Genomic DNA, 55,829 nt, shown 5'->3' with positions numbered 1-55,829 from the left:
TGGAGCTGGAGCAGGTCCCCGACGACGTGGACGTCGTCGCGACCGGTGAGGTGCTCGACCGCGAGGTGCTTCGAGACCTGGTCGGCGGCGTACAGGACCGCCGCGACGGCCGCGAACAGGGACCATCCACGTCGGCTGGTGAGCACGGTCCTCCGGTGGTCGGTCGACCCGTTCTCGCTGTCTACCGACGTTCCTCGCGCTGCTTGCATGTCATGCACAGTGTGGCACGGGGGAATGCCATCAACCGCATCTTGCCGATCGCATTGCCGCACGACTCGCAGACGCCGTAGGTTCCGTCGTCGATGCGCTGGAGGGCACGGTCGATCTGGGCCAGCTTCTCCCGCTCGTGGTTGAGCACGGTCAGCTCGTGGTCGCGCTCGAAGCTGGTTGCGCCGAGGTCAGCTTGGTCCTGACCGGCGCCGTCGCCAGCGTCGCGCAGGAGTCCGGACAGGTCCTCCTCCTGCTCCGCGACGATCTGAGCACTGTGCTCCCGCTGCTCGTGCAGCTCGGCGAGCACCTCGGCCAGCTCCGCCTTCGACCAGGCTTCCTCGCCCTCGAGGACGACCAGCTTGGCCGGCGCGGCCTTCTTGGCCGGTGCGGCCTTCTTGGCCGGCGCGGCCTTCTTCGCCGGTGCGGCCTTCTTCGCCGGTGCGGCCTTCTTCGCCGGTGCGGCCTTCTTGGCCGGTGCGGCCTTCTTGGCCGGTGCGGCCTTCTTGGCCGGTGCGGCCTTCTTGGCCGGTGCGGCCTTCTTGGCCGGTGCGGCCTTCTTGGCCGGTGCGGCCTTCTTGGCCGGTGCGGCCTTCTTCGCCGGCGCGGCCTTCTTCGCCGGCGCGGCCTTCTTCGCCGGCGCGGCCTTCTTCGCCGGCCCGGCCTTCTTCGCCGGCGCGGCCTTCTTGGCCGGCGCGGCCTTCTTGGCCGGCGCGGCCTTCTTGGCCGGCGCCGCCTTCTTGGCCGGCGCCGCCTTCTTGGCCGGTGCCGCCTTCTTTACCGGTGCCGCCTTCTTTACCGGTGCGGCCTTCTTGGCCGGGGCCGCCTTCTTCGCGGGCGACGCCTTCTTGATGATCTTCCCGGCTGCGGACACCGTGCGCCCAGCCAACGACTTCTTCGTGGTGCGGGCCATGCTCGGGCCTCCTCCGGACCAGGTCACCCTGCGGCGAGGGCCACGGGCTGACCGGAGGGTAGCCGCTGGCGCGGTCGGGACCAAGGAGGCACTCCGGTCACCGAGACCGTCGGCCCCGGAAATGACTCCGGCCGGCCCGCGGTGCGGGCCGGCCGGAACCGATGTCAGCGGATGACGCTCAGCGCTCTTCCTCGCCGAGGATCGACCGGAGCCGCTTGGGCGCCGGCGACTCGTCGGACGGGGCCATCGTGTCGCCCGGGGTCTGGAGCGCCTCGAGCTGCTGGGTGAAGTAGCTCTTGAGGCGGGAGCGGTACTCACGCTCGAACGACCGCAGGTTCTCGACCTCGACGCTGAGCTTGTCGCGCTCCTTCTCGAGGTCGGCGAACAGCTGGGTGCGGCGCTCGGCCGTCTCGGCGTCGAGCATCTCGGAGCGGCCGCGCGCGTCGGACTCCATCCGGTCCGCCTTGCCCTTGGCCTCGTTCTCGAGCCGCTCGGCCTTGGTGCGGGCCTCGCCGACGATCCGGTCGGCCTCGTTCTTCGCGTCCTCGACGAGCTCGTCGGCGTTGCGGGTCGCGATCTCGAGCAGGCGGGCGGCTGCGTTGGACGCCTCGGGCACGGTCTCGACCCGGATCGTCTCGACGCCGCCGTCGGCGGGCACCGTGGCGGCGACCGCGGGGGCGGGCACCTCGACCGGCGCGGGGGCGGGGGTCGGTACCGGCTTCTCCACGACGGGCTCGGGCACCGGGGTCAGCTGCGTGGGCGCAGGCTCGAACGACGAGCCGCCGCCCGCCTGGGCGGCAGCGAGCTTCGCACGGAGCTCGTCGTTCTCGGCAGTCAGCCGAGCGAGCTCGGCCTCCACCTCGTCGAGGAACTGGTCGACCTCACCCATGTCGTAGCCCTCGCGCAGGCGGACGGGGGTAAAGCGCTTGTTGCTCACGTCCTCGGGCGTCAGCGGCATGACCTCACCTATCTCTAAGACTGGGGACTAACGGGGGATCTACACGGACAAACTATCCCGGCGAACAATAGCGCCTGACCAGCGGCAACTCAGAGTTGGCGGGGTCCCGGCGGCTCAGGCCAGGAAGATCGCGCGGTTCACGGCCAGCGCGACGTAGGCCAGGATCAGGACCAGGATGAAGCTGAGGTCGAGCGCGAAATTGCCGATCCGGATCGGCTTCACCACGCGGCCCAGCGCCTTGATCGGCGGGTCGGTGATCGAGTACACGATCTCCAGCAGCACGAGGAGCACCCCGCGGGGCTCCCAGGACCGGGCGAAGATCTGCACCCAGTCGACGATGAACCGGATCCACAGCAGCCCGATGAAGGTCCAGAGGACACCCTCGATGATCTGACCAGCGAGCGACAACGACTGTTCCTAGCGGGCATCTGGAAGGGACTTGCGGAGATCCTAGAGGGTCGCCGCTAACTGCCGAGCGGAGGAGGGTCGGCCCGGTGCCACCGCAAGCCGCCCAGCAGCCGCAACCCCTGACTACGTCAACCGCGGCGCGGCAGCGTGTCGCACGGCGGGCGAAGCCCGCATCGTGCGGCGCCCGCGGGCCGAGCGGAGCGAGCGCCCGTGCGGTGCCGCACGATCTGCGACACGCTCGCGCAATCGAGCTCAGCTCTGGTTGAAGAAGCCGCCCGTGTCGGCGATGCGCTGCTTGTCGGCGGCGGCGACCGTCACGTTGGGCGGCGAGAGCAGGAAGACCTTGCTGGTGACCCGCTCGATGCTGCCCCGGGTGGCGAAGATCAGCCCGGCGGCGAAGTCGACGAGCCGCTTGGCGTCGGCGTCGTCCATCTCGGTGAGGTTCATGATCACCGGGGTGCCGTCGCGGTACTGCTCGCCGACGGCCCGCGCCTCGTTGTAGGTGCGGGGGTGCAGCGTCGTGATCCGGGAGAGCTCCGCGACCGTGCTGACGGCCGGCGCGGGCGCCGCGGCGGGGCGGCGACGCTCGTTGATGTCGGCGACGGACGCCGACCGCACCCGCGGGGCGCGCTCGGTACGGGTCTCGCGTGCGGGCGCCGTCTCCTGGGCGTCGTACCCGTCGACGTCGACCTCGTCGTAACCGGTGTCCTCGAGCAGGCCGAGGTACTCACCGATCCTGCGCATCGCACCGCTCATGGCTGTTGCCTCCGCCTCGTCTTCGCAGCTGAGCGCCCCGTCCGAGGCGCCGCCTGGCTTGTTCTGGACATTACTGGACCGAGGACCTCGAACCGAGGAACGCGGCGCCGACGCGCGCGTGTGTCGCGCCGGGGTTCGTGAGAGTGCTCGGGCGGTGGTTCACGGGATCCACACCAGTCCCGCGAGGCGCCCGGCGTCGCCGCCGTCGCGCCGGTAGGAGTGGAGCTGCTCGTCCTCGAGCGTGCATCGCCCGACGGTGACCGCCGGCACGTCGGCGGCCGCCAGCTGGGCCAGCACACCGGCGCCGAGGTCGAGGGCCGGCGTGCCCCACGACGTCTCCGACCTGGTCTCCGGTACGGCGGCCGCCACCTCGTCGCGCAGCGTCGCGGGCACCTCGTAGCAGCGACCGCACACGTGCGGGCCGATCCAGGCCCGGGTCTGCTCCGCCCCGAGCTCCCGCATCCGCTCGACGGCGCGGCCGATGACGCCGAGGGCGACGCCGGCCCGGCCCGCGTGCGCGGCACCGACCACCCCGGCGCCGGGGTCGGCCAGGAGGACCGGGACGCAGTCGGCCACCCGGACCATCAGGCCGACCCCGCGCTGCGCGGTGACCAGCGCGTCCGCGACCGCCACGTCGGCGCCGGGAGCGGCGGCGACGACGTGCACGTCGTCGCCGTGCACCTGGTCGATCCTGGCGAAGGGGACCCCGGTGGCCTCGACGAGGGCCGCGATCCCGGGCTCGAAGCCCGGCGACCCTTCGCGCAGGTCGAGGGAGGCGTCGGTGAACGCGACCTCGACCCGGGCCGCGTCAGCGGGTGCCGGGTCGAGGGTGCAGGTGTCACGGAAGGCGAACATCCAGGGTGGTCGGACTGTCGGGTCTGCCGGTCCTACTTCAGGAAGTCCGGCACGTCGAGGTCGTCGTCGAACTCCATCGGCGCCGCGGCCGGCCGCGCGCCCACCGGCACGGCGGACTGCTCGGCAGGGGTCTCGTCCTGCGCCTGCTGGGCCGAGGCCTGCTGCGGCTCCGCCGGCTCGTCCTCCTTGCGGGCCGCGACCGCGGCGCGGATCTCCTCCTGGGTGCGCTGCGGTTGCGCGTCGCGGCGCAGCGCCTGGCCGGCGTCCCGCTTCTTAGGAGGGGTGCCACCGTCGAACCCCGCGGCGATGACGGTGATCCGGACCTCGTCGCCGAGCGCGTCGTCGATGATCGCGCCGAAGATGATGTTGGCGTCGGCGTGAACGGCGTCGGCCACCATCCCGGCCGCCTGGCTGATCTCGAAGATGCCGAGGTCGGAGCCACCGGCGACCGAGAGCAGCACGCCGTGGGCGCCGTCGATCGAGGCCTCGAGCAGCGGGCTGCTGACGGCCATCTCGGCGGCGGCGATCGCGCGGTCCTCGCCGCGGGCCGAGCCGATGCCCATCAGGGCCGAGCCGGCGTTGCTCATGACCGCCTTGACGTCGGCGAAGTCGACGTTGATGAGGCCCGGGGTCGTGATCAGGTCGGTGATGCCCGAGACGCCCTGCAGGAGCACCTGGTCGGCCTGGCGGAAGGCGTCCATGACCGAGACGTTGCGGTCGGAGATCTGGAGCAGCCGGTCGTTGGGGATCACGATCAGCGTGTCGACCTCCTCGCGGAGCCGCTCGATGCCCTCGTCGGCCGACTTCTTCCGGCGCGCGCCCTCGAAGGCGAACGGCCGGGTGACGACGCCGATGGTGAGCGCGCCGAGCGACCGGGCGATCCGCGCCACGACAGGGGCGCCGCCGGTGCCCGTGCCGCCACCCTCGCCGGCGGTCACGAAGACCATGTCGGCCCCCTTGAGGACCTCCTCGATCTCCTCGGCGTGGTCCTCGGCGGCGCGACCGCCGACGTCGGGATTCGCGCCGGCGCCGAGCCCGCGGGTGAGCTCGCGGCCGATGTCGAGCTTGACGTCGGCGTCGCTCATGAGCAGCGCCTGGGCGTCGGTGTTGATCGCGATGAACTCGACGCCCTTGAGCCCGACCTCGATCATCCGGTTGACGGCATTGACCCCGCCGCCACCGATGCCTACGACCTTGATGATGGCCAGGTAGTTCTGTGCAGCAGCCACGCCGTCTTCCTTCCCCTGAAGTAGGTGATCCCCGAAACCCTTACCCTCATGCTGAGGGTTATAGTTATGTCAACCTCGGGTTGTCCACGACAGTAAGGACGACAGCGCTCCCCGTCGGGGAGACACGCCGCAGGGATGCGGCCCAGATCGTCGCGAAGGTCAACGGGTCGTCGGCAGCGAGGGCACGCTGACGTCGTACGCCTGCGCGTCGGGCTCGGCCTCGAGCAGCCGGAGCAGCACCTCGGCCTTCTGGGCGGACTCGTCCGCACTCCCCCAGACGACCTCGCGACCGTCCTTCAACGCGAGCAGGATCTGGTCGGCCGTCTCGACCTCGATGTGGTCGACCAGCTCCGTCACCGCGTCGTCGAGGGACGTCGCGACCGCGGCCGCCTCCTCCAGCGCGAGCCGGTCCGCCTCGGCGCCGACCTGTACCTGCGGCAGAGCCGCCGGCGGTTGCTTCGGCATCGACGCGAAGGTGAAGGTGTCACCGCTCTCGGCCAGGAAGGTGTACGACGAGCCCTCGGTCACCACCGCGAGCGGCTCCCACTCCTCGATCTCGATGCGGATGTCGTGCGGCCACTGGCGCGAGGCGTCGACGGAGCGCACCGCGGTGAGCCTGGCGGCGATGCGGGTCTCGATCGCGCCGATGTCGACCCGGGCCATCGGGTCGTCGAGCGGCAGGTCCGCCGCGGCGACCACCTCCTCCTCCGAGAGCTGGGAGGTCCCGCTCACGTCCGCGCCCTCGACCCGCAGCCACGGCGAGAAGTACAGGCCGTAGACGCCGAACCCGACCGCGCCCAGGACGAGGACCGCGATCAGCACGTAGCGCACCGTCACCCAGCGGCGCGCCCACTGCCGGCGCGCGAACCGGCGGCGGGTGCGGTCCTGCGAGCGGTCAGCCACCGGCCCGCTCCTCCAGCCCAGCGAGGACCCGGGGGGCGAGGGTGGTCACGTCGCCCGCGCCCAGCGTCAGCACGACGTCGCCCGGCCGCGCCCGGTCCAGCACCGCCGCGAGCGCCTGCTCGTGGGTCTCGGCGAAGAGCTTCCGCGCCGGCGGCAGGGGCACGGCGGCGGCCACGAGCGCGCCCGTGACGTCCGGGTCCGGGTCCTCGCGCGCGACGTAGACGTCGAGCACCACGACCTCGTCGGCGGCACCGAGGGCGGTGCCCATCTCGGCCCCGAAGATCCGCGTGCGGGAGACCAGGTGCGGCTGGAAGCAGACGACCAGCCGACCGGCCGTCGTACCACTCTCCGCGATCGCGCGGGCTGCCTCGAGGTCGCCGCGGATCTCGCTGGGGTGGTGGGCGTAGCTGTCGTAGACCCGGACGCCGGCGGCTTCGCCGATCGGCTCCATCCGCCGCTTCGCGCCGCGGTGGCGGGCCAGCCCCCGGATGAGCGCTGCGGGGTCGCCCCCGAGCTCGAGCCCGACCGCCAGCGCGTAGAGAGCGTCGTGTGCGTAGTGACGTCCGGGCACGGCGAGCTCGACCGGGCCGAGGTCCTCGCCGTGCGCCGTGACCCGGAACCGGGTGCGGTCGCCGGCGATGGTGAGGTCGTGTCCCTGCACGGTCGCTCCGCCGGAGAAGCCCGCCGTGACGTCGGCGAGGTCGGGCCGCTCCGCGATCGTCACCCGGGCCCGCCCCGCGAACTCCGCGAACGCGGCCTCGTAGGCGGCCTCGGTGCCCCAGTGGTCGAGGTGGTCGGCGTCGACGTTCGTGACGACGGCGACGTCGGGGGTGTAGACGAGGAACGCGCCGTCGGACTCGTCGGCCTCGACCACCGCGACGTCGCTCCCGCCGAGCCGGGCGTTGGTGCCGAGCGCGGCGACCTCCGCGCCGATCGCGAAGGTCGGGTCGAGACCGGCCTCCTGGAGGGCGAAGGTCGTCATCGCCGTCGTCGTGGTCTTGCCGTGCGTGCCGGCGATCGCGACCACCCGACGGCCCACGAGGACCGACTGGAGCCCGGCGGACCGTGGCCAGAGCCGCAGCCCGCGCTCCAGCGCGGCCGCGATCTCGGGGTTGTCCTCGCGGACCGCGGTGGTCGCCACGACGGTGTCGACGCCGTCCAGGTGCGCGGGGTCGTGACCGACGTGGACGTCGATGCCCTCCTCGCGCAGGGCCCGGACGACCACGGAGTCGCTGGCGTCGCTCCCGCTGACCGTGACGCCGGACTGGTGCATGAGCCGGGCGATGCCGGAGAGGCCCGCGCCGCCGATGCCGACGAAGTGGACCCGGCCCAGCCGGTCCGCTGCCGGGATCTCGGCGGGGACCTCGATCCTCATCGGACCGACCTCATCGGGCCTGCCCGTGGCGGCCGGCGGACTCGGCGACGATCCTGGCCAGCCGGTCGTCGGCGTCGGCCGGGACCAGGCCGGCTGCGGCCGCACTCATCGCGGCCAGCCGCGCGCGGTCGTCGGCCAGTGCGGGCACCGTCTCCGCGACGTAGTCGGCGGTGAACCGACCCTCGTCGACCATGAGCGCTCCCCCGGCGTCGATCACCGGGCGGGCGTTGTGCTCCTGCTCGCCGTTGCCGTAGGCGAGCGGCACGAAGATCGTAGGGACGCCAGTGGCGGCCGCCTCGACCACGCTGTTGGCACCTGCCCGGCACACCATCAGGTCGGCGGCGGCGAGGGCGTAGTCCATGCGGTCGACGAAGGGAAGGACGACGTACGGCGTGCCGGTGGCCGTCGGCTCCACCCACTCGGGGTCCTCCTTGCCCCGCGCCCCGATGACGTGGAGCACCTGGACGCCGCCGGCACCGAGCGCGGCCGACGCGCGGGTGATCGCACGGTTGAGCTTCCAGGCGCCCTGCGACCCGCCGGTGACGACGAGGGTGGGCAGGTCGGGGTCGAGACCGAAGAACTCCCGGGCCTCGGCGCGCAGCGCGGGCCGGTCGAGCTGCGAGATCATCCGGCGGATCGGGAGGCCGACGTACTCCGCCCGCTTCAACGGGGTGCCGGGGAAGCTGACCGCGACCCGGAGGGCGAACCGGGCGCCCGCCTTGTTGGCGATGCCCGGCTTGGCGTTCTGCTCGTGGATCACCAGCGGCAGCTTCCGCCGACGCGCCGCGAGGTAGGCCGGCATCGAGACGTAGCCGCCGTAGCCGACGACGACGTCGGGGCGGACCCGGTCGATGACGTCGTCGGTCGCCCTCACCGCACCCCGCAGCCGGGACGGCACCAGCGCCAGGTCCTTGCCGGGGCGGCGCGGCAGCGGGACAGGAGGGATCAGCTCGAGGGGGTAGCCGGCCGCGGGCACCACCTTGGTCTCCAGCCCCCGGGGGGTGCCCAGGCAGGTGATCTCCGCCGACGGGTCGAGCCGCACCAGGGCGTCGGCGGTGGCCAGGAGCGGAGACGTGTGCCCGGCGGTGCCTCCGCCGGCCAGAAGGACGCGCATTCGTCGAACGCTACCGACGGGCCGACAGACCGGCCGAACGGGTCCGCCGGCGCTGGGCCAGGGCGCGGGCGGCCGCGGGCTCGCGGCGGGCGAAGCCGATCACCAGTCCGAGCGCGATCAGCGTCGGCAGCAGGCTCGAGCCGCCGTACGACACCAGCGGCAGCGGGATGCCGATGACCGGCAGCAGCGCCAGCACCATGCCGACGTTGATCATCATCTGACCGAGCAGCCAGATCACGATGCCGAAGCTGCAGTAGCGGACGAACGGGTCGGTGGTCTGCCGGGCGATGCGGAGCGTGGCGTAGGCGATGGTGAGGAACAGGCCGATGACGAGGAGGGTGCCGACCAGGCCCAGTTCCTCGCCCAGCACGGCGAAGATGAAGTCGGTGTGGGCCTCGGGCAGGGTGCCCCACTTCTGGCGGCTGGCCCCGATGCCCTCGCCGAAGATGCCGCCGCTCGACATGGCGTAGAGGCCGTGGGCCGGCTGCCAGCCGGTGCCGTGGTAGTCCTTGAACGGGTCGACGAACGTCGTGATCCGCTCCAGCCGCTCCGACGAGGTCGCGGCCAGGCCGAGGGCCACCACGCTGACCACGCTGAGGCAGAGCACGAACAGCCGGGCCGGCGCGCCGACCACCCAGAGCATCCCGACCAGGATGGCGAAGAAGACGAGCGCCGTGCCGAGGTCGCGACCGACGATCACCAGGGTGGTCGCGAGCAGCATGCCGGGCACCACCGGCACCATCATCTGGTGCAGGCTGCCGAGCCGGCGGTCCTTGTTGGCGTAGATGTGCGCGGCCCAGATGATGATTGAGAGCTTGGCGATCTCGGACGGCTGGATCTGCACCGGTCCGAGCGCGAGCCAGTTCTTGTTGCCGTAGACCTCGACGCCGAACCTCGCCGTGGCGAGGAGCAGCACGAGCGAGACCGTGAAGGCCGGGAACGCCAGGCTGCGCACCCACCGCATCGAGACCCGCGAGGCGAGGAGGGCCAGCGGGATGCCGATGCCCACCCAGAGCAGCTGACGCTTGACGGTGGCGTAGGAGTCGCCGGTCTGGCGGAACGCCTCGACGCTGGAGGAGCTGAGCACCATCAGCAGGCCGATGGTCAGCAGCAGCGCGATCGAGCCCAGCAGCAGGTAGTAGTTGGTGAGCGGCCGGCTCAGCGCGTCCCGCAGCGCTGCGAGCCAGCTGCGGGGGCTGCCCGCCCGGACCGGGGAGTCGGGGGTCGTGGCGGTGATGGCCTCCCCCTCCCTCGTGCGGCTGGTGCCGGGCGATCAGTCCTCGTCGGTTCCGTCGATCGCCGCCCGGACCGCTGCTGCGAAGGCGTCGCCCCGTGCGGCGTAGTCGGTGAACTGGTCCATCGAGGCGCAGCCCGGTGCGAGGAGCACCGTGTCGCCGGACCGGGCGGCCGCAGCCGCCGCCCCGACGACGCGACCCATCAGGTCAGCCCCGTCTACGGGCCCAGTTTCTCCGGCGGCCACCTCGATCACCGGCACATCCGGGGCGTGTCGCGCAAGCGCCTCGGCGATGACCGCGCGGTCGCGACCGATGAGGATCGCCGCCCGGAGGCGGCTCCCCACCTGCTGGACCAGCTCGTCGAACGACGCGCCCTTGGCGAGGCCGCCCGCCACCCAGACGACGGGGTCGTACGCCGCCAGCGACGACTGTGCGGCGTGCGGGTTGGTCGCCTTCGAGTCGTCGACCCAGGTGATGCCCTCGTGCTCGGCGACCACGGCGATCCGGTGGCCGTCGGGACGGAAGGCCCGCAGCCCGTCGCGGACGGCGGCCTGGCTGATCCCGTGCGCCCGGGCCAGCGCCGCCGCGGCCAGCGCGTTGGCGACGAAGTGGGGCGCGGGCGAGGCGAGGTCGGCGATCGCGCAGAGCTCGGCGGCGCTGTGCTGGCGCTCGTCGATGAACGCCCGGTCGACCAGGATGTCCTCGACCACGCCGACCATGCCGACCGACGGGATGCCGAGGGTGAAGCCGATGGCCCGGGCACCCTCCACCACGTCGGCCTCACGGACCAGGCGCTCGGTCGTGGGGTCGGCGACGTTGTAGACGCAGGCTCGCTCCACGCCCTCGTAGATGCGGCCCTTGTCGGCCGCGTAGTCGTCCATTCCGGTGGCGCCGGAGTACCAGTCGAGGTGGTCCTCGGCGAGGTTGAGCACCGCCGCTGACTCGGCCGCCACCGTCGACACGTAGTGCAGCTGGAAGCTGGACAGCTCGACCGCGATCACGTCGTACGGCTCGGGGTCCATGACCGCCTCGGTCAGCGGCAGGCCGACGTTGCCCGCCGCGACGCTGCGCAGCCCGGCCGTGCGCAGGATGGAGTCCAGCATCTGCACGGTCGTGGTCTTGCCGTTGGTGCCGGTCACGCAGAGCCAGGGCGCCGGGTGGTCCGGGTCGCGCAGCCGCCACGCCAGCTCGACCTCTCCCCAGACCGGGACGCCGCGCTCGCGGGCCTGCTCCAGCAGCGGGGCCTCCGGCCGGAACCCGGGCGAGGTGACCAGCAGGTCGACGCCGTCGGGCAGTGCGTCGGTGGCGCCTGCGTGCAGCTGCACCGTGGCACCGAGGATCTCGAGCAGCTCGGCCTGCTCCAGCTGCGCCGCCGTGGCGTTCTCGGCCAGCACCGTCACCGACGCGCCCAGGTGGGTGAGGTTGTCCGCGGCGGCGTACCCGCTCGCCCCGAACCCCGCGACGACCGCGCGCACGCCCTCCCAGGAGTCCTTGCGGCCGAGGGTGGAGACGTCGGGGTGGGTCAAAGTCTCGCCACCCACTCCGCGTAGAACAGGCCCAGCCCGGTGGCGACGCAGAGGCCGGTGATGATCCAGAACCGGATCACGACGGTCACCTGCTCCCAGCCGAGCATCTCGAAGTGGTGGTGGATCGGGGCGATGCGGAACACCCGGCGGCCGACGCCGGTGAGCTTCTTGGTCGCCTTGAACCAGCTGACCTGCAGCATCACCGAGGCGGTCTCCAGCACGAACAGGCCACCGAGGACGATGAGCAGCAGCTCGGTGCGGGTGAGGATCGCGAGGCCCGCGAGGGCGCCGCCGAGGGCGAGCGAGCCGGTGTCGCCCATGAAGATCTTCGCCGGCGAGGCGTTCCACCAGAGGAAGCCGAAGCAGGCGCCGGTGATCGCCGCAGCGATGATCGCCAGGTCGAGCGGGTCGCGGACGTTGTAGCAGCTGGCGCTGGGCTCGTCCTGGCAGAACTGGTTGTTCTGCCAGATGTTCACGAGCGTGTAGGCGCCGAACACCATCACGCTGGCCCCGGCCGCGAGGCCGTCGAGGCCGTCGGCGAGGTTGACCGCGTTGCTGAAGCCGGTGACGAGCAGCCAGACCAGCAGCAGCGCGAGCACCATCGGCAGCGCCAGCCAGTCGATCTCGCGGAGGAAGGAGATCTTCTCCGAGGCGGGCGCCCGGTTGTTCTCGTCCTCCAGCCAGGGCGCCAGCGCGAGCACGCCGAACACCAGGGCGACCACCGTCTGGCCGACCATCTTGGCCTTGCTCCGCAGGCCGAGGCTGCGCTGCTTGTAGATCTTGATGAAGTCGTCGAGGAAGCCGACCATGCCCATCCCGACGAACAGGAAGAGGAGGAGCAGAGCCGAGGCGCTCGGCGCGTCGGCCGTGATCAGCTTCGCCATCCCGTAGCCGAGCACCACGCTGGCGATGATCACGACGCCACCCATGGTGGGCGTGCCGCGCTTGGTGTGGTGGCTGGTCGGGCCGTCGTCGCGGATCTCCTGGCCGTAGCCCCACTTGGTGAAGAGCCGAATCGCGACCCGGGTGCCGAGCAGCGAGACCAGCAGGGCGATGCCCCCACCGAGCAGGATCGCTAGCACGCTGCTGTCCTCTCACGCTTGGTCCGCGTCACGGCCGGTCACCCAGCAGCTGCTCGGCGACCTGTTCGAGCGCCGCACCCCGCGACGCCTTCACGAGGACGACGTCCTCCGGTCCGGCATTCTGCCGCACCCAGGCGAGTGCCTCGTCGCGCCCCTCGGCGGAGATCACGGTCGTGGCGTCCTGAGCGCGGATCGCCTCGGCGATCGGCGCTGCAGGGGCGCCGACGACGACCACCACGTCGACCCCGAGCCGGACGGCGTCGGTCCCCACGGCACGGTGACCGGACTCGTGCTCCGACCCGAGCTCCATCATCTGCCCCAGCACCGCGACCGTACGACGCCCGCGGCCCCGCCCGATCGCGACCAGCGCCTCGAGCGCGGCTCGCACCGAGTCGGGGTTGGCGTTGTAGGCGTCGTTGATCACGACCATCCCGTCGGCGCGCTCGTGCACCTCCATCCGCCACCGCGACGCGGCGGTGGCCAGGGAGAGTGCGGGCGCGACGTCCGCGAGCGGGAACCCGGCGGCGACCGCCATCGCGGCGGCCGCGGCGGCGTTCTGCACCTGGTGGGCGCCGGTCTGGAGCAGCTGCACCGGGTGGGAGGTGTGGCCGTCGGTGAGCGTGAACCGTGGCCGGCCGCCCTCGTCGAGCTCCATGTCCTCCCAGCGCAGGTCGCCGGCGCGGCCGAACGTCAGCACCCGCGCGGTGGTGCGGGGGGCCATCGCCGAGACCAGGGGGTCGTCGGCGTTGAGGACCGCGACGCCGTCGGAAGGGAGCGCTTCGACGATCTCCCCCTTGGCGAGGGCGATCTGCTCGCGGCCGCCGAACTCCCCCACGTGCGCGGTGCCGACGTTGAGCGCGGCGGCGATGCGCGGTGGTGCGATCCCGCACAGGTACGCGATGTGCCCGACGCCGCGCGAGCCCATCTCCACGACGAGGTGCTCGGTGTCGGCGGCGGCCCGCAGCACGGTCAGCGGCACCCCGATCTCGTTGTTGCCGTTGCCCTCGGTGGCGACGACCCTGTCCTCGCCCGCGAGCCGACGCAGCACGCTCGCGAGGTAGTCCTTGGTGCCGGTCTTCCCCTGCGAGCCGGTCATCGCCAGCACGGTGGCCGGTGTCCGTTCGACCACGAACCGCGCCAGCGTGCCGAGGGCCACCACCGGGTCCTCGACCACGACCGTCGGCGCCGCCGTCGGCCGGCTGCCGAGCACGGCGTGGGAGCCCGCGGCGTACGCGTGGCCGTCGACCCGCTCCCCCACGATCGCGACGAACAGTCCTTCGGCGACCGGCGACCGGCTGTCGACGTACGCGGGGCCGGTCACGACGACGTCGCCGTCGCCGTGGACCTCGCCACCGACCACGGCGGCGATCTCGGCCAGCCGCAGCGGGATCATCGGCCGTCTCCCGCGAGCAGTTGACGGGCCACGTCGCGGTCGTCGAAGGGGTGGACGACGCCCGCGACCTCCTGACCGGTCTCGTGGCCCTTGCCGGCGATCAGCACGACGTCGCCCTCCTCGGCGGCGGCCAGCGCGGCCGCGATCGCCGCACGGCGGCCGTCGTGCTCGACCACGTCGGCCGGGTGCCCGCGGGTGCCGCCGACGATCTCGGCGCGGATCGTCGCCGGGTCCTCCGAGCGCGGGTTGTCGTCGGTGACGTGCACGACGTCGGCGAGGTCGGCGGCGATCGCACCCATCAACGGCCGCTTGCCGCGGTCGCGGTCGCCGCCGGCACCGAGGACCACGACCAGCCGGCCGCGGGTGATCGGGCGCAGGGTGCGGAGCACGGCCTCGAGGGCGTCGGGCTTGTGGGCGTAGTCGACGTAGACCGCGAACGCCGAGGCGTCGTCGGTGACCCGCTCCAGACGGCCGGGCACTCCTCCGGCCGCGGCGATGCCGGCGACGACGCTGCCAGGGGCGAGCCCGGCCTCGGCGGCAGCGGCGACGGCGGACAGCGCGTTGGCGACGTTGAAGTCGCCGGGCAGGGCGACCGACGCGGGCAGCGACAAGCCGTCGGGGCCACGGACGGTGAACGTGGAGCCCTCGGGGCCGAGGTCCACGTCGGCGGCCGACCAGTCGGCGTCGGCGCTGCTGGTCGACATCGTGCGCACCGGGATCGTCGCCGCGGCGGCCAGGCGACGGCCGAACTCGTCGTCGACGTTGACCAGGCCGAGCCGAGCCCGCTCGGGGGTGAACAGGGTCGCCTTGGCCGCGAAGTAGTCCTCGACGTCGGCGTGGAAGTCGAGGTGGTCGCGGCCGAGGTTCGTGAAGACCGCGACGTCGAAGACGACCCCGTCGACCCGGCCCAGCACGAGCGCATGGCTGGACACCTCCATCGCGCAGCACTCGACCCCGCGTTCGCGCATCAGGGCGAACAGCCCGTGCAGGTCCGGTGCCTCCGGTGTGGTCAGGGCCGTCCGGAGGTCGGCGCCGGCGACCCGGGTGCCGACGGTGCCGATCACGGCGGAGGTGATGCCCGCGGCCCCGAGGCCGCCGTCCAGCAACCGGGTCACCGTGGTCTTTCCCTGGGTGCCGGTCACTCCGATCATCCGCATCGCGCCGGCGGGGTCGCCGTAGAGGGCGGCCGAGACCGCACCGAGCACGGCCCGTGGGCGGGCGACGACGATGGCCGGCAGGTCCGGGGGTACGGCGTCCGCGCCGGCCTCGTCGGTGAGCACGACGGTGGCGCCGGACGCGGCGGCCTGCGTGACGAAGTCGATGCCGTGCGCCGTCGCACCCGGAAGGGCGGCGTAGACGTCACCGGGGAGGACCCGGCGCGAGTCGAGCGTGATGCCGGTGACGGTGACGCCGGTGCCGTCGCCCAGCACGCGCGCCTCGGCGTGCGCACGGACCAGCGCGACGACGTCCTCGAACGACCGCGCCACCGGGCTCCCGGGACGGGTGCTGGCGGTGTCCATCACCACTCGACGGGCAGCTTCGAGGGGCGGGTCTCGGTCGGGGCCACGCCGTACCGCCGGAGGGCGTAGCTCATCAGCTTGGCGAAGGCCGGGCCGGCGACCGCGCCGCCACCGCCGGTGCGGGAGTCGTGGACCACGACGTAGGCGGTGAATCGCGGGTCGTCGGTCGGGCCGAAGCCGACGAACGACGCGGTGTGGCTGCCGTCGTAGCAGGCACAGCTCTCGACGACCCGCTGCGCCGTGCCGGTCTTGCCGGCGATCCGGTAGCCGGGCACCGACGCCAGCGGGGCGACGCCGTCGACCGGGTCGAGCACACGCTCCATCATGAGAGCAGTCTGCCGCGCCGCCTCCGTGCTGATCACCCTCCGGGTGCCGGCCTCGTCGGTGCCGACCTCGGTGCCGTCGTCCAGCGTCGCTCGGCCCTTCACCAGGCTGGGGTCGATGCGGACGCCGTCGTTGGCGATCGCGTTGACCGCCGCGATCATCTGCACGGCGTTGACGGAGAGCGACTGGCCGAAGGCGATGCGGTCGTCGACCTGGTCGGTCCAGGCCTCGCCCTTCGGCAGCAGGCCCTTGGTCTCGCCGTTGAGGCCGACGTGGGTCTGCCTGCCGAGCCCGAACGCGGTCAGGTAGGAGCGCAGCTGGCCCGGCTCGAACTCGTCGGCCGCGAGCACGGTGCCGATGTTGGAGGACTTGGCGAGGATGCCCGCCAGGGTCAGGTGCTCGATGCCGTGGGCCCAGTGGTCGTGGATCGGCCGGTCCTGGCGGTTGAGCACCCCCGGGACGACGTACTGCTGGCGCGGCTTGCCGAGGCCGGCGTCGATGACGGCGCTCAGCGTCAGCACCTTCTCCGTGGAGCCCGGCTCGTAGACATCGGTCAGGGCGCTGGACTTGTAGCGCGACTTCGGCCAGTCCTGGGGCGTGCTGGCGTCGTAGGACGGGTAGTCGGCCAGCGCGAGGATCTCGCCGGTGCGGCTGTCCATGATGACCGCGATGCCGGACTCGGCGCGCGAGCCCTCGACGGTCTGTTGCAGCACCCGCTGCGTGTAGAACTGCAGGTCGGCGTCGAGGGTGAGGGCGAGGTCGGACCCGTCCACCGCCGGCGTGATGGCGCTGTCGCCGAGCGGGATCTGCGCGCCGGCCCCGACCTCGTAGCGCGCCTCGCCGTCGATGCCGGAGAGGTAGTCGTTGAAGGAGTCCTCGAGCCCGGCGAGGGCGCGGGCGGAGCCGTTCCGCTTCGGGGTGCCGAGGAAGCCGACGAGGTTCGCCGCGACGTCGTTGAACGGGTAGACCCGCACCGGGTCTCGCTGCATGAACAGGCCGACGAACCCCTCCGCCTCGGCATCCGCGACCACCTGGGTCGCGAGGCGGGCCGGGACCTGGCGGGCGACGTACTGGAAGCGGCTGCCCTCCACCCGGAGCCGCTCGAGCACCTCGAAGTAGTCGATGTCGAGCCGCTGCGAGAGGAAGGAGGCGAGCTCGGGTGCGTCGTCGGCGGTCAGCGTCGGGTCGGCGACGATCATCCGGCCGTCGATCGACTTCGCCAGTGCCTTCCCGTTGCGGTCGAGGATCTCACCTCGGGTCGCGGGAAGGATGACGTCGACCGAACCCTCGGCGGCGGCCATCGCGGCGTACTCGTCGGGGTCGACGCCCTGCAGCTGCACCAGGCGCGCGGCGAAGACCGAGAGCACCATCGCGATCAGGATGAACCCGACCTGGAGCCGGAATTGCGGTGACGCGCGCAGCGGGTCGCGAGCCGGACGTGTCACTTCTCCAACCTAGGTGGCTACCGCTGCCGGGAACGGTCCGACCCGCCGTCCTGGCGGCCATTCGCGTCGTTCGAGCGGTCGTCGCCGCGGTCGCGGACGATGACCGGGTCCGGGTCCAGCACCTTGGGCTTGGTCGGGCCGGGCACCGTGACCGGCAGCGTGTTGCTCGGCTGCGCCGGTGGCGCGGCCTGGGCGTCGCCGGTGACCTCGCCGGTGCCGAGGTTCATGACGTTCGGCGGGCCGGCGATCACCATGCCCGCCTTCTGGGCGCGGTCGGCGACCCGGGCCGGGTCGCTCAGCTCCTGGAGCTCGGTGCTGAGCGCTTCCTCCTGGGCGGTGAGGTCGGCGAGCTGCTGGTCGAGCGCTGCGGCGCGGAAGGAGGCCTGCTGCATCGAGGTGTTGAAGAGGAGCAGCCCGACGACACCGCCGAGCAGGATCACGCTGACCAAGGTCACGAACGGCACCCGCGGGGCACGCGGCCGGGTGCGAGGCCGCGGCACGACCGTGAGCCGGGCCCGCTGGACCGCCGCCTCGGCGATGCGCGGCAGGCGGGAGCGGAGCTGGGGTGCGGTGCTGCTCATTACGCGGCTCCCTTGCCGGTGGTGCGGGGTCGGACTCGTTCGACGGCGCGCAGTCGTACGGATGCGGCGCGCGGGTTCAGGGCGATCTCGTCGGCGTCCGCCTGCTCGGCGCCGCGGGTCACCAGGCGCAGCGCCGGCTCGTGCCCCTCCGGCACGAACGGGAGGTCCTCGGGGACGTCGCTGCTGGTCGCCGCGGCGAAGGCCCGCTTGACCAGCCGGTCCTCGAGCGAGTGGTAGGACTCCACGACCACACGGCCGCCGACGCCGATCGCGTCGATCGCGGCCGGCACCGCCCGCTCGAGCACCCGGAGCTCGTCGTTGACCTCCATCCGCAGTGCCTGGAAGGTGCGCTTCGCAGGGTGGCCGCCGGTACGACGCGCAGGGGCCGGGATGACGTCGTACAGGAGGGCGACCAGGCGGCCCGACGTGGTGAACGGCTCCTTGGCGCGCTCGCGCACGATCGCCTCCGCGATCCGGCGGGCCATCCGCTCCTCGCCGTACTCCTTGAGCACGCGCGCCAGGTCGGGCGCGTCGTAGGTGTTGAGCACGTCGGCGGCGGTCGGACCGGTGCCGGAGCTCATCCGCATGTCGAGGGGGGCGTCGACCGCGTAGGCGAAACCGCGCTCCGGCAGGTCCAGCTGCATCGAGGAGACACCGAGGTCGAAGAGCACCCCGTCGACCCCTCTGTCGCCGGCCAGGCCGAGGTCGGCGAGCACGTCGGGGATCTCGTCGTACACCGCGTGCACTGCGGTGAAGCGGTCGCCGTACGGCGCCAGCCGCTCGCGACTGAGCTCGAGCGCGTCGGGGTCACGGTCGATGCCGACGACCCGGGCCAGCTCGCAGCGGGCCAGCACGGCCTCGCTGTGACCCCCGAGGCCCAGGGTCGCGTCGACGAGGACGGCGTCGTCGTGGTCGAGCGCAGGTGCCAGAAGCGCCACGACCCGGTCGAGAAGGACCGGGACGTGTCGAGGGTTGTCCATGGTGGTGCGCCCTCAGTGCCCGATCCCGTAGGCGATCAGGAGGGCGAGTGCCATCCCGACCGACACGACGGCCGAGAACAACATCAGTGCCACTGCTTCGCGCGCGAGCTCGCGGACCCGCGGCTGCCTCGCCTCTGTCATCACGCTCATCGTTCGACCCCTCTTGCTCGCGTTGCTCGCGTCGTTGCTCGCGATCCGCAGGGCCAGGTCCCCCGCCCGCCCCCGGTGGGGGAAGCCGTCTGGAGCCGGGGAAGGTGCCCCAGAAGGCAGCGGGAGCGGGCCAGAGACCTCGTCCTGCGGATCACTGTTGAAGTTGTCGTCCGCTCCGTGGTGGAGCGAAGTGGAGCGAAGTGGTGCGGCGCCGGTCGCGCCGGCGGTTCAGTCGGTCAGTCCTCGTCCTCGTCGAGGTCGACGAAGTCGCCCATCGCGTCGGCCTGGAACTCCCGCCACCGTTCGGGGTTCCAGATCTCCATCCGGTCGCGGACGCCGATCACCACAACGTCCCGTTCAAGCGCGGCGTACTCCCGCAGGTGTGCAGGGATGCCGACCCGTCCCTGCTTGTCCGGCGTGCTCTCGTCGGCGCCCGCGAAGAGCACGCGCTGGTAACGGCGGGCCGCCTTGTTGGTCATCGGCCGCTCGGCTGCCCGCTCGGCCTCGGCTGCGAAGACGTCGGTGGGCCAGACGACGAGGCAGTGCTCCTGACCCTGCGTCACCACGACCCCCTCGGCCAACCGGTCCCTGAACTTCGCCGGGAGGAAGAGGCGCCCCTTGTCGTCGAGCTTCGGGGTGTAGGTGCCGACGAACAGCATCGGACACCTCCTGTTTCCTCCACTTTCCCCCACAGTACTCCACTTTCCCCCACCGTCAACCACTTCCGGGGGTGTTTTGCTCCAAGGTCGGGTCGATGCGAACGCGTGATCGGTCTGTGACCTTGTGGGCCGTTCGGGCGCGTTAGGTTGCTCCGGCGCCGTACGTTTGCCTCGACCGCGGGCCTACGCTTCAAGTGCACGACCGGGCGCGCCAGAGACGGGAGACATGACGTGGAGTCGCCGACGGACCACCCGGGGCAGCCGCACCCCACCACCGGAGCCGACGTGGCCACGGTCGCCCGCGTGGCGAGCCGGATCCGCGGCAACATCGAGCGCGTCATCGAGGGCAAGAGCGAGGTCGTCTCCGCCGCGCTCGTCGTGCTGCTGGCCGAGGGCCACCTGCTGCTCGAGGACGTGCCCGGCGTCGGCAAGACGATGCTCAGCAAGGCGCTGGCGCGCAGCATCGACTCGACCGTGCGACGGATCCAGTTCACGCCCGACCTGCTGCCGTCCGACGTCACCGGCGTCTCGGTCTACAACCAGCAGTCCCGGGAGTTCGAGTTCCGGCCCGGCGGCGTCTTCGCCAACATCGTGATCGGCGACGAGATCAACCGCGCCTCTCCCAAGACCCAGTCGGCGCTGCTGGAGTGCATGGAGGAGCAGCAGGTCACCGTCGACAACGTCACCTACCACCTCGAAGCGCCGTTCATGGTGATCGCGACCCAGAACCCGGTCGAGATGGAGGGCACCTACGCCCTGCCCGAGGCGCAGCGCGACCGGTTCATGGCCCGGGTGTCGATCGGCTACCCGGTGCCGTCGGCCGAGATCGCCATGCTCAACTCGCACACCGAGCTCAACCCGCTCGACGAGCTCGAGCCGGTCACCGACGCGGCCGAGCTGCGCAAGCTGTGCGGCATCGTCCACCACGTGCACGTGTCCGAGGCCGTGCAGCGGTACGCCGTCTCGCTGACCGCTGCCACCCGGGAGAGCACCGACCTCCTGCTCGGCGCCTCGCCCCGCGCAACGCTGCACCTCGTGCGCGCGGCCAAGGCCTATGCGGCGCTGCACCAGCGCGACTACGTCCTGCCCGACGACGTCCGCGCGCTCATCCAGCCCGTGATCGCGCACCGGCTGCTGCCGAGTGCCGAGGCGGCCGTCGGGGGTCGCGGCACCAGCGACATCCTGGCGGGGATCGTCGCCCAGGTGCCGGTCCCCGAGATCCGTTCCTGATGCGTGACGGGCTCGCGGGGCTGACCCTCCGCGGACGGGCCTTCCTCGCCGCGGGGACGACGGCGATCGTCTGCGCCGTGCTGCTGGGGCAGACCTCGCTGACCCGGATCGGCGTCCTCGTGGTCGTGCTCCCCCTCGTGGCGGCGTTCGTGATCGGCCGTCGTCGCTACGCCCTCACCGCGGTGCGGTCGGTCCACCCCCGGCTCGTCGCCGCCGGCCAGCCGGCCCGCATCGACCTGCTCCTCTCCAACGAGGGACGCTCGACCGCCGGCGCGATCCTGGTCGAGGACCAGGTCCCCTACGCGCTCGGCACCCGGCCCCGGTTCGTGCTCCAGGGCATCGCGCGCAAGTGGCAGCGCCGCGTCAGCTACCAGGTGCGGTCCGACGTGCGCGGACGGTTCGACATCGGGCCACTCACGATCCGCATCGCCGATCCGTTCGGCCTCATCGAGCTGCGCCGCCTGGTCCCCGGCACCGCCCCTCTCGTGGTCACGCCGCGCACCGTCGCGCTGCCGCCGATCCCGGTGATGGGCGGGTGGACGGGCTCCGGCGAGTACCGTCCGCAGGCCTTCGCCGCCGGCTCGGCCGAGGACGTCAGCGTCCGCGAGTACCGCCGTGGCGACGAGCTGCGTCGCGTGCACTGGCGCAGCTCCGCGCGGATGGGCGACCTGATGGTGCGGCGCGAGGAACAGCCGTGGGAGGCCCGGGCGACGGTGCTGCTCGACAACCGGCTCCGGTCGCACCGCGGTCAGGGCCTCGGGTCGAGCTTCGAGTTCGCGGTGGTCGCCGCCGCCTCACTGGTCCTGCACCTCGACCAGCACGGGTACGCCGTACGCCTCGTGCTGGCGGACGGGACCGGAGCGGACGAGACCTCGACCGCCGTCCTGGAACGGCTGGCCCTGGTGACGACGGTGCAGCGCCCCACCCTCGACCTGGGATGGAGCGGTGACCAGACCCGCGGCGGCCTGGTCGTCGCCGTTCTCGGCGGCCTGGAACAGACCGACTCGCTCGCGCTGCGGCAGCTCCGCCACGACGCCGGCACCGCGCTCGCCCTGGTGCTCGACGTCGACCAGTGGGGTGGCCGGTCGACGGCCTCGGCGTCGGAGCTGCCAGCGGAGTCCGTCGCCGGGCTCGGGTGGCGCGCGGTCACCCTCGGCCCGCGCGACCGGATCGACTCGGCCTGGCGCGACCTCGGCCGCGCCTCGGGCCGGACCGCTGCAGCGGCCGGCCTCGCCGGCGGGAGGACGGACCGGTGAACGGCCGGCCGGCGTTCGGCTACGCGCTGCTGGTCTCGCTCGTCGCCGCCGGCACCTCCTGGGCCGCGCTGATGGCGTGGCGCGGGTTCCTCGTCGACTCCAGCGACTACCTCGCTCCCCTCCTCGTGATCGCCGTCGTCGTCGCGGCATCCGGGGCACTGCTCCGCTGGCTGGGCAGCCCGGCGCTCCTGACGATCGCCGTCCAGACGTTGCTCGCGGTGGCGATGGTGAGCGGCGAGCTGGGCGGCAGCCCGCTCCCTGTCGGCGAGGCCGGCAACCAGATCTGGCGCTCGCTCGAGCAGGCGATGACGTCGGCGCGCACCTACGCCGCGCCGATCCAGTCCGACGTGCCGCCGGTCGCGCCCCTGATGCTGGTCGGCGGAGCCTTCTTCGTCCTCCTCGTCGACCTCCTCGCCTGCACGCTGCGCCGGGTGCCGATCGCCGGCCTCGCGCTGCTCGCGATCTACTCGGTGCCCGCCGGCCTGACCCAGTCCGGTCCCGGCCTGATCGCTTTCGTCATGGCGGCCGCCGGGTTCCTGGCGCTGCTCCATCTCGACAGCCGCGACCTGCTGCTCAAGTGGGGTCGGCTGCTCGGGCCGGACGAGGGGAACCCCTGGCTCGACGCCAACCCGGTCGCGGACGCGGTCCGGGTGGGCGCCGGGCGGATCGGCGTCACCGCCACGGTGCTGGCGGTGTTCCTGCCGCCGTTCGTGCCGGTCCTCGACCTCGACGTGTTCGGGATCGGTCCCGGCGACGGCGACGAGGACATCGAGATCCACAACCCCAGCACCGACCTGCGGCGCGACCTGGAGCGCGAGGAGGACATCCCGCTCATCCGGCTCCGCACCGACGACCCGTCCCCGGAGTACCTTCGGGTCGCCGCGCTCGCCCGGTTCACCGGTGCGCTGTGGAGCAGCGGCAACCGCGGGGTCGGCGACGACAACACCGCGACCGGTGACCTGCCCGCGCCGCTCGGCCTCTCCCCCGACGTGCCCCGCAGGGAGTACCAGTACGAGTTCGAGGCCAACGACTCGTTCAACTCCAGCTGGCTGCCGACCCAGTTCCCCGACTCCAACGTCGAGGCGGCGGGCGACTGGCGGTTCGACGAGGACACGATGGACTTCCTGGCCGTGCCGAAGGAGCTCGACACCCGGGACCTCGCGTGGTCGGTGACCGGCATCGAACCGGAGTACGGCACGACCGGTGAGTTCTTCCAGGACGCCGCGATCAACGCCGTCGACGAGGAGTTCCTGGAGATCCCGAGCGGTCTGCCCCCGATCGTGCGCCGGGAGTCCGACCACGTGGCCGGCGACGCTCGCACCGACTACGAGGCGGCGCTGCTGCTGCAGGACTACTTCCGTGAGTCCGGCGGGTTCCGCTACTCCCTGAAGAAGGCGCCCCCGGGCGTCGGCGGCGACGCCTTCGAGACCTTCCTCGACGCGGACGAGGAGGGCGGCCGGATCGGCTATTGCGAGCAGTTCGCCTCGGCGATGGCGGTGATGGCGCGGATGCAGGGCATCCCCGCGCGGGTGGCGGTCGGGTTCCTCCGCCCGGAGAGTCTCGGCAACGGCGAGTGGGAGTACAGCTCCTGGGACCTGCACGCCTGGCCGGAGCTCTACTTCGAGGGCTCGGGGTGGGTGCGGTTCGAGCCGACGCCCCAGGGCCGGGCCGCAACGGCACCCGACTACACCACGGTGCCGGTGAACGCTCCCGAGCCGACGGCGCCGACCAGCGGCCCCACGGTGTCGGAGGAGACCCGCGACCCGGTCGAGGACCCGAGCCAGCAGTCGGAGTCGGCCGCGCCCGAGCAGGAGACCGACGCCGCGGCCGACGGTGCCGACGAGGGGACCGACTGGGTCGTCGTACTGCTGCGGGCGGGGGTCGCACTGCTGGTCGTCGCACTGCTGGTCGTCCTCGCCTACCTGCCCCGGCTGCTCCGCCGCCGGGCCCGCGACCGGCGCCTGGCCGGCACGCCGGAGGACCTCTGGGACGAGCTGGCCGCGACCGCGATCGACCTCGGCCTCGCCTGGCCCTCCGGCCGGTCACCGCAGGAGGTCGGGCGGGCGATCGTCGACCACCTCGGCGACCGGAGCGACGTCAACCGGCCCGAGCGACCGCGAACCGGAGCCGACGCCGACCCGGAGGCGGCCGCTGCGCTGGAGCGCCTGGTCGCGGCCCTGGAGGTCGCGCGCTACGCACGCCCCGGCTCGCCCGTCCCGTCCGCCAACCTGGCCGACGACGTCGAGCTCTGTGCCGCGTCGCTCGAGGCCGGCGTCACCCGCCGGGCCGCCCGCCGGGCCCGCTGGCTCCCCGCCTCGCTCTGGCAGCGCCCCGCCCGCAACACGTCGAAGTCCGACGACCTGGTCAACGCCTGACCCGTCGCAAACTCGCACGTCAACCACGTCGACCCGTCGCAAACTCGCAGGTCAACCACGTCGACCCGTCGCAAACTCGCACGTCAACCACGTCAACCCGGCTCGAACTCGCACGTCAGGCGTGAGTTTGCGACGGGTCGGCGTCGTACAGCCGTGAGTTTGCGACGGGTCGGCGTCGTACGGGCGCGAGTTTGCGACGGGTCGACGCTTGTATGGGTTCCCGACGCGCTCGCGCGGAAGGACTCAGTATCCGCGACCGCCGCGGCGGCGGCGCCAGCGCTCCTCGACGCGCTCCATGAAGGAGCCGGAGGACTTGGCCTTGGGGCGGTGGGGGCGGCGGCTGCGGGAGCGGCCACCCTCGATGATGCCGAGGCCGGACGGGTGGGCCGTGGCGTGGTCGGGGCCCTGCTGACCGCTGAGCTGCTGACCGCGGAGGGCTCCGAGGCCGACGGTGGCCGAGCCGAGCATGATGATGAAGCCGGCGATGCCGACGAACCAGAGGCCGCTGATCGCGCCGCCCATCAGCACGGCGATGCCGATCGCGAACACGAGCCCGGCCAGGATCGCCTTCCGGCGCGCGGCCTGCCGCAACGTGGTGCCGCGCAGGGTGGAGGCGAGCTTCGGGTCCTCTTCGACGAGCGCGCGCTCCATCTGCTCGAGCAGTCGCAGCTCCTCTTCGGAGAGTGGCACCGGAATCCTCCACCTGTGCGGTTCGACGGCCTTCGCCGATGGTTTGAATCTCAAGTGTATGCAGCGCCTGCGCCGACCGGTAGGCCGACCGGACAATTCCTCGACGGTCTGTCCGATCGGATGGATACCCGGGGCCCGCACGGGCCAGACGGGGCAGGGGCCGGGACGGCTCAGAGCAGGCTGCCACGGCGTACGGCGGAGCTCCCGAACCGGGCCGCTGCCCGGTCGACGGCCCGGTCCGCGTCGGGCCACCCCGGGTCGGCCTCGCCGATGCTCAGCTGCCGGCCGCCGGCGTCGCGCCGGCGGTGGAGACCCTGGACCCGCACGCCGACCAGGCGCACCGGCAGGCGGAGCGGGAAGAGGGTGTCGAGCAGCAGGAGGGCCGCCTCGTAGACGTCGTGGGTGACGTCGGTCGGCTCCGGCAGCGTCCGGGACCGGGTGATCGTGCGGAAGTCGCTCCACCGGACGGTGATGGCGACGGTGCGACCGACCTTGTCGGCGTCGCGGAGCCGGGCGGCCACCCGGGCGGAGAGCCGCAGCAGCTCGCGCGCCAGCTGCTCACGGCTGCGGGTGTCGACCGCGAGCGTGTGCTGGGAGCCCATGCTGCCCTCCGGCACACCTTCGCCGAAGCCGAAGGTGCCGGCGCCGCCCGGAGCGAGCTCGCTGCGGTCGGCGCCCCACGCGAGCGCGTGCAGGTGACCGCCCAGGTGCCCGCCGACCATCCGGCGCAACTCGGCGACCGGGAGGCGGGCGACGTCGCCCACCGTCATCAGCCCCAGCCGGTGCAGCCGCTGGCGGGTGGCCTCGCCGACGCCGTACAGCTCTCCGACGTCGAGCGGGTGCACCACCTCGACGAAACGCTCCGGCGGGATCGCCAGCACGCCGTCGGGCTTGGCCCGTCGGCTGGCCAGCTTGGCGACCGACACCGCGGCCGCGATGCCGACCGAGCAGGTGATGCCGTGCTCGGCCCGCACCCGGGAGCGGATCCGCTCGGCGATGACCTCCGGCGGTCCGAACAGCTTGAGCGCCCCGCGCACGTCCAGGAACGCCTCGTCGAGCGACATCACCTCGACGACCGGGGTGAACCCGCGGAACGACTCCATGATCGCCTTCGACACCGGCCGCAGCACGTCGAAGTCGGGCGGCACCTCCACCAGCCGCGGGCACAGCCGGCGCGCCTCACCGCCCGACATGCCGGAGCGGATGCCGTAGCGCCGGGCGGGGTAGTTGGCCGACAGCACGACACCGCGGTGGCCGCCACCCACGACGACGGGTCGGTCCTGCAGCTCGGGCCGGTCGCGGATCGCCACCGACGCGTAGAACGCGTCCATGTCGACGTGGAGCAGGTGCGGGACGCTCACGGCGTCCTCCCGCGCGGAGCCGACCCGGGCGAGTCCGCCGGGCTAGCGGGCCAGCAGGTGGACCTGCGTGGCGAGCGGGAGGTACTCCGGCCGCTCCGCCACCGCGCGCTCGAGGTCGGCCAGCGCCGCCGCGGCGCCCGGCTCCTGGTCGAGCAGCGAGCCGGGGACCAGGTCGGTGAACACCCGGACCGCGTGCACCGCCGACACGGTGAAGCCCGCCTCCTCGACCAGCGCGGAGATCTCGGCGGCGGTGAACCGCCGGGTGGTGCGGCCGGACCGTCCTGGCGTCCGCTCGGGCTGGTCGTCGCCGTCGAGCAGGGCCCGCGCCTGGTGGAGGTGGCCGGCCATCGCCCTGGCCACGACGGCCGCGTGCCGCTGGGCGACGAGGACGCTGACCGTGCCGCCGGGCCGCAGGACCTTGCGGATCGTCGCGAGCGCGTCGCCGGCGTCCACGACCTCGAGCAGGCCGTGGCACAGCACCAGGTCGGCGCTCTCGGGACCGACCACGTCGAGTAGCCCGGAGACGTCGCCCTGGTGCCCGGCGACGTCGACGCCGACCTCGCGGGCGCGTCGGGCCAGGGCCGCCAGCGCATCGGGACTGGGGTCGACGACGGTGACCCGGTGCCCGGCCTCGGCGACGCGTACGGCGAACCCGCCGGTGCCGCCGCCGATGTCGACGACGTCGCAGGGATCACCGGAGAGGACCGGCCCGAGCGCGTCCCAGACGACGGCCGTGCGCACCGATCCTGGCCGCTCGCCGGGCCGCTCCTGGGACACCATGGCCGCAACACTATCCGGCGGCGCACCTGACCAGCTGGTCGCCGACCGGCGCGTGCGGGGTGAGGCCGAGCGCCTGCTCGACGACGGCGAGGAACCGGTCGGCGTCGCGCACCAGGTCGTCGGCCTCGCGCTCGCTCACCGCGCGGGTCGACCCCGACTCCGCCGCCGCCCGCTTGGCCGCACCGGCGGCGAAGAACGAGGCCCACTCCCCCAGCTCGGGCGCCACCTCCGCCAGCAGCACCCAGGCGTTCTTCTGCTGCCGCCGTCGGGCGGGCGCCGGCCGGGCGCGGGCCGCCAGCAACGCAGCGGCGGCGCGCAGCGCCGCCACGTGGGCGCAGGCGTAGCGCTCGGCGACGTCGGCCGCCGCGACCGCCTCGCTCAGGGACTCCGCGGAGCGGAGGAGGTACGAGTGCGTGGTCGCGGGCAGGTGGTCGGGGTGCAGGAACAGGTGCTGCTCGCTCGCCATGTCGACTCCTCGGTGTTGTTCGAACGCTTGTTCGAATACGACCAAGGTACACCGGTCCCCCGACACAAGGTCAAGAGCTGGTGGCGGGATCCTCCGCGTCCGAGAGGTCGACGACCTCGACCTCGTCGTCGGCACCGTCCGCAGCCGCCTCGAGCTCGCGACAGTGGCGCCGCGACTCCGGGTGCCAGATGAACACCAGCGTCACCGCGGCGAGGACGGCGGCCACGATGATCAGCCCGCGGAACACCGCCGGCGGCATGGTGCGGACGGTCGCGATCGTCGCGATCAGGATGCCGACCTCGATCATCGCGAGCGCGTGCCGGGACCAGTTGTGCCCGGACCGCATCATCGGGATCAGCGTCAGCGTCGTGAGCGCGATGACGCCGTACAGCACGAGGATCACCGGCACGAACTCCAGCGGCTGGACGGTGCTGTCGCCGCTGGCGCCGGGAGACCATGCCTCGCGGAGGTCCTCGCGGAAGATCACCACGAGCACCGAGACCACCAGGCCGGCAAGCACCTGGATCCACAGCAGCCACGACGCCAGGTCGATCGCCGCCGGTCGCTTGCCCATCGGTCCTCCTCGAGTCCGCGATCCCTGCCTCACCGCATTGTGCGGTGCCCTAGGGTCACTCCCATGTCGGCCGACCATCCCTCGATCAGCCGGTTCCGCGCCGAGCACGCGCGACGCGGCGGAGCTGGCGAGATCGTCATTCTGCCCGATGCCGTGCACACCGCCGCACTCGCCGCCGAGGCGCTCGGCTGCGAGGTCGGTGCCATCGCCAACAGCCTGCTCTTCGACGCGGGCGGCTCGCCGGTGCTGATCCTCACCTCGGGCGCCCACCGGGTCGACACCCGGAAGACCGCCGCCGGCGTGGGCGTCGAGAAGCTGCGCCGTGCCTCGCCGGAGTTCGTGCGCGAGCACACCGGGCAGGTGATCGGCGGGGTGTCGCCGATCGGCCACCCGGCGCCGGTGCCGACGTACCTCGACAGCTGGCTCCAGCGCTACGACGTGGTGTGGGCCGCCGCCGGACACCCGGCGGCCGTGTTCTCGACGACGTACGACGAGCTCCTGCGCCTCACCGGCGCCAGCCCGGTCGACGTCGAGTGACCGTGCCCGGGACCGCACCGAGGGCCGGACGCGGATGAGGATCGTCGTCATCGGGGGCGGCCTCGGGGGCCTCGCCTCCGCGGCCCGGCTCGCGAAGCTCGGGCACCAGGTCGTGCTCCTCGAGGCCGCGGCGACCCTCGGCGGCGCCCTCGGCGCGGTCAGCGAGGGCGGCTACACCTGGGACGGGTCAGCGACCTCGACCCTGCTGCCCGCGGCCCTCCGCGACCTGTTCCGCAAGTCCGGGCGGCCGCTGGAGACCGAGCTCGGCGGCGAGCTCGAGCCGCTCGAGGTGATCACCGAGCACCGGTTCGAGGACCGCACCTCGGTCAAGGTCCCCGGCGGGTCGCGCGCCGCGCAGATCGCGGCGTTCGACGAGCTCGGACCCGGCCTCGGCGAGGCGTGGGCGCGCCACGTCGAGACCTACGCGCCCGTGTGGGAGGTGCTGCGCAAGGAGTACGTCGAGGTGCCGTGGGACCCTCGGGACGTCTCCAAGGACCTCGACTCGCTCCTCAACACCCGGGAGACCCTGCACAAGCGACTGCGCCGCGACTTCCGCGACGACCGGCTCGGCCTGGTCGCAGGTCACCGTGCTGTCGCCGAGGGCCACGACCTGCGGAACGTGCCGGCGTGGGTGGGTGTCTCCAACTACCTCGAGCAGTGCTTCGGCGCCTGGCGGGTCCCTGGCGGGATGGCGCGGCTGGCCGAGCTGCTGACCGCCCGGCTGGAGACCCGCGGCGTCACGGTCCTCACCGGCACCGCGGCGCGCGACCTCGTCGTGCGCGGAGGCCGGGTGGCCGCGGTGTCGGTCGAGAGCGGCGACATCGACGTCGACGCGGTCGTCGTCGCGGTCGACCCGCGGCGGCTGCCGGCACTCGCTCCGCTCGTCGAGCGCACCATGCCGGCGATCCCCCCGGTCGTCGCGCACCTCGGCCTGGTCGGCGAGCTGCCCGACCTCCCACCCGAGCTGGTGCTGCACGCCGATCCCCAGATCGTCATCCGCACCGGTGGCTCCGCGCCCGAGGGCGGCACGGCCTGGACCCTCCACGGCCGCGGCAAGCTCGCCGAGGACATCCTCGACGCCCTCGCCCGGCACAAGATCGACGTGCGCGAGCAGGTCGTCACCCGCATCGACCTCTCACCGCGCGACCTCGTCGAGCAGTGGAACGGTTCCCCCTGCGGTGTGCTGTGGCAGGGCCGCGCCACCATCCGCCACCGGCTGGGGCCGACGACGCCGATCGACGGCGTCTACGCCGCCGGCGCGCACGCCGCGCCCGGGGCGGGCATCCCGTTCGTCGCCCAGTCGGCCGCGCTCGTCGCGCAGGTCATCGGCCCCGCGAAGTAGTAGCCCGCGTCAGACGGTGATCCGGAGCGCCTCGAAGATCTCCAGCGTCGCCTTGGAGCGGTTGAGCGTATAGAAGTGCAGACCCGGCGCGCCGCCGGCGAGCAGCTCCTCGCACAGCTCGGCGGCGAGCTTGATGCCCTCGGCGCGGACGTCGGCCGGGTCCGGCCCGGCCGCGCTGATGCGCTCGACGACCTCCTCGGGGACCGAGGTGCCGATGAGCTCGCCCTGCCGGCGGATCGCGTTGAGGTTCAGGATCGGCATGATGCCCGGCAGGATCGGGATGTCGACGCCACGGGCGCGGACGCGCTCCACGAGCGCGAAGTAGTCGGAGGCGCGGAAGAACATCTGGGTGACCGCGAACTCCGCGCCCGCCCGGGCCTTCGCCACCAGCCGGTCGGCGTCGACGTCGAGCGACTCCGCATTGGGGTGGCCCTCCGGGAAGGCGGCCACGCCGATCCGGAAGTCCCCTCGCGAGCGGGCCAGCTCGACCAGGTCGAGTGCGTAGTTGAGCCCGCCCTCGGTGGACGTCCACTCGGCCCGCGGGCCCTCCTGCGGGTCGCCGCGCAGCGCCATCACGTGGAAGACGCCCTCGGCCGCGTAGGCGTCGAGGATCCCCTCGAGCTCCTCACGGGTGTGGCCGACGCAGGTCAGGTGGGCGATCGGCACCAGCGAGGTCTCCCGGGCGATCCGACCGGTGATGCCGATGGTCTTGTCGCGGGTGCCGCCGCCGGCGCCGTACGTCACCGAGACGAACGTCGGGCGGTACGGCTCGAGGGCACGGATGGCGTTCCAGAGCTGCTCCTCGCCCGCCTCGTCCTTCGGCGGGAAGAACTCGAACGAGAACGAGCGCTCGCCCTCGCGCAGGATGTCGCCGAGGGAGCGGCCGCGACCGGTAGTCATGAGCCGGAGTTTAAAGGTCGCCGCGCCGCCCGGATGCGAGTACCCGACAGGCGGTCAATAGAGTCGGCCACGTGACCGGGCAGGCGTGGGAACAGGGCGACCAGGACCAGTTCCGGTCCGAGCTGCAGGCGGCCATCGACGCCTTCCTCGACGAGCAGGCCGACCGGCTGACCCCGCTCGGTGACGACGCCGGCCGCCTGGTCGCCGAGGGCCGGACCGCGGTCAGCGGCGGCAAGCGGTTCCGGGGCGCGTTCTGCTACTGGGGCTTCCGCGCTGCCGCGCGCGAGGAGTACGACGAGCGCGCGGTCCTCCGCGCCGCCGCCTCCCTCGAGCTCCTGCACGCCAGCGCCCTCGTCCACGACGACCTGATGGACGCCTCCGACACCCGGCGCGGCCGGCCCGCCACTCACCGCGGCTTCGCGGCGCTGCACCAGCAGCAGGGCTGGCCCGGCGACCCCGAGCAGTACGGCGCCTCCGCCGCCATCCTGCTCGGCGACCTGCTGCTGTCGTGGTCGGACGAGCTCCTCCGCCGCTGCGGCCTGCCGTGGGACCGGGTCGGTCCTGCGCTCGAGGTCCTCGACGCCTGCCGGTCCGAGGTCGTCGCCGGTCAGTTCCTCGACGTCTCCGTCCAGGCGCGCGGCCGCGCGAGCGTCGACGACGCGATGACGGTGCTGCGCTACAAGTCGGCCAAGTACTCCGTCGAGCGCCCGCTCCACGTGGGCGCCGCCCTCGCCGGCGCCGGTCCCGAGACGCTGACGGCGCTCACCTCGTTCGGCCTGCCGCTCGGCGAGGCGTTCCAGCTCCGCGACGACCTGCTCGGTGTCTTCGGCGACCCGGCCACGACCGGCAAGCCTGCCGGCGACGACCTGGTCGAGGGCAAGCGGACGGTGCTCGTCGCGCTCGCGCTCGAGTCCGCTCCGGCCGCGGACGCCGCCCGCCTCGACGCCGCGCTCGGGACCGCGCTGACCGAGGAGGAGATCGTCGAGCTGCGCGGGATCATCGCCCACGCCGGGGCGCACGCGCGCGTGGAGGGCATGATCGACGACCTCGCCCGGCGCGCGGTCGCGAGCCTCGCCGACGCCCGGGCGGCCGTGGGGCTCGACGAGCACGCGTGCGCGGTGCTCGAGGGGCTGGCCGCCGCCGCCACCCGACGGGTGCTCTGAGCCCTCGGGCAGCCCCGGAAGGGCTCAGTCCAGCGACTCGATGCCGGTGTCGTCGGGACCCGGCCCGCGCAGCAGCACCTCGAGGGCCGGCTCGCCGTCCGCCTGCCGGCCGAGGACCTTGCAGACCCGCTCGAAGGCCTCCGGCTTCGCGCGAGCCAGGCTCCCCCAGCCGTCCCACAGCAGGACGGTGTCCTTCGGGAGGTCGCGGAGGCAGTCGCGCAGCGCGTCGAGGTTGCCGCCGTAGTGGTCGGGGAAGGAGAGCGCCTCGCCGATCGCGCCGAGGACCTCCTTCTTGCTCTCCAGCGCGACGCCGTCCACGTAGCCGAACGTCCAGCCCGCGTGCTCGACCGCGTGCTGGACGTCCGGGACGTGGAGGGAGCTGTGCCAACGGTGGACGCCGGCGTCGTGCCGGCCCGCCAGAACCCCTGCGAGGCCGCTCATGCCGGCCCCCTGGTGCGCGTGTCTTCCTGGCTCATCTCCGGATCACCTCGAACGACTCGTAGTGGTCTTCGGTCCAGTAGAGCTCGCCCTCGGCCCCGCCGATGATCCGACGCGCGCCGCGGTCGTCCGACCCGGGCGTCTCCACCGTGTACTCCCGGTAATAGCCGTCGTACCGGCCCGGAAGCAACCCCTCGTAGTTGTGGAAGGTGCTGCCGTCGGCGGCGTAGGGGAACGGCCCGCCCGCGTCGATCAGCTGCAGCGTGTCCGCCGCCTCGGGCGGCAGGTCGGCCAGGTCGACGTACGGCAGCCCGCCGGCCTCGTCGGTCCGCGGGGGCACGCTGCTCGACGACGAGACGGTGGTCGAGGGCCGGGCGGCGTCGTCGCCGGAGTCCTCGCCGTCGCCCGCCTGCAGCCACCAGACGAAGACGGTGAGCACGACGACCGCGACCGTGCCGAGGACGCTGGTCGTCCGGCCCCTCATGTCAGAGCGCCAGGGCCTGGGCGCGCCGGCGCACCTCCCGGCCACGGTTCTCCCGCAGCGCGTCGATCGGACGCCCCGGCAGGTCGGCGTCGAGGAAGATCCAGGCGATGCACTCGCGGTCGTCGAAGCCGTTGTCGTGCAGGAGGGTCAGCAGCCCGGGCAGGCCCTTCACCGGCAGCCCGTCCTCGTCGAGGAAGAGGGCGGGGACCATGGGCGGCTGCCCCGGGGCGGGCACCGCCGAGGCGAGCTGGTGGTCGCGCACCATCGTGCGGACCTTCGCGGGAGTGACACCGATGACCTCGCCGGCGGCGCTCCAGTCGAGCCATTCGTCGACGAGCGCGGCGAGGTCGTGGTCGGCCAGCCGAGGTGCGGATTCGCTCATGTGGTCATCAAACCAGCCGTCGGCGTGGTTGCCAGGGGCGGTGCCGGGCCCCACGTATCCTTGGGCTCCGGTCACTTCCCCGGCCGGAGCACCGCAGATTGCACAGGAGGGTCGCTGTGCACGAAGACACGCACGACCGCGGCACGCGGCCGCGCGACGCGGCAACCCCCGACGGCACCGCCTCCGACCCCCACGTCGGGCGGCTCCTCGACCGCCGCTACCGGATCGGTCCCCGGATCGCGCGTGGCGGAATGGCATCGGTCTACGAGGCGCACGACATCCGTCTCGACCGCGCGGTCGCGGTCAAGATCATGCACGCCGGTCTCGGTGACGCGACCACGGGCGACGAGGAGTTCGCGGCACGGTTCGTGCGCGAGGCACGGGCCGCGGCGAAGCTGTCGCACCCCAACGTGGTCTCCGTCTACGACCAGGGCGAGGACGCGGGCACCGTGTTCCTGGCGATGGAGCTGGTGCCGGGGCACACGCTCCGGGACACCATCACCAAGGAAGCGCCGATGTCGCCCGAGCGGGCGTTGGCGATCCTCGACCCGGTGCTCTCCGCGCTCGCGTCCGCCCACCGCGCCGGGCTGGTCCACCGCGACGTCAAGCCGGAGAACGTGCTCATCGCCGACGACGGCCGGATCAAGGTCGCCGACTTCGGCCTGGCGCGGGCGGTCGGCGCCGAGACCCAGCACACGGCGACCGGCGGCGTGCTCATCGGCACCGTCTCCTACCTCGCCCCCGAGCTGGTGGTCGACGGCAAGGCCGACGCCCGGGCCGACGTCTACGCGGCCGGCGTGATCCTCTACGAGCTGCTGACCGGCCACAAGCCGCACCAGGGCGAGTCCCCGATCGCGGTCGCCTACAAGCACGTCCACGAGGACGTCCCGGCGCCGTCGGCGGAGGTCCCCGGCATCCCGGCGTACGTCGACGCGCTGGTCGCGCGCGCCACGACCCGCGACCGGTCGCTCCGGCCGTCGGACGCGGGCGTGCTGCTCCACCACGCGCACCGGGTCACCCACGCCCTCCACGAGGGCGTCCGCGAGGACGCCGACCTGGTCGCCGACCTGCTGCCCGCGGGCACCCGTCCGGCGCCCGCCGAGGGCGAGGAGGGCGACGACACGATGCCGGAGCCGATGACCGAGCTCTGGGACGAGTCGAGCACGACCAGGCTCGAGACGATGCTGCCTCCCCTGCCCCCGGTGAAGCGCGCCCCGCCGGCGCCGCCGCGCCCCGACCCCGGTGCGGTCGACCCAGCCGACCCCGGCGAGCCGGGCCAGCCCCGGCCGCGCCGCGGCCGCCGCGGACTCGCCCTCCTGCTGGTCGCCGCCCTCGTCGCGGCGATCGCGGGCGGCAGCGCCTACTGGTTCGGGTGGGCGCGCTACACCACCACGCCCAGCGTCGCCGGTCTCACCGAGGCCGAGGCCGTGGAGAAGATCGAGGACGCCGGCCTCGAAGTCGACTACGCCGAGGCGGCGTACTCGACGACCGTCGACGAGGGCGACGTCATCCGCAGCGACCCCGGTCCCGGTGAGCGGATCCTGCCCGGCGACGAGGTCGCCCTGACCCTCTCGCTGGGCGAGGAGGTGCACGACCTCCCCGACCTCCGCGGCAAGACGGTCGACGAGGCCACCGCGCTGCTGGCGGAGAACAAGCTCGTGGTCGGCAAGACCAAGGAGGCCTGGTCCGAGCGGGTGCCCGAGGGGCGCGTCATCAGCACCGACCCGGAGTTCGGCACCAAGAAGGCGCGGGACCTGCCCGTCAACGCCGTCGTCAACCTGGTGGTGAGCCAGGGACGTCGCCCGCTGAAGGTCGGCGACTGGGTCGGCAAGAGCTTCGAGGAGGCGCAGGCGACCCTGGAGGACCGTGGCCTGGTGGTCGAGGTCGCCGGGCGCGAGAACAGCGACACGATCGCCGAGGGCGACGTGATCAGCCACGAGCCCCGCGGCGGCACGCTGTTCAAGGGCGACCAGGTCGCCTTCGTCGTCTCGGAGGGCCCCGAGCTGATCGAGGTGCCGCGGGTGTTCTACGAGCCGACCGACGAGGCGGTCGCCGAGCTCGAGGACCTCGGGTTCGAGGTGGAGATCGAGCACGCTCCCGTCTACTTCACCGGCGAGCGGGCCTACAACACGGACCCGCCGGCGGGCACCATGGCCCCCAGGGGCAGCACGATCACGCTGTTCGTCGTGTGACCGAATCGTGACCGGATCGGCACGTCCGGATCGTGATTCCGGGGGTCCCGTCAGCGGCGCCGCACCTACGCTCGGCTTCCATGGTCGTGGTCATGGCGCCGGACGCAACGGCGGAGGACGTTGCGCACGTCGTCGAGAAGGTCGAGGCCGTCGGTGGCAAGGCCTTCGTCTCCCAGGGCGTCGACCGGACGATCATCGGGCTGGTCGGTGACGTCGACAGCTTCCACGGCCTGAACCTGCGCACCCTGCGGGGCGTCGCGGCCGTGCACCGGATCTCCGATCCCTACAAGCTGGTCAGCCGCCAGCACCACCCCGACCGCTCGACCGTGTGGGTCGGCAAGCCCGGCCGCCAGGTGCCGGTCGGGCCGGGCACGTTCACGTTCATCGCCGGGCCGTGCGCGGTCGAGTCCCCCGAGCAGACGCTCGAAGCGGCGACCATGGCCAAGGCCGCGGGCGCGTCGCTGCTGCGCGGTGGCGCCTACAAGCCGCGCACGTCGCCGTACGCCTTCCAGGGGCTGGGCCGCCGCGGACTCGACATCCTCGCCGCCGTGGGCGAGGCGACCGGGCTGCCGATCGTCACCGAGGTCGTGGACGCCCGCGACGTGGCGGAGGTCGCCGAGCAGGCCGACATGCTGCAGATCGGCACCCGCAACATGGCCAACTTCGGGCTGCTCCAAGCCGCCGGCGAGTCCGGCAAGCCGGTGCTGCTGAAGCGGGGCATGACCGCGACGATCGAGGAGTGGCTGATGGCGGCGGAGTACGTCGCGCAGCGTGGCAACCTCGACGTCGTGCTCTGCGAACGGGGCATCCGCACGTTCGAGCCGGCGACCCGCAACACCCTCGACATCTCGGCGGTGCCGATCGTGCAGACCGCCAGCCACCTGCCGGTGATCGTCGACCCCTCGCACGCCTCGGGCCGCAAGGACCTGGTCGTCCCGCTGTCGCGGGCGGCGATCGCGGTAGGCGCCGACGGCATCATCGTCGACGTCCACCCGGACCCCGAGGTCGCGCTCTGCGACGGTCCGCAGGCGCTGCACGGGCCCGACCTGCGGGCGCTGGCCCAGGCGGTACGCCAGATCCCGCCGCTCGTCGGGCGCGGTCCTGCAGAGGCAGCGCCCGGCGGCGCCCCGGGATAGGCTCACCCGGCCCAGGAACGAAGGGGTCGCACAAGTGGAAGCAAGGTTCTGCACGCAGTGCGGACACCAGCTCGGCATCGGCCGGTACTGCACCAACTGCGGTGCGCGCATCACCGTGCCCTCCAACAGCGGGCCCTCCCCCGTCGGCCCCGACCTCGCCCCGGCACCCTCGGCCCGCTACCCGCTCTTCGCCGACGCCGAGCAGCCGCCGGTTGCCGCCCCGCCGCCGGTTCACCCGCACGTCGTACCGCCGGCGCCCGATCCGGCGTACGACGCCGACCCCGCCCCGCGGCGCCGGTCGGCCGTGCCCTGGCTGGTCGCTCTGCTCGTGGTGGCCGTCGTCGCCACTGTCGGTGCCGCCCTCCTCGTCCTGGTCCCCTCCGGCGACGACGAGGCGGCCGACCGCACCGACCGCGACCGCGGTCAGCAAGCGCCGCAGCAGGCGGAGCCGGACGAGACGGACGAGGCAGGCGAGCCAGACGAGGGCGACGACGACGAGGAGCCGGACGCCCCCGGCTCGGTGCTCGCGCCGGCCGACATCGTGGTCCCCGCGACCGCTCCGCCCAGCGTCGACGGCCAGGGCCGGCGGGTGACCTTCACCGCGGGCAACATGGTCGACGCCGACCCCAGCACCAGCTGGCGGATGGCCGGCGACGGCAGCGGCGCGGTCGTCACCCTCGTGTTCGACGCCCCCGTCACCGTGACCGAGGTCGGCCTCGTCAACGGCTACGCCAAGAAGGACCCGCCGCACGACTGGTACGCCGGCAACCGGCGCATCACCGAGGTCGTCTGGGTCTTCGACGACGGCACCGAGGTCGAGCAGGACCTCGACGAGGAGCGGACGCTGCAGACGACACCCGTCGACGCGGTGGAGACGACGACGGTCGAGCTGCGCATCGTGGAGGTCACCGCGCCGGGCAGCGGCCCCGACGCCCGCGACTACACGGCCATCAGCGACGTCCGGATCACCGGCCAGGAGTAGCCCGGTCGTCGAGTAGGCCGAGCGCCCTGGCGCGAGGCCGTATCGAGACGCCCACCGGCCGAACGCCCGCCGAGACCGCTGATCGCCCCAGGCGGCGAGCACCTCACGGCGTCTCGATACGTCGCTCGCTGCGCTCGCTTCCTACTCGACGACCGAACCGGCTGGTCGTAGAGAAAGCCGAACGCCCCAGCGCAAGGCCGTATCGAGACGCCCACCGGCCGAACCCCCGCCGCAACCACCGATCCCCCCAAGGCGGCGGACACCTCACGGCGTCTCGATACGTCGCTCGCTGCGCTCGCTTCCTACTCGACGTCCGAACCGGCCGGTCGTACAGCAAGCCGAACGCCCCGGCGCAAGGCCGAGTCGAGACGCCCACCGGCCGAACCCCCGCCGCAACCACCGATCCCCCAAAGGCGGCGGACACCTCACGGCGTCTCGATACGTCGCTCGCTGCGCTCGCCTCCTACTCGACGACCGAACCGGCCGGTCGTACAGCAAGCCGAACGCCCCGGCGCAAGGCCGAGTCGAGACGCCCACCGGCCGAACCCCCGCCGCAACCAACGATCCCCAAGGCGGCGGACACCCCACGGCGTCTCGATACGTCGCTCGCTGCGCTCGCTTCCTACTCGACGACCGAACCGGCTGGTCGTAGAGCAAGCCGAACGCCCCGGCGCAAGGCCGAGTCGAGACGCCCACCGGCCGAACCCCCGCCGCAACCAACGATCCCCAAGGCGGCGGACACCTCACGGCGTCTCGATACGTCGCTCGCTGCGCTCGCTTCCTACTCGACGACCGAACCGGCTGGTCGTAGAGCAAGCCGAACGCCCCGGCGCAAGGCCGTATCGAGACGCCCACCGGCCGAACGCCCGCCGAGACCGCTGATCGCCCCAGGCTCCAGGCAAGTCGCGGCGTCGGCAACCCGGCTCAAAGGCAGGCGAGCGCCTTCGCCGCGACCTCTACGTCGGCCCGCGTGACGTCGAGGTGGGTGACCAGCCGCACGGTCCGGGCGCCCACGGCACCGGCGAGGACGCCGGCCTCGCGGGCCGCGGTCACGAACGCCGCGGCGTCGGGCCGCTCGAAGGTGACGATGTTGGTGTCGACGGTCTGCGGGTCGACGCCACAGGCCTCGGCCAACAGCCGGGCGTGGGCGTGGTCGTCGGCGAGGCGCTCGACGTGGTGGTCGAGCGCGTGGAGGCCGGCCGCGGCGAGGATCCCGACCTGCCGCATGCCGCCCCCGAGGCGCTTGCGGCGCACCCGTGCCTCCGCGACGAGCGCCTCCCGGCCGACGACGAGCGAGCCCACGGGGGCGCCGAGGCCCTTCGACAGGCACACGCAGACCACGTCGGCCACGGCGCCGTACTCCGCCAGCGGGACGCCGGTCGCCACGTGCGCGTTCCAGATCCGGGCGCCGTCGAGGTGGACCGCGGCGCCGCGGGCGTCGGCGAACGCCCGGAGGTCGGCCAGCTCGTCGAGCGGGAGCACCGCGCCGCCAGCGAAGTTGTGGGTGTTCTCGACGGAGATCGCCGCGGTGGGCACGAAGAACGGGCCGAGGTCGGGGGCGAAGAGCTCCTGGATCGCCTCGAGGTCGACCCGTCCGCGGGGGTGCGACCAGGTGCGCATGGTGATGCCGCTGACCGCGCCGTGGGCGCCGAGCTCGGCACGAGCGATGTGGGCGCGGGACTCGCAGAGCACCTCCTGCCCGGGCGGCACGAGCAGTCCCACGCCGAGCACGTTGGCCATCGACCCGGTCGGGGTGAACAGCGCTGCCTCGTGGCCGAGCAGGCCCGCGACCCGCTCCTCGAGCGCGCGAACGGTCGGGTCCTCGCCGTAGACGTCGTCGCCGACGTCGGCGCGCGCCATGGCAGCGCGCATCGCCTCGGTCGGGCGGGTGATCGTGTCGGAGCGGAGGTCGATCATCACGGCGCGTGGGGGTCAGGCCCGGCGCAGCATCTCCGCGACGAGGAAGGCCATCTCGAGCGACTGCACCCGGTTGAGGCGCGGGTCGACGACCGACTCGTAGCGGTGGGCCAGGCCGTGCTCGTCGAGCTCCTCGCCGCCGCCGATGATCTCGGTGACGTCGTCGCCGGTGTTCTCGACGAGGATGCCGGCCGGCACCGTGCCCAGGGCGCGGTGCACGTCGAAGAAGCCCTGGACCTCGTCGAGGACGTCCTCGAAGCGCCGGGTCTTGTAGCCGTTGGACGCCTCGAAGGTGTTGCCGTGCATCGCATCGCACACCCACGCGACGTTCACGCCCTCGGCCGTCACCTTCTCGACCAGCGGCGGCAGCCCGTCACGGATCTTGCCCGCGCCGAACCGGGTGATGAACGTCAGCCGGCCGGCCTCGTTGGCCGGGTTGAGCTTCGCCGCGAGGGCCAGCGCCTCGTCGGCGGTCGCGGTCGGTCCCAGCTTGCAGCCGATCGGGTTGTTGATGTGGCTGAAGTACTCCACGTGCGCACCGTCGAGCTGACGGGTGCGCTCGCCGATCCACACCATGTGGCCGGACACGTTGTAGGGCGTGTCGGTGCGGGAGTCGATGCGGGTCATCGCGTGCTCGTACTCGAGCAGCAGCGCCTCGTGGGAGGAGTAGAAGTCGACCCGGTGGAACTCGTCGGGGTTGGCGCCGATGGCCTTCATGAACGTCAGCGCGCGGTCGATCTCGGCCGCCATCGCCTCGTAGTGCTGGCCCACGGGCGAGTTGCGGACGAACTCGGAGTTCCACGTGTGCACCTGGCGCAGGTCGGCGTAGCCACCGGTGGTGAACGCGCGCACGAGGTTCAGCGTCGAGGCGGAGGCGTGGTAGACGTCGAGCAGCCGCTGCGGGTCGGGGCGCCGGGAGTCCGGGGTGAAGTCGAATCCGTTGACCGCGTCGCCCCGGTAGGCGGGCAGCGTCAGCTGCGATCCGTCGGGCAGGGTGCGGGTCTCGCTGTCGGAGGAGCGCGGCTTGGCGTACTGGCCGGCCAGCCGGCCGACCTTCACGACCGGGACCGAGGCGGCGTAGGTCAGCACGACCGCCATCTGCAGCAGCACCCGGAGCTTGTTGCGGACGTTGTCGGCGGTGGCGTCGACGAACGTCTCCGCGCAGTCACCGCCCTGGAGGAGGAAAGCCTCGCCGCGGCTCGCCGCGGCGATCTTCGCCTTCAGCTCGTCGCACTCCCCCGCAAACACCAGCGGCGGAAGCGTCCGCAGCCGGTCGACGGCGGCGGCGAGTGCCGCCGGGTCGTCGTACGTCGGCTGCTGCGCGGCGCCGAGGGCGTGCAGCTGCTCGAGGGTGGGGATCTGCGTCACCCTCCAAGGGTACGGCGAAGCGCGCGCCCGGTCGTTATCGCGGGTCGTCCGTGGGATCGATGTCCATGTGGTCGAGGTCGGCGAACCCGTCGTCGCCCTGGTTGGTCGCGCGGTTGACGAGCAGCGTCACCAGCCACAGCACCAGACCGATCGCCAGCAGCCCTCCCGCGATCTGGTAGACGATCCCGTCGCGGTCGACCCACGGCCCGGCCAGGTAGAGACACAGGACGGCCGCGACCGGCGGCACGACCGCGGGGGCGGTGAAGAACGACTTGGAGTGGTCGGCGCGCTTCCGCTTGAGCACGAGGCAGGAGACGTTGACGATCGCGAAGACCGAGAGCAGCAGCAACGAGGTGGTGGCACTGAGGTTGGCCACGATGTTGCCGTCGGGATCGCTGGTGACGTACCAGATCAGCAGCAGCGCCAGGACCGTGGTGAACGCGATGCCCGCCCAGGGCGTCCGCCGACCGGGCAGCACCGCGGCGAGGTGCCGCGGCAGCACCCGCTGGCGGGCCATGCCGTAGATCAGCCGGCTGGCCATCAGCATGTTGATCAGCGCGGTGTTGGCGACCGCGAAGACGGCCAGGAAGGGGAAGACCTTGTCGATCGGGAAGTCCGGCGAGCCGATGCCGACCACTTCGACCAGGGCAGCGCCCTCGGACTGATAGATCTCCTCGAGCTGCGACTCCGACAGCACGCTCACCACCGAGATCGCCACCAGCATGTAGAACAGCACGGCGATGCCGAGCCCGAGGAACATCGTGCGCGGGAAGATCCGCTCGGGGTCCTTGGTCTCCTCGACCATGTTGACCGAGTCCTCGAACCCGACCATGGAGAAGAACGCGACCGACGTCGCGGCGGTGACCGCGAAGACCAGCCCCATGTCCTGGTAGTCGTCGAACCGCAGCAGCTCGCCCATGTCGGCGTCACCACGTCCGATGACCGCGAACCCCACACCGATCACGATGCACAGCGCCGTCATCTCGACGAGGGTGAGCACGACGTTGAACTTCACGCTCTCCCCCACGCCGCGCAGGTTGATCAGCGCCAGCAGGACCATGAAGCCCATCGCCACCGCCGTCTGCACCCCGGTGCCGGGCACGTCCATCCAGCCGTTGACGTCGAGGCCGGCGAAGAAGTTCTGGGCGAGGGTGGCTGCGGACGTGGACGCGCTGGTGATGCCGGAGCAGACGACGGCGAAGGCGACGATGAACGTGATGAGATGGATCCCGAACGCCTTGTGGGCGTAGAGGGCGGCGCCGGCCGCCGCGGGGTACTTCGTGACCAGCTCGAGGTAGGAGAAGGCCGTGAGCACGGCGACCACGAACGCGAGCAGGAACGGCAGCCACAGGACGCCGCCGACGTAGCCGGCCATCTGGCCGGTGACGGCGTAGACGCCGGCTCCGAGGATGTCGCCGACGATGAAGAGAAGGAGGAGCCACGGCCCCAGCACCCGCTTGAGCTGGTGCGGCTCCTGGTCCGCCGGTGCCTGGTCGGTGGAGGTCGTCGCGGTCATCGCAACTCCTTTGCTGGTCTAGTCCACCCCTGTAGGAGGACCATCCCGCACGGTTCCCCATTTGTGGGGGATCAGACCGCGTGTCCCCGCGTCAGGACGGCGACCGGACGACCCAGTGCGGCCGGGTCGGAGGCCAGGTCACCGTCGACGACGAGGAGGTCGGCGTCGTAACCCGCGGCCAGCCGGCCGGTCACGTCCCCCACGCCGCACGCGTCGGCCGCCCCCGACGTGCCCGCCGCCAGCGCCTCGGCGACCGGGTAGCCGCTGCGCACGAGGTCGCCCACTGCCAGCCAGGCGTTGCCGTGCGCCTTCAGCGGCATCGCACCCGCGTCGACGCCCGGTACGACGCGGATCCCATGGGCGCGCATCCGGCGCACCAGCTCGAACCTGCTCGTGAACATCGTCTTGCGGTCCATCCCGAAGCGCTCCATGAGCTCACCGATCTGCGGCGGAGGCGGTGGGAGCAGCTCGACCATCGCCAGGTCGCTGCCCATGGTGGGATCGACCAGGATGGCCTTCTGGGCCACCCGCTCGAGCACCGCGTCGGGGATCGCGGGTCCCTCCTCGGAGACACCGGTGAAGTGCTCGATGCCGTCGACGCCGGCGTCGATCGCCACCTCGGTGCCCCTCAACGAGTGTGCGTGCGCCAGCACCTGCAACCCCGCCTCGTGCGCGGCCTCGACCACCACGCGGAGCTCGCGGACGGCGTACTGCGTGCCGAGCATGTCGGTGCCGGGCGTGAGGAACCCTCCGCTCGCCATCACCTTGACCACGTCGACCCCGCGGTCGCGGTGCTCGGTCACGGCGCGTCGCAGCTCCTCCGGTGTCGCAGCAGTGCAACCCAGGAAGTGACAGTGCCCCTGGGGCGTCGTGATCGGTGGCCCCGCCGTCAGGATCCTCGGACTGCCGGGCGCGCGCCGGTCACGGAACGCGAGCGTGCGGTAGTCACGGTCCCCGAGGTCACGAACCGTGGTCACGCCGTGGGCGGCCTGCGCGGCCAGTGAGCGCTCGATCTGCGCATCGATCTCCTCGGGCGACTGTGCGCCGACCGCCTCGAGCGCGCCGACCGCCCCGCTGGACACCAGGTGGACGTGCGCGTCGACGAGGCCGGGTAGCAGCGTCCCGGCGTACGACGAGACGGGGCAGTCCTCGGGCAACGGGAACCCACCCGCCTCCACTCCCACGATGCGCTCCCCCTCGACGAGCACGGTCGCGCCACCCGGCACGAACCGGGTGCCGTCGAAGGCGTGGTCTGCCCGAAGGGCGAACATGCTTCGAGTGTGGTGCCCGGCGGACCGGGCTGTCATCGGCCGATCGGCGTAGCGACGGCCGGACCGTCAGCCGAAGAAGACCTGCGCCTCGGCGTACTCCTCGGGCGTGACCAGCTTGAGCTCGCCGGTGCCCTCGATGAGCGGCACCCGGACGATGTCCTTGCCGCGCAGCGCGACCATCACGCCGAACTCGCCGTCGGCGACCGCGCTGATGGCCTGGAGCCCGAACCGGGTGGCCAGCCAGCGGTCGAACGCCGTGGGCGTGCCGCCCCGCTGCACGTGGCCGAGCACCACGGCGCGGGCCTCGGCGCCGGTGCGCTCCTCGATCTCCTTGGCCAGCCGGTCGCCGATGCCGCCGAGCCGCACGTGCCCGAACGCGTCGACGTCGCCGCTCTGCAGGGTCATGCCGCTGCCGTCGCGCGGCACCGCGCCCTCGGAGACCACGAGGATCGGCGCGAAGCGCGACTCGAACCGCTGCTGGACGAGGGCGCACACCTCCTCGATGTCGAAGGGCTGCTCGGGGATCAGCACGATGTTGGCCCCGCCGGCGATGCCGGAGTGCAGCGCGATCCAGCCCGCGTGGCGGCCCATGACCTCCACGACCAGCACCCGGTGGTGCGACTCGGCGGTGGTGTGCAGCCGGTCGATCGCCTCGGTCGCGATGTTGACCGCGGTGTCGAAGCCGAACGTGAAGTCGGTGCCGGACAGGTCGTTGTCGATGGTCTTCGGCACGCCCACGACGTCGACGCCCAGCTCCGCCAGCTTGGTGGCGACGCCGAGGGTGTCCTCCCCGCCGATCGCGACGAGCGCGTCGACGCCCTCGGCGGCCAGGTTGTCCTTGATGCGCTGCACCCCGTCGTCGACCTTGAAGGGGTTGGTGCGGGACGAGCCGAGGATGGTGCCGCCGCGCGGCAGGATGCCGCGGCACTCGGCGATGCCGAGCGGCATCGTCACCCCCTCCAGCGGACCCCGCCACCCGTCGCGGAAGCCCACGAACTCGAAGCCGTGCTCCTTGACCCCCTTGCGCACGACGGCGCGGATCACCGCGTTCAGGCCGGGGCAGTCGCCCCCTCCGGTCAGTACTCCGACTCGCATGGGTCGACCCTATCTATTGGAACGTTCCAGCGGAACGGTCGCTACGGTGCGGACATGACCTTCTCGATCGTTGCCCGGTCCGCCGACGGCGAGTCCTGGGGTGTCGCCGTCGCCTCGAAGTTCCTCGCGGTCGGCTCCGCCGTTCCCGCCGCGGTCGCCGGGGTCGGCGCCATCGCCACCCAGGCCTGGGCGAACGTCGCCTACAAGGGGCTGGCGCTGGCCCACCTGGACGAGGGCGCGACCGCGTCGATCGCCGTCCAGCGGTTGGTCGAGGAGGACGAGGGCCGCGAGCACCGCCAGGTCGGGATCGTCGACGTCGACGGCGGGGCCGCGACCTACACCGGGCCCGCGTGCCTGGACTGGGCGGGCGGCCTCACCGGCGACGGGTTCGCGGTCCAGGGCAACATCCTCACCGGTCCGGAGGTCGTCGAGGCGATGCGCGACGCGTTCGAGGCGAGCGACCCCGAGCTGCCGCTCGCGCGCCGGCTGCTGGCCGCGCTCGCGGCCGGCGACGCGGCCGGCGGCGACAGCCGCGGCCGCCAGTCAGCGGCGCTCCTGGTCGTCAAGGAGGGCGCGGGCTACGGCGGCTTCGACGACGTCGCCGTCGACCTCCGCATCGACGACCACGAGGAGCCGATCCCCGAGCTCGAGCGGCTGCTCGGCCTCCACGAGGCGCTCAGCCCCGACGTCCCCGAGGAGGAGCGGGTCCCGGACACCCCGGAGCTGATGGACGAGCTCGACGCCCGGGCCCGGTCGCTGGGGCACCTCCACTTCGCCGCGTGGCTGGGCACCAACAACCTCGAGGCGTACGGCGGCGAGGGCTGGACGGCCGCGACCGTCATCGAGCAGCTGCGAGAAGCGACGCCGGACTGGGAGAAGTAGCCGCTACTTCTCGAGCTTCTCGTAGGCGGCCTGGGCAGCGTCCCGCTCTGCCGTCGCGGTCCGCAGCGCGGCGGCTGCCTCGTCGCGGACGTCCTCGGCGTCACCGAGCTCGTCGTCGACCTCGTCGAGCTCCGACTCGGCGTCGGCCACCCGGCGCCGCAGCTCGTCGAGCTCGGCCTGGAGCTGGAGCGAGCGCGCCGAGAGCCGGTCGACGTCGGCCGCGGCCTCCTCGTGCGCGGCAGCGGCCTCGTCGTACGCCGTCGCGGCCTGGTCCCGCCGCTCCCGGGCAGCCGAGCGTGCCTTGGCGGCGGCGTCCGGGTCGGGGACCACCCGCAGGTCCGGCGGCCCGGGCTCGGGTGCCTCGCGCGCGGTCGCGGTGAACCCGAGCGCCTCCGGAACGGCGAGAGCGGCGGCCAGCTCGGCCTCGTCGACCGGGTCGACGCCGGTGGTGCTCAGCGGGGCGATGAGCAGGCCGCTGCGCACCGCGCGCCCGCACTCGGCGTCGACCATCGCTGCCGTGAGCGTCGCCTCGACCTGGTCGGCGACGGCCTGGGTGACCTTGTGGCCGGCCTCGGCCGCCAACGAACGGGCCTGCTGGGTGACCGCCGCCGTGACCTGGCGGCGCTGCTTGGTCAGGGTGCGGAGCTCGCCGGCCGACATCGCCGCCTGCGCCTCCCGGAGGGCGGCACCGACGTTGAGCAGCTGGTCGACCTGGCCGGCCTCGCGTCGGACGAGCAGGTTGACGACCCAGGCCGCGAGGCCCGGCTTCTTCAGGGCCTTGACCGGCGCGGCCAGGTCGGTGCCCTTGAGCTCCTTGGCACGGGCGTCCCGGGCGGCGGTGAACTCTCCCGGCGTCAGCGCGTAGAGCTCGTCGGCGATCTCGAGCAGCTCCTCACTCATCGAGGCCCTGCTCGATCGCGTAGCGGGTCAGCTCGACCCGGTTGTGGAGCTGCAGCTTGCGCAGGGTGTTCTGCACGTGGTTCTGGACGGTGCGGTGCGAGAGCACCAGCCGCTCGGCGATCTGCTTGTAGGACATGCCCTTGGCGACCATCTTGAGCACCTCGGTCTCGCGCTCGGTGAGCTGCTCCCCCGGCGGCGCGGCGGGCCCGGGGTCCTGCGCCATCCGGCGGAACTCGCCGAGGACCAGGCCGGCGAGGCCCGGGGTGAAGACGCTGTCGCCCGCACTCACCCGCCGCACCGCGGCGATCAGCTCCTCGCGCGACGCGGACTTCACGAGGTAGCCGGTCGCGCCGGCCTTCACCGCCTCGAGCACGTCGTCCTGCTCGCCCGACGCGGACAGGATCAGCACCCGTGCCGACGGGTCCTCGCGGAGGACCGTGGCGGTCACCTCGACCCCGTTGGGCGGTGGGATCTGGAGGTCCAGGACGACCACCTGCGGTCGCGTCGCCCGGAACCGGGTGACCGCCTCGGTGCCGGTCGCCGCGGTGGCGACGACCGAGAGCCCGGCGGCCTCGAGGTCGGCGACGACGGCGTCGCGCCACATCGGGTGGTCGTCGACGACCATCACCCGCAGCCGAGTCCCCTCGTCCTCGCGGTCCATGGACGGTGACCCTACTCAGGCAGCCGGTGGAACCGGCCACGTCGGTGCAGCAGCGGCGGGTCGACCTCGTCGCCGACGGACACCTCGTCGATGCGCACGTGGACCTCCGTCGACCAGCCCACGGTCCGCTCACCGGCCAGGCTCACGAACGCATGCGTGGTCGTCGCCGCCAGCAACGGGCCGTACGACGTCGGGGTGAACTCCGCCTGCCGGAAGGGCCCACCGGGCGCGGGGGCGGTGCCGGCGAAGGCCTCGGCGAGCTGCCGGTCGCGCCAGGAGAGCAGCTGCACGACCGCCCGGCCGGTCGCGTCGAGCTCGACGAGCAGGTCGCTGTCGGGGTCGAGCAGCGCCAGCAGGCCGGGCTCGGGGCCGAGGACCACCATCAGCGAGGTCACCGTGAGCCCGGCGCGGCTCGCGCCCTCGCCCGCGGTCCACAGGGTCACCCCGCCGCCGACGCGGCCCCGGAACCGGCGCGCCGGGTCGGGGTCGGGATCGGCGAATGGGTGGCCGGTGTGGATCGTCACGGCGCCTCCGACCTGGGCACCACGAGCTCCCACTCGGTGCCGAACGAGCCGGTGCTGAGCGCCGCCGTGCCTCCGAGGTCGCGGAGGCGACCCTCGATCGACTCGCTGACCCCGAGCCGGCCCTCGGACCTGGCCACGGCCAGCCGCCCCTCGGGGATCCCGTCGCCGTCGTCGCGCACCGAGACCGAGACCCGGTCGCCCAGGTCCTCGAGCAGCACCCACGCCGGCGCGTCGACGCCGACGTGCCGGTCGACGTTGTCGAGGCACGCGCGGACCACGGCCACCAGCTCGGCGACGACCGGAGCCGGCAGCTCGACCGGCCCTCCGGGCAGCGCGACCTCCACGCCCGGCCGCAGGTCGAGCCCGCTCAGCGCCGCGGCCAGGTCGGCGGTGGCAGCGCCACCCGGCCCGCCCGACCCGTCCTCGGCCGACACCCGGTCCTGGGTGCGGATCAGCGTCCGCAGCACCTGCTCCTGCTCCCCCGCCAGCCGGCCGAGCTCGGCCGCCTCGCCGCCGAGCTCCGCACCGCGGCGCTGGACCAGCGCGAGCACCTGGAGGACGCCGTCGTGCACGACCCGGGCGAGACGGGCGCGCTCACCGGCCGCTGCGGCCTCCCGCTCGGCCCGGTCGCGCTCGGCTGCCATCTGCTGCAGCTGCTCGGCGAGGTAGCCGACGATCGGCCCGCCGATCGCGATGAGGAACAGGTTGGCGTAGTTGCCCTGGTCGAGGTCGGACCGGATCAGCCAGTCGGTCGCGGCGAGCAGCAGCGACGCCGCGAGACCGCCGCGCCAGCCGTAGCGCACCGCCCAGGCGAGCATCGCGCCCATGATCCAGAAGCCCGGGATGGTGGCGTTGAACCACTCGCCCTTCACCACCGGCGTCACCGCCATCAGCCCGACGGCGACGGCGAGGTCGGCGACCAGCAGCCGCACGGTGCGGCGGATCGGCTTGGCGTAGGTGGCGATCGCGTAGACCGTCCAGCCGACCATGACGCCGACACAGGTCCAGCCTGCGACCGGGTGGTCGAAGTTGTTGCGGACGCCGGCCAGGACGACGGCGTTGACGAGCACCACGACGCGCAGCACGGCCAGCGCGCGGAACATCCGGTCCTCGACGGCGACCACCGCGCGGATCGTCGTACCGGTCATGGCCCGGTCACTGCGTCAGGCAGCGGGCTTGCGCTGCTCGTCGCCCTTCGCGGAGTCGGCCTTCTTGGACTCCTCCTTGGCGCGGGTGGCGTACATGTCGACGTACTCCTGGCCCGAGAGCCGCATGATCTCGTACATGATCTCGTCGGTGATCGACCGGAGGATGAAGCGGTCGTTCTCCATGCCCGCGTAGCGGGAGAAGTCGAGCGGCTTGCCGAACCGGACGTGCGGGCGCGTCCACCGGCCGAACTTCTTGCCGGGAGGCGCGACCACGTCGGTGCCGACGACGGCCACCGGCACGACCGGGACGCCGGTCTCGAGCGCGAGGCGGGCGATGCCGGTCTTGCCGCGGTAGAGCCGGCCGTCGTGCGACCGCGTGCCCTCGGGGTAGATCCCGAACAGCTCGCCCTCGCCGAGCACCTTCTTGGCGGACAGCAGCGCCCCGGCCGCGGCGTCGGCGCCGGCGCGGTCGATCGGGATGTTGCCGGTGCCCGAGAAGAACGTCTTCTGCAGCCAGCCCTTGATGCCCGGGGTGGTGAAGTACTCCGCCTTCGCCACGAAGCTCACCTTGCGCGGCACGACCAGCGGCATGAACAGCCAGTCGGCGTAGGACAGGTGGTTGCTGGCGAGGATCGCGGGGCCCTCGGCCGGCACGTGGTCGACCCCGTCGGCGTACGGCCGGAACACCAGCTTGAGCAACGGCCCGAGCGCGACGAACTTGAGGAACCAGTAGAACACCCCGACACACCTTTCCCCGAGACCGACCGCGCCCAGCCTAGTGCCTCCGCGGAAGCCCCCGACACTGGTGCACAATCGCGCCATGACCCGGAACGCCGAGCACGACCCGCTGACCGTCGACGCCCGTCCCGAGCTGACCGGCGGGCGCCGGATCGGGGTGCTGCTGAGCCACGGGTTCACAGGCTCGCCGGTCTCGATGCGGCCGTGGGGGCGGGCGCTCGCCGAGAAGGGGTACGGCGTGCGCGTGCCGCTGCTTCCCGGCCACGCGACCACGTGGCAGGACCTCAACACGAAGACCTGGGACGACTGGTACGGCACCCTCAACGCCGAGCTCGACGCCCTGGTCGCCGAGCACGACGCGGTCGTCGTCGGCGGGCTCTCGATGGGCGGCGCCCTGGTGCTCCGCCTCGCCGCCGACCGCGGAGAGGAGATCTCCGGTGTGATGGTCGTGAACCCGGCGGTGGCCACCAAGCGGCTCGACGTGAAGGCGCTGCCGGTCATGAAGCACCTGGTCGCGTCGTTCCCGGGGATCGCCAACGACATCAAGCTGCCGGGCGTCGAGGAGCACGGCTACACCCGGACCCCACTCAAGGCCATCCACTCGCTGATCCGTTCGTGGAAGCCGCTGGTCGCCGACCTGCCGAACGTGAAGGCTCCGCTGATCTACTTCCGCTCGGCCGTCGACCACGTCGTCGACGAGGCGTCGCAGCCGATCATCCTCGAGGGCGTGTCGTCGACCGACGTCGAGCTGGTGCCGTTGCCGGAGTCCTTCCACGTCGCGACGCTCGACAACGACGCACCGACCATCTTCGAGCGGTCCGCAGAGTTCGTCGCCCGCGTCACCGCCGCTTAGCCACCGCGTACATTGGGGGCATGGCCCGCGAGGACGACCAGGAGTCGGCTGACCTGGCTCGCGAGCGCGAGCTGGAGTGGCAGCAGATCGTCGAGAACTTCGGCGAGCGTGCCGTCCTCGATCCCGAGGACGTGGCCCCGGTCGAGCCCGAGCCCGTGGGGTTCGAGCGTGAGGACGACGACGAGCCGTCTGCGGGCGACCAGGTCCCCCTCGACGAGGAGTTCGTCCCTCCGACCCCACCGCCGCTGCCGCGGCCCCCGCTCGACCGGCTGCTGGCCTGGTGCGGCGTGTTCGGCGTTCCTGCGCTGGTGCTGGTCTGCATCGTCGCGGGCATCAGCGTGCCGTCGTGGTTCGGCCTGCTGCTCGCCGCGGCGTTCGTCGGCGGGTTCGGCTACTTGGTGATGAAGATGTCCGACGAGCCGCGCGACCCCTGGGACGACGGCGCGGTCCTCTGACCTCAGTCACCGGCCGCAGCGAGGAGCGCTGCGCCGACGGCACCCGCCTCCGGCCCGAACCGGGTGGGGACCAGCGTGGGCAGGTCGCGGTGGGAGGTGCCTTGGAGCGCGCCGCCGAGGGCGCGACGGGCGGGCTCGAGCAGGAGGTCGCCGACCGCGGAGACGCCGCCGCCGATGACGACCCGCTCGGGGTCGAGGGCCGAGACCAGGCCGGCGGCGCCGACGCCCAGCCAGGTGCCGACCGTCGCGAAGGCCTCGAGCGCGACGGGATCGCCGGCCCGGGCCAGGGCCGCCACCTCGGGGCCGTCGAGGTGGGAGCCGAGGGCGACCCGGGTGACCCGCTCGAGAGCGCGCCCGCTGCAGTACTGCTCCCAGCACCCGCGCAGGCCGCACTCGCACGGCAGCCCGTCGGGCACGACCTGGACGTGACCGAACTCGCCGGCCATCCCGTTCGCACCCCGCACGACGTGGCCGTCGACGACGACCGCGCCGCCGATGCCGGTGCCGACCGTGATGAGCAGGGCGAAGTCGACCCCGCGCAGGGCGCCGGCGTCGAGCTCGGCCCGCGCTGCGCAGTTCGCGTCGTTGTCCAGCACCACCGGCACCCCGATCCGCTCGGCGAGGCGGTCGCGCACCGGTGCGTCCCGCCACGGCAGGTGGGCGGCGAACCGCACCCGGCGGCCCTCGCGGTCGACGAGACCGGCTGCGGAGACGCCGACGCCGGCCAGCGGCCGGCCGTCGGCGACGTCCGCCACCGCTCGAGCGACAGCCGCCTCGACCTCGGCATCGGCAGCCGTCCGGCCGGGCATCGGCACCTGGGCGGACCGGGCGACGGCGACGTCGGCGCCCGCACCGGTGAGCTCGACGGCGAGCACCTTGGTGCCGCCGACGTCGACCCCGACGTGCACTTGTCCGGACCTAGGAACGGGCCAGGTCGGCGGCACCGATGACGCCGGCACGGGTGCCGAGCTCGGCCGGTCGCACCTCGGCCTGGGGCCGGTAGCCGCGACCGGTCAGGTGGCGGCCGAACGACTCGCGGATCGGCCCGAGCAGCAGCTCGCCCGCCTCGCTGACGCCACCGCCGATGACGATCACCCTCGGGTCCAGGACAGCGACGAGGGAGGCGATCCCGTAGCCCAGCCAGTCGCCGAGCTGGCGGAGCTGCTCGATCGCGAACGGGTCGCCGTCCTGGGCGGCCGCGGTGATCAGCGGGCCCGTGATCGCGTCGGCGTCACCGCCGGCGCGCTCGAGCAGGTCCTTGGCGAGCAGCGACGAGCCGATGGCGGCCTCACGGGTCTCCTTGACCAGCGCCGAGCCCGATCCGTACTGCTCGAAGCAGCCGTGGTTGCCGCACCCGCAGAGCCGCCCGTCGCGCACCAGGCCGAGGTGGCCGATCTCCGCTCCGACGCCGTACCCCCCGCGGAGCAGGCGGCCGCCGATGATCACGCCGCCGCCGACCCCGGTGCCGACGGTGACCATCAGCTGGTCGTCGACGTCGCGCCCGGCGCCGAAGCGGAACTCCCCCCAGGCGGCGGCGTTGGCGTCGTTCTCGATCGTGACCGGCAGGCCGGTCAGCCGGGCCAGCTCGGAGCCCAGCGGCTCGTCGCGCCAGGCGATGTTGGGGGCGAACAGCACCGTGGAGCGGTCGGCGTCGATGTAACCGGCTGCCCCCACGCCCACCGCGGTGACGGGGTGCTTGGCCGCGAGGTCGGCGACGAGGGAGGCGACCGTCGACTCGATCGCCTCCGGGTCGGTCGCCGGCGACTCCACGCGCGCCTCGTCGATGATCGCGCCCTCGGCGTCGACCACCGCACCGGCGATCTTGGTGCCGCCGATGTCGATGCCGCAGGTGACGTCCCTGTCGTCGGTGTGGTCAGCCATGGGTCACCCGTCCGAGCCGTCGGTGTCTTCGAGATCGATGTGTTCCACCGCCTGGCTCCGCTGCGGCGCGCCGGGGTCGGCCGGGGGCACCGTCTCGAGGACGCCCGCAGCAGCCTGCAGGAGCGAGGTCGCGGCGGTGAGCAGGTGGTTCCGCACCTCCGGCGAGGTCTCGCGCACCGCGTGCACGACGCGGCACACGGGGCAGTACCTGCACTCGGCGCTGCCGGTCGCGATGTGGTCGTTGACCTCCTTGGCCAGGGATGCGGCCTGGTCGGCGAGCCCGCCGATGCCGCCGCCGGCCTCGGCCCCTTGCTGGCGGGCCATGTCGGCCAGCGCGCCGAAGAGCTTCGCGGCCTCCTCGCCGACGGAGCCCACGGAGGGCTGCTCGGGACCCGGCGTGTCCTGCGGGTCCTGCGGATCGCTCACGTCGCCCCTCCCTCGTCCGGTCCTGTGGTCGGCTCCGACTCCCGGAACCGCACCTGCAGCTCACCGTCCTCGACCCGGGCCCCGGCGACCCGGAGCCGCGCGAGCCCGGCAGGGAGCGTGAGCAGCCGGCGGGAGGAGCCTACGGTGACCACGAGCTCGTCTCCGTTCCGGGCGAGGCCGACCTCGGCACGGGTGACGAACGGCAGTGCCAGGTGGACCACCGCTGCGCCGGCGTCGTCGCGGGTCACCCGGAACGGGCCGTCGCCCTCCGGCACGGCCAACGGGTCGTCGTCGCCGTACAGCCGCGTGGCGAGGTCGGTCAGGGCGGGTACGCCGACCGGCTCGGCCGACCAGTACTCCGAGCGCCAGGCCGGCAGCCCCGCGAACGACTGGTCGACCTCCTTGAGGACCGTCTGCTGGGCGTCGACCCACCCGGCGCGCCAGGCGTCGCCGTCGCCGGCAGGGAAGACCCGGTTGGCGATGACGCCGTCGACCCGGTAGCCGAAGAGGGAGAGGCTCGTGTAGGCCCGGCGCGCCTCGGCGAGGACGACGTTCTCCGGGGTCAGCACCAGCCGGACCGAGGCGTCCGGCCCGGAGAGCAGCGCGTGCACCTCGTCGAGCTCGGCGTGCAGCCGGGTGATCGCGTCGAAGACGCTGTCACCGGGCATCGGAACCCCGGCGGCCCGGGTGAGCACCGGCCGCAGCGCCTTGACCAGGCGGCGCTGGATCGGCAGCAGCCGCTCCATGTACCAGCCCAGCGCCTCCGGCAGCGCGAGCAGCCGGAGCGTTTCCGCAGTCGGGGCGCAGTCGACGACGATGACGTCCCACTGCCCGGAGCGCGCGTGCAGGCGCAGCTCGAGGAGCGCGAGGACCTCCTCGGCACCGGGGATGACCGTCATCTCCTCGGCAGCGACCGGATCCATCCCGGCTGCGTCGAGGACCGAGAGCAGGTAGCGCTGGATGTCGGCCCAGGACTGCTCGAAGCGCAGCTGGGCGTCGACCTGCTGCACGAACAGCCGGTCCGCGATCTCGGTCGGCTCGGCGCCGATGGGCGCGGGTCCCTCGGCGGTCGAGCGGGTCGCGACGCCGTAGGCGTCGGCGAGGGAGTGCGCCGCGTCGGTGGACAGCACCAATGTCCGGTGCCCCGCCGCGGCGGCGAGCGCGGCCGTGCCGGCGGCGACGGTCGACTTGCCGACGCCGCCCTTTCCCGTGAAGAGGACGATGCGCACGCCTGAGCTCCGCTGCCGGGCGCTCAGGAGCCCGACTCGACGCGCTTCTTGAGACCCTTCAACGCGGTGTCGATCAAGATCTTCTCGCCCTTGCGCTTCAGCATCCCGATCAGGGGGATCGAGACGTCGAGGGCGAGGCGGTAGGTCACCTCGGTGCGTCCCGGCGCCACCTCGTCGAGCACGTAGGCACCGTCGAGGGAGCGCAGCATCTTCCCCTGCACGAGGGTCCAGGTGACCTGACGGTCGCCGCTCCAGGTGTAGGAGAGCGTGTACTCGTCCTTGATCGGGGCGACGTCGAGGGCGAAGTAGACCTCCTTGGCGCGGCCGCGCGCCTCGGGGTCCGCCTCGTCGAAGGACTCGCGGACGTCGGCCACCGTCACGCCCTTGGCCCACTCCGGGTAGGCGGGGAAGTCGGCGATGACCGCCATCACGTCCGCGGCGGGGGCGTCGACGACGATCGACGAGGACGTCTGCTCGGCCATGGCGGCAGGCTACCGGATCAGCGCAGCACCCCCGTGCGGCGGTAACCTGCCGTGCGGTCCCCCAGTCACGCACGTCACCCACCACCGCGGAGGAGCCAGCTTGCGCGAGTACTCCACTCCCCCGACGGTCGAGATCCCGGCCAGCGGCAACCTGACCGACGACGTCGTCCGCAACGCCGCCGAGGCGCCCGACGCGGTCGTCTTCGGCCGCCCCGCGGCCGGGGACGACGGCTGGGACGACGTGACCGCCGCCGCGTTCCTCGCCGAGGTCAGCGGCGTGGCCAAGGGCCTCGTCGCGGCGGGCATCGAGCCGGGCGACCGGGTCGCCCTCATCTCCCGGACGCGTTACGAGTGGACGCTGCTCGACTACGCCATCTGGTTCGCCGGCGCGGTGACGGTGCCGATCTACGAGAGCTCCTCGGAGGAGCAGGTCGCGTGGATCCTCGGCGACTCGGGGACCAAGGCGGTCGTCGCGGAGGACGCCGGACACGTCGCGAAGGTCACTGCCGTCCGGAGCGGGCTGTCCGAGCTCCACCACCTCTGGTCCTTCGGCGACAACGCCGTCGACGTGCTGACGCGCCT

General features: G+C 72.8%; 54 protein-coding genes and 2 pseudogenes (2 of these 56 cut by a window edge). 12 read left to right on the top strand and 44 right to left on the bottom strand.

The genetic code is table 11. The features are described from left to right. The 20 genes and pseudogenes from lspA to mraZ form a co-directional block, all read right to left on the bottom strand. Nucleotides 1–146: the beginning of a signal peptidase II gene (lspA, locus tag DJ010_RS05645; protein WP_245927257.1), read on the bottom strand. 415 nt of this gene lie to the left of the window's left edge; only the first 146 of its 561 coding nucleotides appear in the window; it begins with the start codon at nt 144–146; the stop codon falls past the left edge of the window. A gap of 35 nt (nt 147–181) precedes the next feature. Then, the gene (locus DJ010_RS05640) at nt 182–1,120 is read right to left on the bottom strand and encodes a TraR/DksA family transcriptional regulator (protein WP_211318668.1); all 939 of its coding nucleotides are present in this window, start codon (nt 1,118–1,120) and stop codon (nt 182–184) included. 178 nt (nt 1,121–1,298) lie between these two features. Next, a complete protein-coding gene (locus DJ010_RS05635; protein WP_109692675.1) occupies nt 1,299–2,078 on the bottom strand; it encodes a DivIVA domain-containing protein in 780 nt (259 codons plus the stop codon). A 114-nt stretch (nt 2,079–2,192) separates the two neighbouring features. Next, nucleotides 2,193–2,486 (bottom strand): YggT family protein, encoded by a 294-nt coding sequence (locus tag DJ010_RS05630; RefSeq protein ID WP_109692674.1) that lies wholly within the window; start codon nt 2,484–2,486, stop codon nt 2,193–2,195. Between the two features lie 252 nt (nt 2,487–2,738). Beyond that, entirely contained in the window at nt 2,739–3,242 is a 504-nt protein-coding gene (locus DJ010_RS05625) for a cell division protein SepF (protein WP_109692673.1), read from the bottom strand. 159 nt (nt 3,243–3,401) lie between these two features. Next, on the bottom strand, nt 3,402–4,097 hold the full coding sequence (locus DJ010_RS05620) for a purine nucleoside phosphorylase YfiH/LACC1 family protein (RefSeq protein ID WP_109692672.1): 696 nt from the start codon (nt 4,095–4,097) through the stop codon (nt 3,402–3,404). Nucleotides 4,098–4,327: 230 nt separating this feature from the next. After that, nucleotides 4,328–5,326 (bottom strand): annotated as a pseudogene (ftsZ, locus tag DJ010_RS05615) (cell division protein FtsZ); the annotation flags it as partial. A gap of 159 nt (nt 5,327–5,485) precedes the next feature. Beyond that, entirely contained in the window at nt 5,486–6,229 is a 744-nt protein-coding gene (locus tag DJ010_RS05610; protein WP_109692670.1) for a cell division protein FtsQ/DivIB, read from the bottom strand. Beyond that, a complete protein-coding gene (gene murC / locus DJ010_RS05605; RefSeq protein WP_109693109.1) occupies nt 6,222–7,604 on the bottom strand; it encodes a UDP-N-acetylmuramate--L-alanine ligase in 1,383 nt (460 codons plus the stop codon). Before murC ends, DJ010_RS05610 begins: the two co-directional genes overlap by 8 nt. A gap of 10 nt (nt 7,605–7,614) precedes the next feature. Next, nucleotides 7,615–8,718: an undecaprenyldiphospho-muramoylpentapeptide beta-N-acetylglucosaminyltransferase gene (murG, locus tag DJ010_RS05600; protein WP_109692669.1), complete on the bottom strand. Its 1,104-nt coding sequence runs from the start codon at nt 8,716–8,718 to the stop codon at nt 7,615–7,617. Nucleotides 8,719–8,728: 10 nt separating this feature from the next. Next, nucleotides 8,729–9,955 (bottom strand): putative lipid II flippase FtsW, encoded by a 1,227-nt coding sequence (gene ftsW, locus DJ010_RS05595; protein ID WP_109692668.1) that lies wholly within the window; start codon nt 9,953–9,955, stop codon nt 8,729–8,731. A gap of 36 nt (nt 9,956–9,991) precedes the next feature. Next, on the bottom strand, nt 9,992–11,494 hold the full coding sequence (murD, locus tag DJ010_RS05590) for a UDP-N-acetylmuramoyl-L-alanine--D-glutamate ligase (RefSeq protein WP_245927253.1): 1,503 nt from the start codon (nt 11,492–11,494) through the stop codon (nt 9,992–9,994). Next, nucleotides 11,476–12,561, bottom strand: coding sequence for a phospho-N-acetylmuramoyl-pentapeptide-transferase (gene mraY / locus DJ010_RS05585; RefSeq protein WP_109692666.1), 1,086 nt, complete (start codon nt 12,559–12,561; stop codon nt 11,476–11,478). The genes murD and mraY overlap by 19 nt, the downstream gene beginning before the upstream one ends. A 28-nt stretch (nt 12,562–12,589) precedes the next feature. Continuing rightward, nucleotides 12,590–13,954 (bottom strand): UDP-N-acetylmuramoyl-tripeptide--D-alanyl-D-alanine ligase, encoded by a 1,365-nt coding sequence (locus DJ010_RS05580; RefSeq protein ID WP_109692665.1) that lies wholly within the window; start codon nt 13,952–13,954, stop codon nt 12,590–12,592. Next, the gene (locus DJ010_RS05575; protein WP_109692664.1) at nt 13,951–15,474 is read right to left on the bottom strand and encodes a UDP-N-acetylmuramoyl-L-alanyl-D-glutamate--2,6-diaminopimelate ligase; all 1,524 of its coding nucleotides are present in this window, start codon (nt 15,472–15,474) and stop codon (nt 13,951–13,953) included. The genes DJ010_RS05580 and DJ010_RS05575 overlap by 4 nt, the downstream gene beginning before the upstream one ends. Beyond that, nucleotides 15,474–17,243, bottom strand: a complete 1,770-nt coding sequence (locus DJ010_RS05570) for a peptidoglycan D,D-transpeptidase FtsI family protein (protein WP_245927251.1) — start codon at nt 17,241–17,243, stop codon at nt 15,474–15,476. The genes DJ010_RS05575 and DJ010_RS05570 overlap by 1 nt, the downstream gene beginning before the upstream one ends. A gap of 17 nt (nt 17,244–17,260) precedes the next feature. Continuing rightward, nucleotides 17,261–17,824, bottom strand: coding sequence for a cell division protein FtsL (gene ftsL, locus DJ010_RS05565; protein ID WP_109692663.1), 564 nt, complete (start codon nt 17,822–17,824; stop codon nt 17,261–17,263). Continuing rightward, complete coding sequence (gene rsmH / locus DJ010_RS05560) at nt 17,824–18,804, bottom strand: 16S rRNA (cytosine(1402)-N(4))-methyltransferase RsmH (protein WP_109692662.1); 981 nt, start codon at nt 18,802–18,804, stop codon at nt 17,824–17,826. The genes ftsL and rsmH overlap by 1 nt, the downstream gene beginning before the upstream one ends. A 12-nt stretch (nt 18,805–18,816) precedes the next feature. Continuing rightward, a complete protein-coding gene (locus tag DJ010_RS21985) occupies nt 18,817–18,954 on the bottom strand; it encodes a hypothetical protein (protein ID WP_158282944.1) in 138 nt (45 codons plus the stop codon). A 236-nt stretch (nt 18,955–19,190) separates the two neighbouring features. Continuing rightward, on the bottom strand, nt 19,191–19,613 hold the full coding sequence (gene mraZ, locus DJ010_RS05555; protein WP_211318667.1) for a division/cell wall cluster transcriptional repressor MraZ: 423 nt from the start codon (nt 19,611–19,613) through the stop codon (nt 19,191–19,193). 285 nt (nt 19,614–19,898) lie between these two features. On the opposite strand from mraZ, the gene DJ010_RS05550 reads away from it, so the two are divergent. From DJ010_RS05550 to DJ010_RS05540, 3 genes are read left to right on the top strand one after another with little or no spacing between them, the layout of a single operon-like run. Beyond that, nucleotides 19,899–20,843: an AAA family ATPase gene (locus DJ010_RS05550; protein ID WP_245927352.1), complete on the top strand. Its 945-nt coding sequence runs from the start codon at nt 19,899–19,901 to the stop codon at nt 20,841–20,843. Then, nucleotides 20,843–22,099, top strand: a complete 1,257-nt coding sequence (locus tag DJ010_RS05545; protein WP_109692660.1) for a DUF58 domain-containing protein — start codon at nt 20,843–20,845, stop codon at nt 22,097–22,099. The genes DJ010_RS05550 and DJ010_RS05545 overlap by 1 nt, the downstream gene beginning before the upstream one ends. After that, a complete protein-coding gene (locus tag DJ010_RS05540) occupies nt 22,096–24,474 on the top strand; it encodes a transglutaminase TgpA family protein (protein WP_109692659.1) in 2,379 nt (792 codons plus the stop codon). The genes DJ010_RS05545 and DJ010_RS05540 overlap by 4 nt, the downstream gene beginning before the upstream one ends. Before the next feature lie 243 nt (nt 24,475–24,717). On the opposite strand, the gene DJ010_RS05535 is transcribed toward DJ010_RS05540, so the two are convergent. From DJ010_RS05535 to DJ010_RS05515, 5 genes are all read right to left on the bottom strand, one after another. After that, a complete protein-coding gene (locus tag DJ010_RS05535) occupies nt 24,718–25,164 on the bottom strand; it encodes an SCO2097 family morphological protein (protein ID WP_109692658.1) in 447 nt (148 codons plus the stop codon). A 170-nt stretch (nt 25,165–25,334) separates the two neighbouring features. Next, a complete protein-coding gene (gene dinB / locus DJ010_RS05530; protein ID WP_245927249.1) occupies nt 25,335–26,525 on the bottom strand; it encodes a DNA polymerase IV in 1,191 nt (396 codons plus the stop codon). Nucleotides 26,526–26,567: 42 nt separating this feature from the next. Continuing rightward, nucleotides 26,568–27,305, bottom strand: a complete 738-nt coding sequence (locus tag DJ010_RS05525) for a methyltransferase domain-containing protein (protein ID WP_109692657.1) — start codon at nt 27,303–27,305, stop codon at nt 26,568–26,570. A 10-nt stretch (nt 27,306–27,315) separates the two neighbouring features. Further along, entirely contained in the window at nt 27,316–27,771 is a 456-nt protein-coding gene (locus DJ010_RS05520; RefSeq protein WP_158282943.1) for an SAV_6107 family HEPN domain-containing protein, read from the bottom strand. A gap of 70 nt (nt 27,772–27,841) precedes the next feature. After that, nucleotides 27,842–28,345 carry a hypothetical protein gene (locus DJ010_RS05515; RefSeq protein ID WP_109692656.1) on the bottom strand — a complete coding sequence of 168 codons (504 nt, stop codon included), beginning with the start codon at nt 28,343–28,345 and terminating at the stop codon, nt 27,842–27,844. A gap of 63 nt (nt 28,346–28,408) precedes the next feature. On the opposite strand from DJ010_RS05515, the gene DJ010_RS05510 reads away from it, so the two are divergent. Continuing rightward, nucleotides 28,409–28,882, top strand: coding sequence for a YbaK/EbsC family protein (locus DJ010_RS05510; RefSeq protein ID WP_109692655.1), 474 nt, complete (start codon nt 28,409–28,411; stop codon nt 28,880–28,882). Nucleotides 28,883–28,916: 34 nt separating this feature from the next. After that, on the top strand, nt 28,917–30,224 hold the full coding sequence (locus DJ010_RS05505; protein ID WP_109692654.1) for a phytoene desaturase family protein: 1,308 nt from the start codon (nt 28,917–28,919) through the stop codon (nt 30,222–30,224). Between the two features lie 9 nt (nt 30,225–30,233). On the opposite strand, the gene metF is transcribed toward DJ010_RS05505, so the two are convergent. Further along, complete coding sequence (gene metF / locus DJ010_RS05500) at nt 30,234–31,124, bottom strand: methylenetetrahydrofolate reductase [NAD(P)H] (protein WP_109692653.1); 891 nt, start codon at nt 31,122–31,124, stop codon at nt 30,234–30,236. 71 nt (nt 31,125–31,195) lie between these two features. Here metF and DJ010_RS05495 point away from each other — a divergent pair, with 71 nt between their 5' ends. Continuing rightward, the gene (locus tag DJ010_RS05495; protein ID WP_109692652.1) at nt 31,196–32,287 is read left to right on the top strand and encodes a polyprenyl synthetase family protein; all 1,092 of its coding nucleotides are present in this window, start codon (nt 31,196–31,198) and stop codon (nt 32,285–32,287) included. Nucleotides 32,288–32,311: 24 nt separating this feature from the next. Here DJ010_RS05495 and DJ010_RS05490 read toward each other — a convergent pair whose 3' ends face one another. From DJ010_RS05490 to DJ010_RS05480, 3 genes are read right to left on the bottom strand one after another with little or no spacing between them, the layout of a single operon-like run. Next, the gene (locus DJ010_RS05490) at nt 32,312–32,728 is read right to left on the bottom strand and encodes a barstar family protein (protein WP_109692651.1); all 417 of its coding nucleotides are present in this window, start codon (nt 32,726–32,728) and stop codon (nt 32,312–32,314) included. Between the two features lie 31 nt (nt 32,729–32,759). Then, complete coding sequence (locus DJ010_RS05485; protein WP_109692650.1) at nt 32,760–33,209, bottom strand: guanyl-specific ribonuclease; 450 nt, start codon at nt 33,207–33,209, stop codon at nt 32,760–32,762. A 1-nt stretch (nt 33,210) separates the two neighbouring features. Further along, nucleotides 33,211–33,591 carry an Rv2175c family DNA-binding protein gene (locus DJ010_RS05480; RefSeq protein WP_109692649.1) on the bottom strand — a complete coding sequence of 127 codons (381 nt, stop codon included), beginning with the start codon at nt 33,589–33,591 and terminating at the stop codon, nt 33,211–33,213. 116 nt (nt 33,592–33,707) lie between these two features. On the opposite strand from DJ010_RS05480, the gene pknB reads away from it, so the two are divergent. From pknB to DJ010_RS05465, 3 genes are all read left to right on the top strand, one after another. Next, nucleotides 33,708–35,783: a Stk1 family PASTA domain-containing Ser/Thr kinase gene (gene pknB / locus DJ010_RS05475; RefSeq protein ID WP_245927244.1), complete on the top strand. Its 2,076-nt coding sequence runs from the start codon at nt 33,708–33,710 to the stop codon at nt 35,781–35,783. Between the two features lie 92 nt (nt 35,784–35,875). Next, a complete protein-coding gene (aroF, locus tag DJ010_RS05470; protein WP_245927243.1) occupies nt 35,876–36,919 on the top strand; it encodes a 3-deoxy-7-phosphoheptulonate synthase in 1,044 nt (347 codons plus the stop codon). Between the two features lie 34 nt (nt 36,920–36,953). Further along, nucleotides 36,954–37,901: a zinc ribbon domain-containing protein gene (locus DJ010_RS05465; RefSeq protein ID WP_109692647.1), complete on the top strand. Its 948-nt coding sequence runs from the start codon at nt 36,954–36,956 to the stop codon at nt 37,899–37,901. Nucleotides 37,902–38,825: 924 nt separating this feature from the next. Here DJ010_RS05465 and DJ010_RS05460 read toward each other — a convergent pair. From DJ010_RS05460 to DJ010_RS05440, 5 genes are all read right to left on the bottom strand, one after another. Beyond that, entirely contained in the window at nt 38,826–39,818 is a 993-nt protein-coding gene (locus DJ010_RS05460) for a threonine aldolase family protein (protein WP_109692646.1), read from the bottom strand. A gap of 15 nt (nt 39,819–39,833) precedes the next feature. After that, nucleotides 39,834–41,186, bottom strand: a complete 1,353-nt coding sequence (locus DJ010_RS05455) for a class II 3-deoxy-7-phosphoheptulonate synthase (protein WP_109692645.1) — start codon at nt 41,184–41,186, stop codon at nt 39,834–39,836. 34 nt (nt 41,187–41,220) lie between these two features. Beyond that, on the bottom strand, nt 41,221–42,702 hold the full coding sequence (locus tag DJ010_RS05450) for an APC family permease (RefSeq protein WP_109692644.1): 1,482 nt from the start codon (nt 42,700–42,702) through the stop codon (nt 41,221–41,223). Between the two features lie 71 nt (nt 42,703–42,773). Beyond that, nucleotides 42,774–43,973, bottom strand: coding sequence for an amidohydrolase family protein (locus DJ010_RS05445; RefSeq protein ID WP_158282942.1), 1,200 nt, complete (start codon nt 43,971–43,973; stop codon nt 42,774–42,776). A 66-nt stretch (nt 43,974–44,039) separates the two neighbouring features. Then, nucleotides 44,040–45,068 carry a 6-phosphofructokinase gene (locus DJ010_RS05440; RefSeq protein ID WP_109692642.1) on the bottom strand — a complete coding sequence of 343 codons (1,029 nt, stop codon included), beginning with the start codon at nt 45,066–45,068 and terminating at the stop codon, nt 44,040–44,042. Between the two features lie 54 nt (nt 45,069–45,122). Here DJ010_RS05440 and DJ010_RS05435 point away from each other — a divergent pair, with 54 nt between their 5' ends. After that, nucleotides 45,123–45,950, top strand: a complete 828-nt coding sequence (locus DJ010_RS05435) for a DUF1028 domain-containing protein (protein ID WP_109692641.1) — start codon at nt 45,123–45,125, stop codon at nt 45,948–45,950. A gap of 3 nt (nt 45,951–45,953) precedes the next feature. On the opposite strand, the gene DJ010_RS05430 is transcribed toward DJ010_RS05435, so the two are convergent. From DJ010_RS05430 to DJ010_RS05410, 5 genes are read right to left on the bottom strand one after another with little or no spacing between them, the layout of a single operon-like run. Next, nucleotides 45,954–46,850 carry a hypothetical protein gene (locus tag DJ010_RS05430; RefSeq protein ID WP_109692640.1) on the bottom strand — a complete coding sequence of 299 codons (897 nt, stop codon included), beginning with the start codon at nt 46,848–46,850 and terminating at the stop codon, nt 45,954–45,956. Beyond that, nucleotides 46,843–47,511 (bottom strand): response regulator, encoded by a 669-nt coding sequence (locus DJ010_RS05425; RefSeq protein WP_109692639.1) that lies wholly within the window; start codon nt 47,509–47,511, stop codon nt 46,843–46,845. The genes DJ010_RS05430 and DJ010_RS05425 overlap by 8 nt, the downstream gene beginning before the upstream one ends. A gap of 11 nt (nt 47,512–47,522) precedes the next feature. Beyond that, a complete protein-coding gene (locus tag DJ010_RS05420; RefSeq protein ID WP_109692638.1) occupies nt 47,523–48,035 on the bottom strand; it encodes a flavin reductase family protein in 513 nt (170 codons plus the stop codon). Further along, complete coding sequence (gene macS, locus DJ010_RS05415; protein ID WP_109692637.1) at nt 48,032–49,183, bottom strand: MacS family sensor histidine kinase; 1,152 nt, start codon at nt 49,181–49,183, stop codon at nt 48,032–48,034. The genes DJ010_RS05420 and macS overlap by 4 nt, the downstream gene beginning before the upstream one ends. 15 nt (nt 49,184–49,198) lie before the next feature. Further along, nucleotides 49,199–49,921, bottom strand: coding sequence for a lysophospholipid acyltransferase family protein (locus DJ010_RS05410; protein ID WP_245927242.1), 723 nt, complete (start codon nt 49,919–49,921; stop codon nt 49,199–49,201). An 82-nt stretch (nt 49,922–50,003) separates the two neighbouring features. Between DJ010_RS05410 and DJ010_RS05405 the strand changes: the two genes are divergently transcribed. Beyond that, nucleotides 50,004–50,774 carry an alpha/beta hydrolase gene (locus DJ010_RS05405; protein ID WP_109692635.1) on the top strand — a complete coding sequence of 257 codons (771 nt, stop codon included), beginning with the start codon at nt 50,004–50,006 and terminating at the stop codon, nt 50,772–50,774. A 333-nt stretch (nt 50,775–51,107) separates the two neighbouring features. On the opposite strand, the pseudogene DJ010_RS05395 reads toward DJ010_RS05405, so the two are convergent. The 5 genes and pseudogenes from DJ010_RS05395 to DJ010_RS05375 form a co-directional block, all read right to left on the bottom strand. After that, nucleotides 51,108–52,137 (bottom strand): annotated as a pseudogene (locus DJ010_RS05395) (ROK family protein). Between the two features lie 10 nt (nt 52,138–52,147). Further along, a complete protein-coding gene (locus tag DJ010_RS05390; RefSeq protein WP_109692632.1) occupies nt 52,148–53,110 on the bottom strand; it encodes an ROK family glucokinase in 963 nt (320 codons plus the stop codon). Between the two features lie 3 nt (nt 53,111–53,113). After that, on the bottom strand, nt 53,114–53,536 hold the full coding sequence (locus DJ010_RS05385; RefSeq protein WP_109692631.1) for a hypothetical protein: 423 nt from the start codon (nt 53,534–53,536) through the stop codon (nt 53,114–53,116). Then, on the bottom strand, nt 53,533–54,765 hold the full coding sequence (locus DJ010_RS05380; protein ID WP_109692630.1) for an ArsA family ATPase: 1,233 nt from the start codon (nt 54,763–54,765) through the stop codon (nt 53,533–53,535). Before DJ010_RS05380 ends, DJ010_RS05385 begins: the two co-directional genes overlap by 4 nt. Before the next feature lie 23 nt (nt 54,766–54,788). Continuing rightward, nucleotides 54,789–55,247, bottom strand: coding sequence for an SRPBCC family protein (locus DJ010_RS05375; RefSeq protein WP_109692629.1), 459 nt, complete (start codon nt 55,245–55,247; stop codon nt 54,789–54,791). A gap of 100 nt (nt 55,248–55,347) precedes the next feature. On the opposite strand from DJ010_RS05375, the gene DJ010_RS05370 reads away from it, so the two are divergent. Beyond that, on the top strand, nt 55,348–55,829 hold the start of the coding sequence (locus DJ010_RS05370; protein WP_109692628.1) for an AMP-dependent synthetase/ligase. Its footprint extends 1,315 nt past the window's final position; 482 of the gene's 1,797 nt are visible here — the first part of the coding sequence; its start codon is at nt 55,348–55,350; its stop codon lies off the right edge, out of view.

Source organism: Nocardioides silvaticus (assembly GCF_003160695.1).
Classification (GTDB): Bacteria; Actinomycetota; Actinomycetes; order Propionibacteriales; family Nocardioidaceae; genus Nocardioides; species Nocardioides silvaticus.
Note: the sequence above shows the minus strand (reverse complement) of the source record. Positions and strands in the feature narration are given on the sequence as shown.

What these genes read in the sequence shown, in the direction of transcription:
- DJ010_RS05640 (WP_211318668.1), bottom strand. Translation starts at nt 1,120, where the DNA reads ATGGCCCGCACCACGAAGAAGTCGTTGGCTGGGCGCACGGTGTCCGCA.
- DJ010_RS05635 (WP_109692675.1), bottom strand. Translation starts at nt 2,078, where the DNA reads ATGCCGCTGACGCCCGAGGACGTGAGCAACAAGCGCTTTACCCCCGTC.
- DJ010_RS05625 (WP_109692673.1), bottom strand. Translation starts at nt 3,242, where the DNA reads ATGAGCGGTGCGATGCGCAGGATCGGTGAGTACCTCGGCCTGCTCGAG.
- DJ010_RS05620 (WP_109692672.1), bottom strand. Translation starts at nt 4,097, where the DNA reads ATGTTCGCCTTCCGTGACACCTGCACCCTCGACCCGGCACCCGCTGAC.
- murC (WP_109693109.1), bottom strand. Translation starts at nt 7,604, where the DNA reads ATGAGGATCGAGGTCCCCGCCGAGATCCCGGCAGCGGACCGGCTGGGC.
- murG (WP_109692669.1), bottom strand. Translation starts at nt 8,718, where the DNA reads ATGCGCGTCCTTCTGGCCGGCGGAGGCACCGCCGGGCACACGTCTCCG.
- DJ010_RS05580 (WP_109692665.1), bottom strand. Translation starts at nt 13,954, where the DNA reads ATGATCCCGCTGCGGCTGGCCGAGATCGCCGCCGTGGTCGGTGGCGAG.
- DJ010_RS05575 (WP_109692664.1), bottom strand. Translation starts at nt 15,474, where the DNA reads ATGGACACCGCCAGCACCCGTCCCGGGAGCCCGGTGGCGCGGTCGTTC.
- ftsL (WP_109692663.1), bottom strand. Translation starts at nt 17,824, where the DNA reads ATGAGCAGCACCGCACCCCAGCTCCGCTCCCGCCTGCCGCGCATCGCC.
- rsmH (WP_109692662.1), bottom strand. Translation starts at nt 18,804, where the DNA reads ATGGACAACCCTCGACACGTCCCGGTCCTTCTCGACCGGGTCGTGGCG.
- DJ010_RS21985 (WP_158282944.1), bottom strand. Translation starts at nt 18,954, where the DNA reads ATGAGCGTGATGACAGAGGCGAGGCAGCCGCGGGTCCGCGAGCTCGCG.
- mraZ (WP_211318667.1), bottom strand. Translation starts at nt 19,613, where the DNA reads ATGCTGTTCGTCGGCACCTACACCCCGAAGCTCGACGACAAGGGGCGC.
- DJ010_RS05545 (WP_109692660.1), top strand. Translation starts at nt 20,843, where the DNA reads ATGCGTGACGGGCTCGCGGGGCTGACCCTCCGCGGACGGGCCTTCCTC.
- DJ010_RS05525 (WP_109692657.1), bottom strand. Translation starts at nt 27,305, where the DNA reads ATGGTGTCCCAGGAGCGGCCCGGCGAGCGGCCAGGATCGGTGCGCACG.
- DJ010_RS05520 (WP_158282943.1), bottom strand. Translation starts at nt 27,771, where the DNA reads ATGGCGAGCGAGCAGCACCTGTTCCTGCACCCCGACCACCTGCCCGCG.
- DJ010_RS05515 (WP_109692656.1), bottom strand. Translation starts at nt 28,345, where the DNA reads ATGGGCAAGCGACCGGCGGCGATCGACCTGGCGTCGTGGCTGCTGTGG.
- DJ010_RS05510 (WP_109692655.1), top strand. Translation starts at nt 28,409, where the DNA reads ATGTCGGCCGACCATCCCTCGATCAGCCGGTTCCGCGCCGAGCACGCG.
- DJ010_RS05505 (WP_109692654.1), top strand. Translation starts at nt 28,917, where the DNA reads ATGAGGATCGTCGTCATCGGGGGCGGCCTCGGGGGCCTCGCCTCCGCG.
- metF (WP_109692653.1), bottom strand. Translation starts at nt 31,124, where the DNA reads ATGACTACCGGTCGCGGCCGCTCCCTCGGCGACATCCTGCGCGAGGGC.
- DJ010_RS05490 (WP_109692651.1), bottom strand. Translation starts at nt 32,728, where the DNA reads ATGAGCGGCCTCGCAGGGGTTCTGGCGGGCCGGCACGACGCCGGCGTC.
- DJ010_RS05485 (WP_109692650.1), bottom strand. Translation starts at nt 33,209, where the DNA reads ATGAGGGGCCGGACGACCAGCGTCCTCGGCACGGTCGCGGTCGTCGTG.
- DJ010_RS05480 (WP_109692649.1), bottom strand. Translation starts at nt 33,591, where the DNA reads ATGAGCGAATCCGCACCTCGGCTGGCCGACCACGACCTCGCCGCGCTC.
- aroF (WP_245927243.1), top strand. Translation starts at nt 35,876, where the DNA reads ATGGCGCCGGACGCAACGGCGGAGGACGTTGCGCACGTCGTCGAGAAG.
- DJ010_RS05460 (WP_109692646.1), bottom strand. Translation starts at nt 39,818, where the DNA reads ATGATCGACCTCCGCTCCGACACGATCACCCGCCCGACCGAGGCGATG.
- DJ010_RS05450 (WP_109692644.1), bottom strand. Translation starts at nt 42,702, where the DNA reads ATGACCGCGACGACCTCCACCGACCAGGCACCGGCGGACCAGGAGCCG.
- DJ010_RS05445 (WP_158282942.1), bottom strand. Translation starts at nt 43,973, where the DNA reads ATGTTCGCCCTTCGGGCAGACCACGCCTTCGACGGCACCCGGTTCGTG.
- DJ010_RS05440 (WP_109692642.1), bottom strand. Translation starts at nt 45,068, where the DNA reads ATGCGAGTCGGAGTACTGACCGGAGGGGGCGACTGCCCCGGCCTGAAC.
- DJ010_RS05435 (WP_109692641.1), top strand. Translation starts at nt 45,123, where the DNA reads ATGACCTTCTCGATCGTTGCCCGGTCCGCCGACGGCGAGTCCTGGGGT.
- DJ010_RS05430 (WP_109692640.1), bottom strand. Translation starts at nt 46,850, where the DNA reads ATGAGTGAGGAGCTGCTCGAGATCGCCGACGAGCTCTACGCGCTGACG.
- DJ010_RS05425 (WP_109692639.1), bottom strand. Translation starts at nt 47,511, where the DNA reads ATGGACCGCGAGGACGAGGGGACTCGGCTGCGGGTGATGGTCGTCGAC.
- macS (WP_109692637.1), bottom strand. Translation starts at nt 49,183, where the DNA reads ATGACCGGTACGACGATCCGCGCGGTGGTCGCCGTCGAGGACCGGATG.
- DJ010_RS05405 (WP_109692635.1), top strand. Translation starts at nt 50,004, where the DNA reads ATGACCCGGAACGCCGAGCACGACCCGCTGACCGTCGACGCCCGTCCC.
- DJ010_RS05390 (WP_109692632.1), bottom strand. Translation starts at nt 53,110, where the DNA reads ATGGCTGACCACACCGACGACAGGGACGTCACCTGCGGCATCGACATC.
- DJ010_RS05375 (WP_109692629.1), bottom strand. Translation starts at nt 55,247, where the DNA reads ATGGCCGAGCAGACGTCCTCGTCGATCGTCGTCGACGCCCCCGCCGCG.